The organism is Geomonas diazotrophica, from assembly GCF_018919385.1.
In the GTDB taxonomy this organism is placed as follows: domain Bacteria; phylum Desulfobacterota; class Desulfuromonadia; order Geobacterales; family Geobacteraceae; genus Geomonas; species Geomonas diazotrophica.
On record NZ_JAHLMF010000017.1, the window covers coordinates 1 to 55,932 of the forward strand.

The following is a 55,932-nucleotide window of genomic DNA, read 5'->3' on the forward strand; positions in this document are numbered from 1 at the left end:
TTACAATCGCAAGAGGCTTCACTCTGCCATCGGCTACTGCTCCCCCGAAGAGTTCGAGCACCAGGAGTTGAAGATGGCAGCATAAGGGTTTCTAACGTGTCCTCTATTGCGAAGATAGGCCAAAGCGGTTGCTGAGCGGCCTCCCGCCCCCTTGACGGGCCTGCGCGCCGTAGCGATTCGTTTCGCGAAGGGGGGAGGGGGGACCAAGCCAATCCGGGCCTTTCCGAAAAAAAACCCTCTCCCTCGGTGAGAGGGGAGGGTGAGGGCGGTGCATGAAGCGTGTTTAGCTAGCCGGGAAAGAGGTGGCCGATAGCCTGCGGGCAAAACGTGAAACGTGGAACCTAGAACCTAGAACCTAGAACCTAGAACGTAGAACGTAGAACGGTTTCTATTTCTTGTGGCACTCGAAGCAGATCTCTTCGGTCTCGCGACGCTTGATCTGGGCGGCCTTGTCCTTGGGGATCCCCTTGCCCATCAGCTTCTCGCCCATCTTGTGGCAGTCGAAACAGTTCCTCCCCTTCAGCTCCTTGTGCATCTTTACCATCGCGGGGTTCTTGCTGTGACAGACGTTGCACTCAAAGCCGTAGGCGGCGGGGGCGACAAGCAGCAACAGGACCAAAAGCGTTTTCTTCATGTGGGCACTCCTTCCACGATATCGGGTTATCTACCAAGTCCAACGCGGCCAACATAAACCGCCACCGGTCAAGGCGCCTTGACCTAAGTCAAGGAACGCGTTGCGCCCTTATCTGAGAAAACACTTTTCATAGCCCCGGCAGTATGGTAATTTTCCGTGCTTTGCATTTATCGGTAACACTCGGATCATTTACAAATCGAGAAAAGACTATGGCTAAGATCATCTGTGTGGCGAATCAAAAGGGTGGTGTGGGCAAGACCACGACGGCGGTGAACCTTTCGGCCTCGCTGGCCGTTGCCGAACGCCGCGTGCTCCTCGTGGACATGGATCCCCAGGGGAACGCCGGGAGCGGCGTGGGTGCCGACAAGGACCTCCTCGAGGAGAGCATCTACGACGCCCTCATCGACGACGCTCCCGCGGCGCGCATCGTGCTGAAGACCGAACTCCCCTATCTGCACCTGCTGCCGGCCACCTCCGATCTCGCCGGCGCCGAACTGGAACTGGTGAGCGTGACCGACCGCGAGAGGAAGCTCAAGAAGATCCTCGCCTCGCTGGCCGACTCCTACGACTACATCTTCATCGACTGCCCTCCCTCGCTGAACCTCCTCACCATCAACGCGATGACCGCGGCGCACTCGGTGCTGATCCCGCTGCAGTGCGAGTTCTACGCCATGGAAGGGCTTTCGCAGATACTGAAGACCATCAACCTGATCCAGCAGGGGCTGAACAAGTCGCTCTCCATCGAGGGGATCCTGCTCACCATGTTCGACGCCAGGAACAACCTTTCGCGCCAGGTCGGCGAGGAGATGCGCGCCCACTTCCCCAAGGAGACCCTGCAGACGGTGATCCCGAGGAACGTCAGGCTCTCCGAGGCACCGTCGCACGGCAAGCCGATCTGCCTGTACGACATCACCTCCAGGGGGGCGACAAGCTACATGGATCTGGCCAAGGAAATCATCGCGCGCGAGGTGTCGCATGGTTAAGAAAATGGGACTGGGCAAAGGGATGGGGGCGCTGCTTCCGGTCGTGGAGGATCACGGCAAGAAATACTTCTCCTGCCCCATCGAAGACATAAAGCCCAACAAGGAACAGCCCAGAAAGACCTTCGTCAACGAGAAGCTCGAGGAGCTGGCGGCGTCAATCCGCGAAAAGGGGATCATCCAGCCCCTGGTTGTGGTCAAGAAGGCCGGGCACTACGAGCTGATCGCCGGCGAGCGGCGCTGGCGCGCCGCCCAGAAGGCGGGCCTCAGGGAAGTCCCGGTGGTGATCCAGGACGTCTCCGAGGAGACCGCCCTGGAGATGGCGCTCATCGAGAACATCCAACGCGAGGACCTGAACGCGGTCGAGGAGGCCGAGGCCTACCACGCCCTCTTGGAGCGCTTCTCCCTCTCGCAGGAGGAGCTGGCCAAGAGGGTGGGCAAGGAGCGCTCCACCATCGCCAACGCGCTGCGCCTTTTGCGTCTTCCCGCCGAGATCAAGCGCGACGTGGCCGAGGACCGCATCACCATGGGGCACGCCCGTGCGCTTCTGACCCTCGAGGACGTCGAGGAACAGAAGGCGGTGCGCGACGAGATCGTCAAGGGGCACCTCTCGGTGCGCGAGACCGAGGCGCTGGTGAAGCGCAGGAAGGCGGGGCCGCCGAAAAAGGCCGCCAAGCCGTCCCTCGACCCGGACCAGAAGGACCTCGTGGAGCGCATGCAGCGCCACTTCGCCGCCAAGGTCGCCCTGAAGCGCGCCGGGCGCGGCGGCAAGTTGGAGATCAGCTTCGCAGACATGAAGGAGCTGACCCGCATCGTGGAGCTTTTGAACCTGTAAGAAGCGGCACATTTGCCGCAACGGAGGGCGGAGCGCCCTCTTTTCCAGACGCACTGTAGGGGCAAATAATTATTTGCCCGGCCGCAGGTGCCCCGGCCCCATCACTGGCAAAAGCAGCACCGGCGCGATTGGGGGGGGCGAATGATTATTCGCCCCTACAGAAACCCTCCCTTTTCCTCAACGCCTGAAACGTCGTTCCAAATGTCATACACGATCCTGTCTACAAAACCCGCGCTAACTCTCGGTTCGCGCCCTTGAGACAGTCCCGCGGCACCCCGACTGGCACAGCTTCGGGGCCGCAAAATAGCGATGTTGCGCACGGTCCAAGTGTATACAATTCTTCGCACAAACGGATAAATCGCTTGACACAAAAAGCATTTATGTGATAGCAATCACCTGTTTTGCGCGGAGCCATGCACAGTCTGAAGGCGTATACGCCTTTAAAAATGTTCGAATAGAGGTGGTTTGGTGATCAATTTAGACATCGCATTTGTATTCCAGCTGGTGAACTTCCTGGTGCTGGTACTGCTCCTGAACGTCTTCCTCTACAAGCCGATCAGGAAACAGCTCGCCGACCGCGCCGCCCAGATCAACGGGGCGAAGCAGAAGAGCGCCGAAGTCGACAGGGAAGTGCAGGAGAAGCTGGCCAGCTACGAGGCACGCATGCGCGAGATTCGCGCCGGTGCTGCCGACGAGCGTGGTGCCCTGAAGAAGGAGGCCCAGCAGCAGGAGGCCGCCATCCTCGACAAGGCGCGTGCCGAAGCTACCGAGTCCCTTTCCGCCATCAAGGCAAAGGTGGCCCAGGAGGCCGAGGAAGCACGCCGTCTGCTCACCTCCAGCGCCGAGACCCTGTCCGCCGAAATCTGTGAAAAAGTTCTGGGGAGGAGTCTCTAGCATGCATAAGAACAAGAAGCTGATAGTTTCCCTGCTTACGGTCGGCGCGATCATCGCCCTGGCTTCCCTCGGTTTTGCCGAGGAGGCCGCCGAGCACGCGGGCGCCGCTCACGAAGGCGGGCACCAGGCTGCACAGATGAAGGACTTCATGTGGCGTTGCATCGACTTCGCCGCCCTGGTCGCCATCGCCGTCTGGGCCCTCAAGAAGGCCGACGTGAAGGGGACCCTGGCCGCACGCCGCGACGGGATCGAGAAGACCCTGAAGGAAGCGGTCGCCGCCAAGGAAGCCGCCGAGAAGAAGTTCGCCGAGTACTCCCAGCGCCTGGACCAGGCCAACCAGGAGATCGAGGTGATTTCCGCCAACATGAAGCGCGAGGGTGAGCTCGAGAAGGAGCGCATCATCGCCGAGGCCAAAGAGGCTGCTGCCCGCATCAAGGTTCAGGCCGAGGCCGCAGCGGCCCAGGAAGTCCTCAAGGCTAAAGACGAGCTCCGCGCCGAGGCTGCACGCCTCGCGGTCGAGCTGGCCGAGCAGAAGATCAAGCAGAACATTGCAAAAGGCGACCAGGACAAGCTGGTGGGCGACTATATCTCCAAGGTGGTGACTCTACATTGAGTACTAACGCTATTGCCAAACGTTACGCCAAGGCACTCGTGCAGATTGGCTCGGAAGCCGGGAGCGTGGAAGGGTTCAACGGCGAACTGTCCCGCTTCAGCACTGTCCTGACCGACAGCCGCGAGCTTTCGGCGGTCTTCGCCAACCCTGCCTATGGCATCGAAGAGAAGAAAGAGATCCTGAAGGACCTGGTGGCGAAGCTCTCCATCTCCCCGATGATCTCCAACCTGATGATGCTCCTCCTCGAGCGCGGCCGCCTTTCGGTGCTGCCGCAGATCGCGGAGAACTACGGCATCTTCGCCGACGAGCTCTCCGGCGTGATCAGGCCGACGCTCTCCTCCGGGCTGCCGCTGGACGCGGCCCAGGTCGAGGAGATCAAGGCGGCCCTGGCCAAGTCGACCGGCAAAAAGGTTGAACTCAAGGTTGTGGTTGATCCGTCGCTCATCGGCGGTGTGGTAACGCAGATCGGCGACAAGGTATTCGACGGCTCGGTAAGGACTCAGTTAGCTAACATTCAGGATATATTACAGAAGGGGTGAGACGGTTCTATGGAAATCAAAGCGGAAGAAATCAGCGAGATTATCAGGAAGCAGATCAAGGAGTACGGCAAGGAAGTGGCGGTAGCCGAAACCGGCACCATCATCTCCATCGGTGACGGTATTGCCCGTATCCACGGTCTTGACAAGGCGATGGCAGGCGAGCTCCTCGAGTTCCCGCACGGCATCACCGGCATGGTTCTCAACCTTGAGGAAGACAACGTCGGTGCCGCGATCCTCGGCGAGTTCTCCGAGATCAAGGAAGGCGACGCCGTCAAGCGTACCGGCAGGATCGTCGAGGTCCCGGTAGGCCAGGCTCTGGTCGGCCGCGTGGTCGACGCGATCGGTAACCCGATCGACGGCCTCGGCCCGATCAACACCTCCACCTTCGGCAAGGTTGAAGTGAAGGCCCCCGGTATCGTCAAGCGTAAGTCGGTGCATCAGCCGATGCAGACCGGCCTCAAGGCGATCGACTCCATGGTTCCGATCGGGCGCGGCCAGCGCGAGCTGATCATCGGCGACCGCCAGACCGGCAAGACCGCCGTCGCGATCGACACCATCATCAACCAGAAGGGCGGCGACGTCGTCTGCATCTACGTCGCGATCGGCCAGAAGCGTTCCACGGTCGCCCAGGTTGTTGCGAAGCTGAAAGAGCACGGCGCCATGGATTACACCATCGTCGTCGCCGCTACCGCTTCCGAGCCGGCACCGCTGCAGTTCATCGCACCGTACACCGGCGTCACCATGGGCGAGTTCTTCCGCGACGCGGGCAAGCACGCGCTGATCATCTACGATGACCTCTCCAAGCAGGCCGTCGCATACCGTCAGCTTTCCCTGCTGCTTCGCCGTCCGCCGGGGCGTGAAGCTTACCCGGGCGACGTCTTCTACCTCCACAGCCGTCTGCTCGAGCGTGCCTGCAAGGTGTCCGACGAGTGCGGCGCCGGCTCCCTGACCGCTCTGCCGGTCATCGAGACCCAGGCAGGTGACGTTTCCGCCTACATCCCGACCAACGTCATCTCCATCACCGACGGCCAGATCTACCTGGAGAGCGACCTGTTCTACTCCGGCGTACGCCCGGCCATCAACGTCGGCCTCTCCGTTTCCCGCGTCGGCGGCTCGGCTCAGGTTAAGGCGATGAAGCAGGTTGCCGGTACCCTCCGTCTGGCTCTCGCTCAGTACCGCGAGATGGCAGCGTTCGCCCAGTTCGGTTCCGACCTGGACAAGGCTACCCAGATGCAGCTCGCCCGCGGCGCACGCCTGGTCGAGATCCTGAAGCAGCCGCAGTACCGTCCGATCCCGAACGAGAAGCAGGTCCTGATCATCTTCGCCGCCAACAACGGCTTCGTCGATGACTACCCGATCGGCTCCCTGGGCCGTTACGAGCAGGAACTCTACGCTTTCTTCGACTCCAGGAAGGCCACCCTCCTTGGTGAACTCCGCGACAAGAAGGCGATCGACGACACCATGAAGGGCGAGATCATCGCCGGTCTGGAAGAGTTCAAGAAGGAATTTACTGCCTAAACCAAGGACGGACTTAGCGAATGGCAAACCTTAAGAGCATCAAGAAACGGATCGTATCCGTAAAAAATACCCGGCAGATCACCAAGGCCATGAAGATGGTCTCTGCCGCCAAGCTGCGTCGCGCCCAGGAGAACGTGGTCGCTGCGCGCCCCTACGCGGGGAAGCTCGCGGAGGTGCTTGAGCGGCTTGCCAAGACCCAGGAGTCGGATGCCAATCCGCTCATGGTGAAGCGCGACGGCGGTCGCGCCCTCCTGGTGGTGGTGACCTCGGACCGTGGCCTGTGCGGCGGTTTCAACGCCAACCTCTCCAAGGCAGCCGACCGCTTCCTCAAGGAGCGCAAGGGCGACTTCTCGGAAATGACCCTGATGACCATCGGCCGCAAGGGTTACGAGTTCCTGAGGAACCGTCACACGGTGCGCAAACATCACGGCAACATCTTCTCCACCCTCTCCTACCAGACCGCGGCCCTGGTCGCCGCCGAACTGATCGAGGGATACCTGGCGGAAGAGTACGACGAAGTCTTCATCATCTACAACGCCTTCAAGAGCGTCATGACCCAGGACATCACCCTGGAGCAGCTCCTGCCCATCGCACCGAAGGCCGGTGACGAGGACGAAGTCGGGACCGAGTACATCTACGAGCCGTCCAAGGGCGCGCTGTTGGACGAGCTCCTTCCCAAGCACATCGAGGTCCAGGTCTTCAAGGCCCTCCTCGAGTCGGTCGCCTCCGAGCACGGCGCCAGGATGACGGCGATGGATGCGGCTTCCAAGAACGCCACAGAGATGATCGCCAAGCTGACCCTGATCTACAACAGGGCACGCCAGGCTGCCATCACGACGGAGCTGATGGAAATCATCTCCGGCGCTGAATCGATCAAGGGTTAACACTTATAAAAATATGTGGCCCTCTCGGCCGCAAAAGGAAGAGGTTTAAACATGAGTCAGAACTTCGGAAAAATATCGCAGGTTATCGGCGCAGTTATCGACGTCGAATTCGAGCCGGGCAAGCTCCCCCCGATCTACCAGGCTCTCAGGGTAACCAACCCCGCGATCGACGACCAGGAGTTCAACCTGGTTCTGGAAGTCGCACAGCACCTGGGCGAGAACGCCGTCAGGACCATCGCAATGGACGGTACCGACGGTCTGGTTCGTGGCCAGCAGGTCATGGACACCGGCAAGCAGATCTCCGTGCCGGTCGGCCGCAAGACCCTGGGCCGCATCCTCAACGTCATCGGCGAGCCGGTTGACGAGATGGGTCCGGTAGGCAACGAGAAAGAGTACGGCATCCACCGTGAGGCTCCGCTCTTCGTGAACCAGTCGACCAAGGTCGAGGCGTTCACCACCGGCATCAAGGTCGTTGACCTCCTCGCTCCTTACGCAAGGGGCGGCAAGATCGGCCTCTTCGGCGGCGCAGGCGTCGGCAAGACCGTTCTCATCATGGAGCTCATCAACAACATCGCCAAGCAGCACGGCGGCTTCTCGGTATTCGCCGGCGTCGGCGAGCGTACCCGTGAAGGGAACGACCTCTGGATGGAAATGAAAGAGTCCGGCGTTCTCGACAAGGCCGCTCTCGTGTACGGCCAGATGAACGAGCCTCCGGGGGCGCGTGCCCGCGTTGCTCTCTCCGCGCTCTCCATCGCAGAGTACTTCCGTGACGAGGAAGGCCAGGACGTGCTCCTCTTCGTTGACAACATCTTCCGCTTCACCCAGGCGGGTTCCGAGGTTTCGGCGCTTCTCGGCCGTATCCCTTCCGCCGTTGGTTACCAGCCGACCCTGGCAACCGAGATGGGCGAGCTGCAGGAGCGCATCACCTCGACCAACAAGGGTTCCATCACCTCGGTCCAGGCGATCTACGTACCGGCCGACGACTTGACCGACCCGGCTCCGGCAACCGCCTTCGCCCACCTGGACGCGACCACCGTTCTTTCCCGTCAGATCGCCGAGCTCGGCATCTACCCGGCAGTGGACCCGCTCGACTCCACCTCCAGGATCCTCGATCCGCAGGTAATCGGTGACGAGCACTACGCCATCGCGCGCCAGGTTCAGTACGTGCTCCAGAAATACAAGGATCTCCAGGACATCATCGCGATCCTCGGTATGGACGAGCTTTCCGAAGAGGACAAGCTGGTCGTTGCCCGCGCCCGTAAGATCCAGAAGTTCCTCTCCCAGCCGTTCCACGTGGCAGAGGCCTTCACCGGCTCCCCGGGCAAGTACGTCGAACTGAAGGACACCATCAAGGGCTTCAGCGAGATCATCGCCGGCAAGCACGACGACCTCCCGGAGCAGGCCTTCTACATGGTCGGCACCATCGAGGAAGCTATCGAGAAAGCCCAGAAGCTCGCGGTGTAATTAATCTGGTAACGGCAAACGGTTGAGGGCCGCGGGTTTTCCCGCGGTCCGCGCCCTTGCCCCAAGAGGTTTATATGGCTGAAAAACTGAAGGTTGAACTGGTAACCCCGTACAAGAAGGTCCTCTCCGAAGAGGTCGACGAGATCACCGCGACCGGTGCCCTCGGCGAGTTCGGCGTCCTTCCGGGCCACGCCCCCTTCCTCACGTCGCTGAAGATCGGCGAGCTGGCCTACAAGAAGGACGGCGTGCTGCATCACATGGCGCTGAACTGGGGCTACTTCGAAGTGGAGAACGACCAGGTCACCGTGCTGGTCGAGACCGCGGAGAGGGCCGACGAGATCGACCTCGAGCGCGCCAAGGCCGCCCTCGGGCGTGCCGAGACCGAGCTCAAGTCGCTCACCCCGGAAGACAAGAACTTCCGCATCTACCAGGCCGCGCTGGAGCGCGCCCTGATCAGGGTGCAGGTGGCGGGCAAGGCCGGCGGGCGCTAAGCGTCGGACACACAACACAAATGAGAAGAGCGGCTAGTCCGCTCTTTTTTTTTGCCCGGAGTGCGTGTAAGCTTGGTGCCTTGAGGCAGGCCGAACCCGCCCCTCCCAGCCTCCCCCCAGCGTCTCCACCCCCTGAGCTGGAGGGACAGGAAAGGGATTGTCACAGCCAAGGACGCGAACCGAGGGACCATGCACCAAAGAGACTACGATCTGTTGCACCAACCGATCCCCGGGCTGATCCGCAAGATCGCCCTCCCCACCAGCGTAGGGTACTTCTTCAACACCATGTTCAACGTGGTGGACACCTTCTACGGCGGCAGGATCTCCACCGACGCACTGGCGGCGCTCTCCCTCTCCTTTCCGGTCTTCTTCCTGATCATAGCCATCGGCGCGGGGATATCGACGGGCGCCACCGCCCTCATCGGCCACGCCCTCGGCTCGGGAGACCGTGACGGCGCGCGGCACCTCGCCGGCCAGACCCTCTCCTTCGGGCTCGCGCACGGGGTGCTTTTGACCCTGCTGGGGCTTGCCTGTGCTCCGTTCCTGTTCGGCCTCCTCGGCGCCACGGGTGCCGTGCTCGAACTCGCCCTGCAGTACATGGTGTGCATCTTCGCCGGGAGTGTCTTCTTCCTGGTCAACTACGTGCTGAACGCCATCCTGAACGCGACCGGCGACAGCCGCAGTTTTCGCAACTACCTGGTGCTCGGCTTCTTCCTGAACCTGGCCTTCGACCCCTGGTTCATGTACGGGGGGATGGGGCTGCCCGCCATGGGACTGCCGGGGATCGCCTGGGCCACCGTGCTGGTGCAGGCTATCGGCAACTGCTACATGCTTTTGCGGGTGAAGCAGTCGGGGATGCTCAGGCATTTCCGCTTCGCCGAACTGCTCCCGGACCGCCACGCCTACTTCCAACTCGCCAAGCAGGGGTTTCCCTCGAGCCTCAACATGATGACGGTCGCCATCGGCATCTTCGTCATAACCAGGTTCGTGGCCCGCTTCGGGAGCGACGCGGTCGCCGCCTATGGTATCGGCACCAGGATCGAGCAGATCGCCCTGCTGCCGGTCATGGGAATGAACGTGGCCACCCTCGCGCTGGTGGCGCAGAACAGCGGGGCGCGGCAGCTGGAGCGGGTGGTCCAGACCATCCGCTGCGCGTTGAGAGCCGGCATCATCCTGATGAGCTTCGGGACCGCGGCCGTCTTCCTCGCCGCGCGGCCGCTCATGTCCCTCTTCACCAAGGACCCCAGGGTCGTCGGGATCGGCGTGCAGTACCTGCGTATCGAGGCCTTCGTCTTCATCGCCTACGTCATCCTCTACACCAGCGTGTCGGTGCTGCAGGGGCTGAAACGTCCGGCAATCCCGCTGGTGGTCGGCCTGGTCCGGCAGATCGTGTTGCCGATCCCCGTCTTCTACCTCCTGGCGGACCTCCTGGGGTGGGGGCTCACCGGCATCTGGTGCGGCATTCTGCTGGTCACCTGGGGCGCCGCCTGCGTCATACTCCTCTACGTCTTGCGCCTTGCTGCCACGCTGGATGGCCCCGTACGGTTGGCGCCAGAGACCGGGGAGGAAGGTGGGTGAGCGCGGGGACGGGGGCTCGGGCTATTTCCCCTTCGGGTGGGGGTACGCTGACGAGCTCGCCATAGTGCGCTAGAATTTCCTGTCGATTCTAAACTTGCGGTGCGTCGCAGACGCGCCCTGCAATGGGTGATCGCCATGGATCTCGAGCATCTGTGCAGTGGGATAAAGGAAAGGGTCGCTCTGGAGCTCAGGGAGAGCACGGATGCCGCGACCAGGCAGGAACTGCTGATCGCTGCCCTCAGCGACGTGGAGCGCGTGGTCTTCCCGGCCTTGGGGCAGGCCCGGGGGACCAAGGGATACCGCCGTCTCCAGGATGCCGTCCTCGACCTCGTGAGTTCCGTCGCCATCCCCCTCATAAAGGAAGGGGATCGGCGCGGAGGCACAGCGCTGGTCGACCTCGCCGACGCCTGTCCCGACCCGCTGATCGGGAGGAAACTCTCCGGATACGCCCTGGAGCTTTCCGTGCGGCAAACGAACGGGCAACGGGGGGGAGCTTCGCCCGCGAGAACAGCCGCGGGGCTCGCCGGGCTGCTGGCGGTAGCGGGTCTGATGTTTTACCTGCTGTGCCCCTATGCCGCGCAGCAACAGACCCAACTGGCGCCGGCGCAGCAGCTGGTGGAAGAGGGGGAGGGGAGGGGAGAGGCGCAGGCCCGGGAAGCGGGGCCCGCGACGGCAGAAAAGGCGTGGGATGGGGACGCCGGGGGGGAGGAGCAGCTTCCCCAGCGCCAGGAACGAGTCCCCGCGAACGTCACGGCTACTGCAAACGGCGATAACGTGACCAAGGTGCGCGTGGTCGACAACCAGGTGCTGGTGCCGGTTACGGTAAGGCACGGTGGCCAGGCGGTGCGGCTGGAGCTGGTTCTCGACACCGGCGCCACCAGGACCGCGCTGCACGAAAGTGTTGCCGGCAGGCTGCCGATCGATTTACGCTCTGCGGGAAACGCGCAGGCCGAGCTGGCCGACGGCCGGGTGATCCGCTCCAAGATCGTGCGGATCGACTCGCTGGTGGTCGGTCCCCACGCCCATCCTTCCATGGAGGTCGAGCTGATCTCCTACGGTGGCGGCGCCGGGATTCACGATGGGCTGCTCGGGATGGATTTCCTGCGCCGGCACCGCTACCAGCTCGATATGGAACATGAATTGATCCGCTGGTTCTGACGGACCGCGGTTGGAGGGGAAGTGAGCAGTAAGAGAAGTTTCGGTAGAGGCGCAGCGCTTCGCCGCGTAGGCCTCGGGGCGGGGTGCTGACGGCATGACGGGCAATCTCAAATCGGTGTATCTGAAGCTGGTGCTGACCACGTTTTTCTGGGGCGGCACCTTCGTCGCAGCGCGTCTTGCGGTTAAAGAGGCGCCTCCTTTCTTCGCGGCCACCTGCCGCTTCGCGGTAGCCGCATCCTGCCTGATCGCACTCACCGCCTGGTATGCCGGCAAGGAGGGGAAACCGTTCCCAGTACCGAAACGGCTGCGGGATTTCGGACTTCTGTTCAGCCTGGGGGTCACCGGCATCTTCTGCTACAACGCGGTCTTTTTCACCGGCCTCAAGCTGACCACGGCTACCAGCGGTGCGCTCATCGTCGCCATCAACCCCCTCATCACCGCGGTACTCTCGGCGCTCTGGCTCAGGGAGCGGGTCACCCCGACGCAAGTTGCGGGGCTCTTGGTCTCGCTCCTTGGCGTTTCCGTGGTCATCTCGAAAGGATCGTGGGCCGTCCTCGCCGGTTTCGCCTTCAACAGGGGAGACCTCATCATGCTGGGCGCACCGCTTTGCTGGGCGCTCTATTCCATCCTGGGCAAGAAGGCCCTGGCGACCTTCACGCCGCTGACCGCCACCGCTTACGCCGCGCTCTTCGGCGCGATGCTCCTCTTCCCGGCCGCGCTTTTGGAGCATGCGGCATCGGGCGCCCCCTGGCCCTCGTTCAGCTGGGTAGGGTGGCTCGCCATCCTGCAACTGGCCCTCTTGGGGACCGTGGTGGGGTTCGTCTGGTGGTACCAGGGGGTGGGGAGGATCGGCGCCGCGCGGGCGGCGGTGTTCGTGAACCTGGTCCCCTTCTTCGGGGCGCTGCAGGCGGCGCTTCTCTTGGGGGAGCGGGTGGTGCTGCCGCAGCTTAGCGGAGGGTTGCTGGTGGTAGCCGGGGTCTACTGGGGGAGCCGTGGCAACGCCAAGGCGCGGGGGGGACAGGCGGTTTCTGAACCGGTAGGCGGCGCGCCGGGCGCCGTGCATCCGGAGCGGGGCGAGGCGGGCATATGAAAAGGGCGCTGCGCACCGTGAAACTGATCTGGTACGCGCTCCTGCCATCGGGTGGGGGTGTCCCCCGCCCGCTGGAGCCGGGTGGGGTGCGCCGTTGCGATCCGGCGGACATCAGGGGGGGGATGGGGCTTTACCTGGACGCCTCGGGGGAGTTGCGGCTCTTCGTCCCGTCGTGCCGGGGGCTCGCGGCCCCCTTCGTGCTGTTCCGGCTCAAGAGGGAGGGGTTCTCGCGCTGCAGCGTCAGGATCACGGAGGGGGGACTCCTGATCCAGGCGCGGCGCTGAGGCTCAGCCGATCTTCCCGATCTCGAAACCAATCTGGTCCAGCGGGAGCACCACGTCGGCCACCTTGCCGTCGATGCAGGCCCGCGGCATGCCGTAGATGGTGGAGGTCGCTTCGTTTTGCACCAGAGTCAGCCCCCCCTTTTCCTTCAGATGCTTCATCCCCTTGAACCCGTCGTTCCCCATACCGGTCAGGATCACGCCGAGCATGGCGCCGTTGCTGGCGTCGGCCAGCGAGGTGATCATCTGGTCCACGGAAGGGATGTAGATGTACTGGGGGAATTCGCTGGTGGGCGAGGTCTTCACCACGATGTTGCTCCCCTGCTTGACCAGGCTGGTGTGCATCCCCCCCGGGGCGATCAGCACCTGCCCCCCCTTGACGATGTCGCCGTCGACCGCCTCCCTGATGGAGAGCGAGCACTTGGCGTTGAGCCGCTCCGCGTAGGGGCCGGTGAAGGCCTTGGGCATGTGAATGGCGACCACGATGCCGTGCGGGAAGTTGACCGGGATGCGCGAGATGACCTCCTGGAGCGCGACGGGGCCGCCGGTGGAGGCGCCGATGCCGACGTAGCCGATCCGGCGGTGGGCGAACTGGGAGGGACGCACCTGGACCGGCGGCGCGACGCGCGGCACGATCCCGATGCCGGCGCGCCTGGGGATGGCCGAAACGGCGGCCTCTTGGACCTTCTCGAGGAGCGCCTTCTGGAACATGGCCTGGGCGTCCTTGCAGTCGCTGACGTTCTTGGGGACGTAGTCGATGGCCCCCGCGTCGAGCGCCTCGAAGGTGGCCCGCGCCCCCTCGCAGGTGAGGGTCGAGACCATCAGCACCCGCGTGGGCTGCTTGGCCATGATCTGCTTCAGCGCGGCGATGCCGTCCATGCGCGGCATCTCCACGTCCATGGTGATCAGGTCCGGCTTGAGGGCCAGGGCCTTTTCCACCCCCTCCATGCCGTCGGCCGCGATACCGACGATCTCCACGCCGGGTGCCTTGGAGAGGATGCCGCGGATCGCCATCCTCATGAAGGAGGAATCGTCGACGATCAGTACCTTCAGCTTGCTCGACGTTGCGGGGATCATGGCGTTTCTTTGGCTCCTATGCCTTGGAAGATCGATTTGACCATGTCCTGGATCTCGGGGACGCGGTCGTCCAGTTCGTAGCAGAAGCGCTCCACGTCAAGGTCGGCGAGGTTGGGCGCATAGGACCTCAGGATGGCCCAGGCCTTCTCCTCGGCGAGGTTGAAGGTGACCCAGGAGCTCCCGCCGTAGTCGAGCTGACGCACGGAGCAGAACAGGTCGGCCAGGTTGACGATGGCGCAGAGCGTCGGGTCGAGTACCGCCTGCTCGGGGTCGTGGTGCAGCCCGATCACCTCGCAGTAGTCGGCCGGGAAGTTCCACTTGCGGGCGATGCAGAGGCCGATCTCGCTGTGCGAGGTGCCGAGGTACTCGGCCTCCTTTTCCACCAGCCGGAAGGGCTGCCCCTTCACCGAGTCGAGCAGGGCGCGGAAGGTCTCCTGGCGGTAGTAGGAGAGGAAAACCTCGCCGATGTCGTGCACGATCCCCACCAGGTAGGCCTTTTCCGTGTCCGGGTAGCGCACCCGCTGCGCGATGATCTTGGAGACCACGCCGACGCCGAAGGAGTGCTCCCAGAACGTCCTGACGTCGAAGATGCCGTCCCGCCCCTCGAAGACGTCGACGAAGGAGCAGGTGAAGGCGAGCTCGCGGATATGACGGAAGCCCAGGTAGATCAAGGCCCTTTTCACGGACTTTATTTCGTTGGCCGGCTTGTACAGCGGCGAGTTGACCATCTTGATGACCCGGGCCGCCAGGACCTGGTCTGCCAGGATCATGTCGGCGACCTCGTCGAGCTCGACACCGGGACGGTCCAGGAGCTCTATCACCCGGGTGGCCACGTGCGGGATGGTGGGGAGGTCAACGAAGCTCTCGACCATCTCCTGGGCAGTCTGCATCATGGCTGCTTTATCCATTGCTTCATCCTCACTTGTTGTAGGTGAACCCGCCGGGGAAGTGTACGGTCTTGAATTTGTCGTTCACCCCGTGCAGCGACTCGGACTGCCCCACGAAGAAGTAGCCATACGGCTGCAGGTTGTTGTAGAAGTGCTGCACCACCTTGCTCTTCGAGGAGGTGTCGAAGTAGATGAGCACGTTGGCACAGAAGATGAGATCGAAGCTCTTCATGAAGAGCATCTTGTTGTCGTCGTAGAGGTTGAGCTGGCTGAAGGTGGCCAGTTTCTTCACATCGGGGGAGAGCACGAACCGGCCCGGCGCTTCCTCCTTGAAGTACTTCTTCAGGTAGTAATCGGGGGTGTTGCGCACCGAGTAGCTGTTGTAGACCCCTTCCCGGGCCTGGGCCAGCACCGTCTCGTTGATGTCCGTCCCGACGATCTCGATGATCCAGTCCTTGAGCAGGGTGGCGCGCTTCTCGAGGAGGATCATGGCCATGGTGTAGGCCTCCTCTCCCGAGGAGGAACCGGCGCTCCAGATGCGCAGCTTCTTGAAGCCGATCTTCCCCTTGGTCCCGATGATCTCCGGCAGGAACTTGTTTTCCAGCGCGTTCAGCTGGGGCATGTTCCTGAAGAAGCAGGTCTCGTTGGTGGTGATCTCGTCCAGGAGCTTGGTCAGTTCCGTCCTGCCGGTGGCCGGGCTGCGCACGAACTGGTAGTAGTCCGCGTGGGTCTTGCAGCCGGTTCCCTCCATCCTGCGCGCCAGTCTGCTTTCCAGGAAGTACTTCTTGCTGCTGTGGAAGTAGATGCCGCAGACGTTGTATATGTAGTCCCGAAGCTGTTCGAAATCCTTGTCGGAAATCTTCGGGGCGTTTTTAGCGTCAAATGGTTTCATGTCAAATGCCATTATCGTCCCCTCAGGCTGCTCCGCCGACCAGTCCGATCGGATCCACGATTAATGCCACCCTGCCGTCTCCCATGATGGTCGAACCGCCGATCCCCGGGAGGTTGGACAGGAACTTGCCCAGCGACTTGATGGCAACCTCCTGTTGCCCCAACAGCCTGGTCACGATCAGGCCGATCCTCTTTTCCGCGACCCCGACGATGACGACGTAGCAGGTGTCCCGGTCGGTGTAGACCTCGTGGCAGCCGAAGGTCCGCTGCAGCCTCAAGAGAGGGAGCACCGAGTCCCTCAGCTTCAGCACCTCCTGCCCCCCGATCATGTGGAACTCCTTCTTGCTGACGCGCATGGTCTCGATGACCGAGGCGAGCGGGATCGAGTAGACCTCCTTCTCGACCTCGACCAGCAGGGACTGGATGATGGCCAGGGTGAGCGGGAGTTTCAGGATGAACTCGCTGCCGTGCCCCAACTCGTTCTTGATCTCGATGATGCCGTTGAGTTTCCTGATGTTGGTGCGTACCACGTCCATGCCGACGCCGCGCCCGGAGAGGTCGGTGGTCTGCTCCTTGGTGGAGAAGCCGGGGAGGAAGATCAGGTCGAGGATCTCGCGGGTCCCCATGGCGGCGACCTGGTCGTCGGTGACCAGCCCCTTGTCCAGCGCCTTCCTGGCGATCCTGTCCGGGTCGATGCCACGGCCGTCGTCCTTGATGCTGATCACGATCTGGTTCCCCTCGTGGGCCGCGGAAAGGACCACGGTGCCGGTGCGGTCCTTGCCGGCGGCAAGGCGCTGCTCCGGGGTCTCCAGGCCGTGGTCCAGGGCGTTCCTGATCAGGTGGATCAAGGGATCCCCGATCTCGTCAACCACCGAGCGGTCCAGTTCGGTCTCCTCGCCGTAGATGACCAGGTCGACTTCCTTGCCCAGGTCGCGCGCCAGGTTCCTGACGATGCGCGGGAACTTCTTGAACACCTTCTCCACGGGGAGCATGCGCATCTTGAGGACCTGCATCTGCAGTTCCGAGGTGACGAAGTTGAGCCGCTTGGAGAGCTTGCCGAAGTCGTCGCCGAACTCGGCGGGGTTCAGGCCGGTCTGGTAGTCGCTGTGCAGCTGGATCATGCGGTTTCGCTCCAGCACCAGCTCCCCCACCTGGTTCATCAGGTCGTCCAGGCGCTTAACGTCCACCCTGACCGTCGAGTTGTCCGCGAGGTCCTCGCCCCCTTTGGCAGGGGCCTTCTGCGGCTCCTTGACCGGCTGGGGCTTGGGCTGCGGCGACGGTGCCACCTGCTTGGGGGCGGATTCGGCCTTGGGCTCCGCCTTCGCGGGCTGCGGCTCGGCCGGTGCAGCCTCGCCGGCCTGCTGGGACGCAGCGGGCTCGGTCGGCGCGGCCGGGGGTGCCGCCTCCTTCTCCTCCTTGGGGGCGAAGACGGGGGCGAGCACGGTCGCTTCCACGGCGTTCTCGGAGAGGTAGGGGATCAGTTTGGCTATGGTCCCCTCCAGGTCCCTCTCGATGATGTCGCCCCCCTTGATATCGGCCACCAGGGTCTTCACGAGGTCGACCGCCTCAAGGATCACGTCCATGATCTCCGGGGTGAGCGTCAGTTCCACCTTCCTCAGGCGGTTCAGGACGTCCTCGGTCTTGTGCGTGACCTTGACGAGCATGTCGAAGCCCAGGAAGCTCGAGGCCCCCTTAACCGTGTGGATGGACCGGAAGATCCGGTTCATGAGGTCGGCGTCTTCCGGGCTCTTTTCCAGGGAGATCAGGTCGTCGTCAAGTTTTTCCAGGAGCTCGGTGGTCTCGGCTAGAAAGCCGTCCAGTAGTTCCTGATCTTCGCAGTCTATGGCCATTTTGTGCTCCGGAAAGGGGGACCGTTTCCCCCTGTTGGTGCCTTACGCTACGTTGCTGAACAGCCTTCTTTCGTCGGCGGAGAACATCTTCTCCAGGTCGAGCAGGACCAGGAGCCGCTCGGCCTGGTTGATGACGCCGGCCATGCATTCCTGCTCGATGCCGCTGGAGACCACCGGGGGAGGAGGCTGGATCTCCTTCTCGGAGATGCGGATCACCTCGGAAACCTCGTCGACGATGAACCCCATCAGTTCGCCCACCACCTCCATCACCATGATGCGGGTGCGCTTGTCGTACTCGGTGTCCATCAGGTCGAACTTCTTGCGCAGGTTGATGATGGGGATGACCTTGCCGCGCAGGTTGATCACCCCCTCCACGTAATGGGGGGTGTTGGGGACCCGGGTGATGTTGAGCATCCGAATGATCTCGCGCACCATCAGGACGTTGATGCCGTACTCTTCCTTCTCCAGGTTGAAGCTCACCAGCTGGATCAGCTCCCCCCCGTACTCTTCGCTCTTTACCTTGGTGAGTGCGGTCTCCATGGACCCTCCCTCTGCGGTGAAATCAGGCGGGGCGCGGGGCGCCCGCCCTATTGTCCCCTAATCGGCGGGGCGGGACAAAGGTTGAATATTTTTTTCCTCTAAGGCAATTTGGGGGCCAACTCCGTGAAGCTACGGCCAGGGCGGCTTGAGGGGGTTCATCCCGCTCCGGGCAAAAAATTGACATGGTTGATATTCAACCGAAGTCATTTAATTGACATTGCCGAAATAACTCGCTATAGTTTCGAACGTTGACCGTTTTTGTATCGGCTTGATTCGCAGCAACTTTAACCGAAATCGGGGAAACGATGGAAACGCCGAAAATACTGATAGCAGACGACGACAAGAAAACTCGGGACTTCGTGGCTGCCTTCCTGAGCTACAAGGGGTACCAGGTCTACCAAGCCTTCGACGGGCAGGACGCCCTTCAGAAGATCGAGATGCACGACGTGCAGATGGTCATCACCGATATCATGATGCCACGGGTGAACGGTCTGGAGTTCATCCGGCAGCTTAAATCGCTCCGCCCGGAAATAGTCACCATAGCCTACAGCGCCTTCGCCAACAACGAGATGACGGCAAATCTCCTCAAGGCGGGGGCGTTCTTTTATCTGGAAAAGCCTTTCAACCTCGAGGAGTTGGAAACCCACGTCAAGCGCGGTCTCGAGCACCAGGCGCTGCAGAGCAAGAGCTTCCGGTCCAAGCCTTGCATAAAGAACAGGGCGCTTTTGAACAACATCATCGGAGAAAGCGAGAAGATGCTCTCGCTTTTCGAGATGATCGAGAAGGTGGCCACCTCCGACTCCACCGTGCTGATCCAGGGGGAGTCGGGGACCGGCAAGGAACTGGTGGCGCGTGCCATCCACGACCTCTCCAACCGCTCCGACAAGAACTTCGTGGCGCTCAACTGTGCGGCGATCCCTGACGAGCTCCTGGAGAGCGAGCTGTTCGGCCACGTCAAAGGCTCCTTCACCGGCGCCGTCGCCTCCCGCGTCGGCCGCTTCGAGCTGGCGGACAAGGGGACCCTGTTCCTGGACGAGATCGGGGACATGAAGGCGAACCTGCAGGTGAAACTGCTGCGCGTGCTGCAGAGCAGGGAGCTGGAGCCGGTCGGCTCGACCCGTTCCAAGAAGGTCGACGTCAGGATCATCGCGGCCACCAACCAGAACCTGGACCAGATGGTGGCTTCCAAGGAGTTCCGCGAGGACCTGTACTACCGGCTCTCCGTGATCCCGATCATGCTCCCCCCCCTGCGCGAGCGCGGCGCGGACATCCCGCTGCTTTTGAACAGCTTCCTGGAGAAGTTCAACCGGAGCAAGCAGCGCAAGGTTCAGGGTTTTGACAAGCAGGTGATGGAGATCCTCGGGAGCTACGACTGGCCCGGCAACGTGCGCGAGCTGGAGAACCTGGTGGAGCGCCTGGTGATCATCAAAGGGAACGGCGTGATCAACATTCACGACCTTCCCGAAAAGTACCGCGGCGGCCGCAGCACCCCGGTGGTGCACGGCGAGCACCTGATCAACCTTCCCGATGACGGCTTCTGCCTGAACAGCGCCGTCGAGGAGTTCGAGAACCGGCTGATCATGCAGGCCCTGGAGAAGAGCGGCGGCAACAAGAAAGAGGCCGCCGAGCTCTTGAACCTGAAGCGGACCACGCTCATCGAGAAGTTGAAGAAGAAGAAACTGGTTTACGGGGAGACTACGCTTTCCCCGTGAGAGGGGAGTTTATGTCGATCAATCCGATAACCACGGCGCCGGCGGGCGTCGAAGGGGGCAAGAAGGCGGCCCCCGCCGCCGGTCCACCGGCAGTACCCTTCCAGGAAATGCTGGACAAAAGTGGCACCTCCGCAGTGACGCCGCAGGCCGCGGCCGAGGCGCTGCGGCTCAAGATGCTCAGTTCCGCCCTCGCCATAGGCGGGGACGCTGCCGCGTCGCCCCCCTCCGCCGGTAACGCCAACGTCCAGGGGCTTTTGAACCGGTTCCTGGAGCAGCTCCCCTCCGGAGGCAGCGCCGTTGCCGGGAGCCGCGAGGCTGCGGCCGACCAGGGGCCCGAAGGGGCCTTCCAGGCACAGCAGGCGCATTTTCAGGCCGGCGAGCTCCCCTCCGTCGCGGGACTTTCCGCCGACGGTGGCACCGATGCCATCATCCAGCGGGCCAGCCAGCGCTACGGCGTTGACAGCGGCCTGATCCGGGCCGTGATCAAGGCCGAGAGCAATTTCGACCCCCGTGCGGTGAGTTCCGCGGGGGCCCAGGGGCTGATGCAGCTGATGCCGGCCACCGCGCGCGGGCTCGGTGTCACCGACTCCTTCGACCCCGAGCAGAACATCATGGCCGGCACCAGGTTTTTGAAGGACATGCTGCGGCGCTACAACGGCAACGTCGACGAGGCCCTGGCCGCCTACAACTGGGGTCCCGGCAACGTCGACCGTCACGGGACCGAGACCTTGCCCCGCGAAACCAGGAGCTACCTGGCCAAGGTCAAAGGGTACTACGCCCAGTACCTGGCGTAGAGGCAGGTTGAGGTCGAGGTTAAGGTTGAGCAACAACCAAAGCAAAAGCCTCCGCACCAAAAGGTGCGGAGGCTTTTTATATTGTGGTTCTGCCCGGGTGCCCGTCCACTGCGCCCACCAGGTCCGCTTCTTTCCACCGGGCCCACCAGGAGGGCCCTCCCTCGGCCGTTGCACTTGCCGAGCGCTCCCTCGGCCGCCCAATGGACTGCGCCCTTCCGGCGCCTTACCCTGCTACTCCCTCACGTAGATGTTCTGGTCCGAGCTGTGCACCATGGTCATGACCCGCATGTACTCGTCCTCGATCATGTCGTAGTGCCCCTGGGTCTCCCTGATTACCGTCTCGAACACGCGGCGCACCATCGGGTCCACCACGTCCTTCACCAGTATGGTGTAGAAGTCGATACAGGCCTTCTCCTCCTTCAGCGCGATCTCCAGCGCCTTCTGCTCGTGGCTCTCGGCCGCGATCGCCTGCTCCAGCGCGAGATGGGTGGCCGACTGCCTGTCCGGCGGAGAGGCGATGTAGCTGTCGATGTCCCCGAGGTCGCCGCCGCGGTAGTGGTCGAAGAAGGCGCGCAGGTGCCCGGCCTCCTCGTTGGCCAGCAGGTCGAACACCTTCTTCGATCTCTCATCCTTGCTCACGGACCCCGCCCGATGGTAGAAGTCCATGCTCTCCTTCTCGGTCTTGATGGCCAGCTTCAACGCTTCCTGCAGTGTGTATTCCTTGAACATGGCTGCACCTCCGTAACGGTTCAATGGGAATTGCCTGGCAAGAGTATATCGAAGCCGACGAGGAGGTCAAATGACTGAAATCGCAATGAAAACAGTCTAATGCGCTTGGCGGGGTCCCGGGAGGGGGTCGAGTTTGAAGAGCCGGATGGCGTTCTCGGAGGTGCGGCGGGCGAGCTCGTCGAAGGGGATGCCCCTGATGTCGGCGACGCGTCGCGCCGTCGTGACGAGCCGTGCCGGAACGTTGACGGTCCCCCGGTGCGGCTCCGGCGCCAGGTCGGGCGCGTCGGTCTCCAGCAGCAGCCGCTCCAGCGGCACCGCCGCGGCGACCTCGACCGGGCGGCGGGCGTTGGCGTAGGTGACCGTCCCGGAGAGGGATATGTGCAGTCCGAGCTTCAGGCAGCCCCGGGCCGTCTCGACACTGCCTGAAAAGGAGTGCATCACGCCGCCGATGCAACTGCCGACTCCCAGCTCGCGGAGGATGGCGGTCAGGTCCTCGAACGCCCTGCGGCAATGGAGCAGTACCGGCAGTTCCGCCTCGATCGCGACTTGCAGCTGCGCTACCAGAGCCTGCCGCTGCAGCTGCCGGGAAGGGGAGGGGAGCAGGTAGTCGAGCCCGATCTCGCCAATGGCGCGAGCCGAATCGGCGTATCGTCTCAGCGTCGTCAGGATGGCGGGGGTGACGAGGTCGGCGTGCATGGGGTGGATGCCGTAGGCGGGGAGGATGCGGGGGTGGTTTGCCGAGAGGGTCCGGATTCCCGGCCACCCTGAGGGGTGCACGCCGGGTACCAGGAAGGAGGCGACGCCGGCCGCCTCGGCCTCCGGGATGAGCGTGCCCAGGCGGGGCAAGAGCTGCGGGTCATCCAGGTGACAGTGGCTGTCAAAAAGCATGGGCTAGTTGTTTACGCCCGGGTGGTCCTTGAGTTCCTTGATGATCTCCACCTGGCGCTGGAAGATGTACTGGGAAATGCTCAGTTCCGCCGCGCGCGACGGCTCGATCTCGAAGACCAGCCGGAAGGAGTCTCCGAGGCCGATTACTTTCAATAGTGACGCCGCGACCGTGATGGATCCGGAGGGGAGGGCTATGCAGAGCTCACCCTTCTGGCTGATCGGCAGGTCCGGGTTGCGCGCCACGTTGATGGACATCCCGGTGAGCGACATGTCGTGCAGGCGGCCGTGCACCGCGTCCAGTTCCGGGGCGGCGAAGGAGGCATCGATGGCGGACCCGAGCTGGACCCGCACGGACATGCGACGATCGGCACGCACCAGGGCGTAGCCGAGGTTCGACAGCACCACCCGCGATTTCTCGACGTTTACGTAGGTCACCGCCGCCGCGACGTCCCTGCGAAAGTGGCTGCTCTTCAAGACCGTCAGCTTTTCGTGGGCGATGACAACGGCCTGTATCTGGTTCACCTGCAGTTCAGCGTCGTGGTCCTCAACGGTGAGCACCTCGGCGCCGTAGCTGACCGGAACCTCGCGGTAGAAATTGAGCAGCCTCAGGTCGTTTTTCAGCCGCCCGTCTTGTATCGCAGTCAGCGTCGCGATGATCTCGGTCTGGTCCTGTGCTTCGCCGGCCACTTGAAGCCGCTGATAGATGTCGTTCATGGACGGTCCACCGGAAAAAAATTATTGCCCTTTAGGGGGTTGCTGTGCAATTATGACACGTTATCGTGGTCCGGCGAAGATACCCTCTTCGCCTTTCTTTTGTCCAGAGAATTTTAACGGGAGTTCCAGTTGATGCGGTACAACGAGCTAGAAATAGGGAAGCGGCGCACCTTCGCCATCATCAGCCACCCGGACGCCGGTAAGACGACCATAACCGAGAAGCTGCTGCTCTTTGGCGGTGCCATCCAGCAGGCGGGCGAGGTCAGGGCCAGGAAGTCGGCACGCCATGCCACCAGCGACTGGATGGAGATGGAGAAACAGCGCGGCATCTCCGTCACCTCCTCCGTCATGAAGTTCACCTACCGTGACTTCGAGATCAACCTGCTGGATACCCCCGGTCATAATGACTTTTCGGAAGATACCTACAGAACCTTAACTGCAGTTGACTCGGTCCTGATGGTCATCGATTCGGTGAAGGGTGTCGAGAGCCAGACCAAGAAGCTCCTGGAGGTCTGCCGGCTGCGCCACACGCCGATCATGACCTTCATCAACAAGCTGGACCGCGAGGGACGCGAGCCGCTGGACCTCTTGGACGACATCGAGAGCACCCTCAATATCCAGTGCGCCCCCATGACCTGGCCGATCGGGATGGGGAAACGCTTCCGCGGCACCTACCATCTCTACACCAAGGAAATCACCTTCTACGATCCCGAGGCGGATCGCGGCGTGGGAGAGGTGATCACCGTCAAAGGTCTGGACGATCCCCTGCTGGACGAGCTCCTGGGGAGCCAGGTGGAGGAGCTGCGCAACGACGTGGAACTGCTGGAAGGGGCTGCCCACCCGTTCGACGCCGAGGCCTACCTCGCCGGGAAGCAGACGCCGGTCTTCTTCGGTTCCGCCATCAACACCTTCGGCGTGCAGCAGCTGCTGGACTCCTTCGTGGAGAACGCGCCCGCGCCGCTGCCGCGCGACACCACCAGCCGTACCGTGTCCCCCTACGAGGAGTCCTTCACCGGCTTCACCTTCAAGATCCAGGCGAACATGGACCCGGCGCACCGCGACCGCATCGCCTTTTTCCGGATCTGCTCGGGCAAGTTCGTGCGCGGCATGAAGGTGAAGCACCTGAGGCTTGGGCGCGAGGTGCAGATCGCCAACGCCACCATCTTCATGGCCCAGGACCGCACCAACGTGGACGAGGCCTATGCCGGGGACATCATCGGCATCCATAACCACGGCACCATCAAGATCGGCGACACCTTCACCCAGGGCGAGGACCTGAAGTATACCGGCATCCCCAACTTCGCGCCGGAACATTTCCGGAAGGTGCGCATCCTCAACCCGCTCAAGTCGAAATCGCTGGAGAAGGGTCTGGTGCAACTCGCCGAGGAGGGGACCACCCAGGTGTTTCGCCCGCTGATGGGGGCGGACTGGATCGTCGGGGCGGTCGGCATGCTGCAGTTCGACGTGGTCATGCACCGCCTGGAGCACGAGTACGGCGTCAAGGCCGTCTACGAGCCCGTTTCCTACGTCACGGCCCGCTGGGTCACCGGCGACCGGAAGAGGCTGGACGAGTTCCAGAAGAAGGAGGCGATGAGCCTCTACCTGGACGGCGAAGGGAACCTGGCCTACCTTGCCGGGAGCCAGTGGCGCCTGGAAAACACCATGGAGAACTGGAAGGACCTCTCCTTCCACGCCACCCGCGAGCACAGCTAAGGCAGGCCGTCGAGTCGCGCCCACCGGTCTCACCGGTCCGGTCAGCGTAACGAGTCCGATCAGCCCGATTTGAGAGAAAACCCCGCCATGAACAGTGCACCCGAATCGACCGTAGCCGTCCCGGCAAACAAGAGCACCGCGGGCGCCCTGCTGGTCCTCGCCGCCGCCACCCTTTGGGGCTCCTCCGGCACAGCCCAGGCCCTTGCTCCCGGCGGTGTCAGCCCCTGGAGCGTCGGTGCCTTTCGACTCCTGGTGGGTGGGGCGGCCCTCATGGTGCTTGCCTTACTGAAAGGCGGCCTTGGCAAAGGACGCTGGCCCTTCTGGGGCACCCTGGCGGCCGGCGGTTTCGTAGCCATCTATCAGTTGACCTTCTTCACCGCGGTGCACAGGACCGGCGTTGCCGTCGGCACCCTGGTCGCCATCGGCAGCTCTCCCGTCATCGCCGGGATTCTTGGATTCATAGTCCGCGGTGAGCGCCCGGGACGTGCCTGGGGGCTCGCCACCGTGCTCGCCCTCGCCGGCTGCAGCCTGTTGGTGACCGGTGGCGGTGACATCGCCATCGACGTCTTGGGCATACTGTTGGCCCTTGGCGCAGGCACCTCCTATGCCTGTTACACCATGGCTATCAAGGTGCTCCTGCCGGGACGGAGCTCCGAAGCGGTCATGGCGGTCGTCTTTTGTCTGGGTGCTTTCCTGCTCCTGCCGGTGCTTTTCGTGACCGATGTCACCTGGGTGGCCACGGTGCGGGGAGGCATGGTGGTCCTGTACCTCGGCGTCGTGATTACCGCGCTGTCGTACTGGCTCTTCGCCATGGGGCTGCGCAGCGTTCCGGTCGCCTCGGCGGTCACCCTTTCGCTCGCCGAGCCGCTGGTCGCCGCCCTGTTGGGGATCCTGTTCCTGGGCGAGCGCCTGACCCCGACCGCTCTCGCCGGCATCCCCCTCCTCTTCGCCGGTCTCGCAGTCCTCGCCTACTCCATGTCCGGAAAACGGGCAGTATAAATAAGTAAAGGGGCGCCGTCACCGGCGCCCCTTCGTTTGTTGATCCCGTCTCTGGCGATGTCATGATCCAGCAGGGCCTGTAGGGGCGAATAATCATTCGCCCGTCCTTTCCCCGTTTCGTCCGTCCGGCTCCCTTACTATTCGCTGAACCCCAGGAAATCCAGAAGCCTCTCCCACGAAGCGTTCACCACCTGCCCCTCGGCGATCCCCGCCTCGGCGGCAAGCTGCAGCGCCTGGTCGAACACCCCCACCCCCTGGCAGATGTGCGCGTCGCTCCCGATCATGACCCGTGCCCCGATCCTGGCGCACAGTCGAGCGATCTCGGCGCAGTTCTCGCCGCTCCCCTTGCGGCTCACCGCGGCCAGCGAGGAGTTGTTCAACTCAAGCGCGGTATCGGTCGCCAAGGCCCCCATGACCACCTCCTCGTAGTGGAGCGGGAAGATGGGGTTTCCGGGATGCGAGATGCATTTGACCAGCGGGTTTTCCATTACGGCGAGCAGCGTCTTCGTGTTGCGGTCGCGGTCCTGGCCGCAGATGCCGCAGTCCTCGTGGAAGCCCGCCATGACGTAATCGAGGCTTTCCAGGACGTCCTGCTCCAGGTCGAGCCTTCCCGTGTGGTCGAGGATGTTGGCCTCGACGCCGCGGAAGATCCTGACCCCGGCGATGGTGGGGGGGACGAAGCGCATGGCGCAGAAGTGGTAGCGGTGGGGGCCGCCCGGGAGTCCGGGTCCGTGGTCGGTGATCCCGAGCCCACGCAGTCCGGCTTGGGCGGCGGCGTTGGCCAGTTCGTTGATGGTGGAGTAGGCGTGTCCCGAAGCGAGGGTATGAGTGTGCATGTCGGCAATGATTTTCATGGCTGGACTATTTCATAGCGGAAAGTAAATGTCAAGGCGCGCCCCGTCGACCCCTCCCTCTCGCCCTTGCCCTCCGGCGCGGCTCTTATCCCATCCCTCTCTCCCTCACCCCTGCCCCACTCCGGAGCGGTTTCCCATCCCCTCTCCCTCCGGGAGGGGGGGCTCAGGCCGGGTGAGGGATTTAGGCAGCCTCGCCCCATCCCGGAGTGGAGAGGGGCTGGACGGGATGTCGACGGGGGCGCATCGACGTCTTTTACGTGCCCTCTGTGGGTTGTCGCGAACCCTGTGGTCGTGCTTTCCCGTTTCGGCGAGACGGAACAAAAAAAAGGGCGCACCTTGCGGAGCGCCCTTTTCGCGTTTCTTGAAGAAACTGATTACTTCGCGACAGCCTTGATAGCGCTCATCGCAACTTCTTTGTACGGGTTAGCGAAGAGGATGATGAGGCAGACGACGAGGGCGTAGATAGCCAGGGACTCGATCATGGCCAGACCGATCATCATGGTGGTCAGGATCTTGCCGGAAGCGCCCGGGTTACGGGAAACGCCTTCAACTGCGCTTTTGACTGCGAGACCCTGGCCGATGCCGGTGCCGAGGGTGCCGAGAGCCATGCCGATGCCTGCTGCGAGTACACACATAGTAAAGAATTCCATTTGTTTCTCCTTTGCTGCGTATTTTTCCTAAATAATATAGGAATTAAAGCGAGGTTAAGGTTGAGGTTAAGGTTGAGCAGAGGCCGTTTCTTGACCTCGACCTCAACCTTGACCTGATTTTTTAGTGCGCGTGCTCCAGCGAGCCCTGGATGTAGATCATGGCCAGGAGCATGAACACGAAGGCCTGGATGAAGGAAACCAGCACGCCCATCAGCATCATCGGCAGCGGCACCATGAAGGGGGCCAGGCCGAAGAAGATGATCAGGACCAGTTCGTGGCCGTTCATGTTGCCGAAGAGACGCAGGGTCAGCGAGATCACGCGGCTCAGGTGGCCGATGACCTCGATGAAGAACATCATCGGGGCCAGCCAGGCGATGGGACCCAGGAAGTGCTTGATGTAGCCGGCGCCATGCTCCTTCACGCCCACGATGTGGGTGGTGATGAAGACGACGACCGCGCAGGCCGCGGTGGTGTTGATGTTCGCGGTCGGCGGGAAGAAGCCGGGGACCAGGCCGATCAGGTTGGACACCAGGATGAACAGCGCCAGGGTGGCTACCAGCGGGAAGAACGGACGGCCGTGCTCGCCCATGGTCTCCACCAGCATGTTCTCGATGCCGCCCACGATGACTTCCATGAAGTTCTGCGCGCCGGACGGTACGGCCTGCAGCCTCTTGGTGGCCACGATGGAAAACAGCACCAGGCCGATCATGATCAGCCAGGTATAGACGACGGCGTCAGCGCTGGCCTCGGAAAAGCCGAGGGGGTGCAGCAACTCACGGAAAAACTGAAGAAACAAAAAGGGATGAACCATTGCAGCTAGCCTCCTTTACGGGTGGACAGATATATCGAAAAAGCGATTATGTTGAGAACGAGGACCGAAAGCCCGATCACCAGGCCGAAGATGTCGGCCTTGAAGACTACGATCAACAGGTACAAAAACGCAGCCATGATGGCCAGCCGCAGGACGTAGCGCACGATGGCATAGCGCGAAGCGTTGCGCGGCTGCAGCCGAAGCGCCGCCTCCAGCCCGCTGCGGATCCAGAAGAAGTTGGCCAGCGCCAGCATCCCTCCGACGAAAAGCGACCCTCCGAACCTTGGGGAAACCAGCAAGGCCCCTGCGGCGCCCAGGATCCCGCTCAAAAGCAGGCTGCCGCGCACCAGCCAGGAGAAGATGTTACTCTCGTTGATCCTTGTCTCCGCCATCGCGCAGTTCTTTTCCCGCTAGTATGAAGATGTTGCGGAAACCTGCCGCAATGCCGAAGAAGAGAAAGATGAAGAAAAACCAGGGGTCGGTCCCCAACCACTGGTCCAGTTTCAACCCCACGAACACGCCGATGGCGATGGCCACTGCGAACGAGATCCCCATGGTGGAGATCATGCCCAGGGTCCTGAGCAGGTTCTTCTTTTCCTCATCCATAACTGTCTGTCCTCTTTCCCGTATACAAATCACGGGTAGAAAACCAAGGCTAAATAGCACGTACCCGGTACTAATGTCAATTAATTTCCAAGACACGCTTCAACTAAAATAACGATTTATCACGGCATCCCGTCCGGCCTGCGCGCTCTGCCATGGCCACTTCTGACATTGTAACAGTACGCCGGTGCCGCTGCCAACTCTCCACGACAGCGGTTTGGCAGGATGCCGCCGACACACTTTTCTGCCCGGCACTGCAGAAGTTCGTTGCGTCATCAGTCTGCGTTAAGTAGAATGTGCCAATTTTATTGATCCAGCTGGAAGACGTTCCTAACCGCGAATTGCAAAAGAGCTCAAGGAGGTAACCGATGTCGGCAAAGCTTGGCGAGATGTTGCTCAAGGTGGGGGCGCTTTCCAAGACTCAACTGGACCAGGTGCTGCAGGCCCAGGTGATCTACGGCGGAAGGCTCGGCACGAACCTGGTGGAAATGGGACTGGTCTCGGAGGATGAGCTGGCCCACGTGCTGAGCGAGCAGATGGGCGCACCCTGCGTGGAACCGGCCGAGCTGAGCTCCGTTCCGGACCAGGTGCTGCGTCTCGTTCCGATTGAGCTGATACGGCGCTACCGGGTAATCCCGATCGCCGTCGAGGGGAAGCGGCTCTCCCTCGCCATGGCGAATCCCCACGACTTCAAGGCACTGGAGGAGATCGGGTTCGTCACCGGAATGGTGATCAAGCCAAGGATCTGTCCGGAGCTCAGGCTGAACGTCGCCCTCGAGAGGTTCTACCGCATCACCCGCCCGACGCGTTTCATCAAGGTCGAGGGGGGGCTTAGGACCAGTTTCGAAGCCGGCTCGCGCCCACCCGCCCCGACGATGGCCCCCCTTGACAACCGCTGGGACACCGCGCCGGTCGGCGAGCCTGTCTTCTCCGACCAGTTGAGCGTCAGGGAGCTGGCCGAAATGATGGCCGCCGCTGCCAGCGAGAAGGAGGTGGTCCAGGCCCTGGTCTCCTACATCTCCGGCGAATTCGACCGCGGCGGTTTCCTGCGTCTGAAGTCCGGAAAGGCGACCGGCGTACAGGCCGTAGCCGACGGTCTCCCGGTGGAGAGCTTCGCCGGGTTCGAGGTGGAGGTCGGCAACATGGCCCACCTGCAGCGCATGACGGAAGAAAAGGGGGTGGTGCTGTGCGAGTTCGCCGTAGGTGACGCGGAGGGGGCCCTGGTGCGCGCCATGGGAGGCAAGCTCCCCGCTTCGGCACTGCTGCTCCCCGTGTCGCTCGGCGGTCACGTGGTCGGCGTCATCTGCGCCAGCGACGGCAAGGGACGGCTTGGCGGCGGCGCCTTCGAGTTGCAGCGGGTGGGCGTCATGGCGGAACTGAGCCTGGAAATGCTTTCCCTGCGCCGGAAGATAAAGAGCGCGTAGCCCCACCGTTCCCCCTGCAGGCACCCCTGCAACCCGTGCGGCCCTTCGTCGGGCGGGCCGGATACGCAACCGGATAAGGCGTCACCCCGCAGGGTGGCGCCTTTTTTTTGCGGCCGGCCGCGGGGCTCCCGGCTGTGGCCGGCGCCGTTGCCGCTCTCTTAGTGTCCCGTTTCTCCTTTTCCATCCCCCTCCGGAAGAATGCCCTCCCCGTTGCGACGCCGGCGCGACCCGATAAACTCTGAGAGTTTCCTAATTTTCATCCCGCAACGTCCGGATGCTGATCCTGGCTCCCCCGGCAGGAGCCGACGGACGAGGAGGTGTCACATGGCGGCACGACTCGGCGAGATGTTGTTGAAGCTAGGCGCGTTGAACGCGTCCCAGTTGGAACAGGTCCTGCGCGCCCAGGCGATCTACGGCGGCAGGCTCGGGACCAACCTGGTGGAGATGGGGCTGGTGGAAGAGGATCAGCTGGCGCGGGTCTTGAGCGAGCAGCTCGGCGTTCCGTGCGTGGACCACGACCTGCTCCGGGAGATCCCTCAAAGCCTGCTGGGGCTGCTGCCGCTGGAGTTGGTGACGCGCTACCGGGTGCTGCCGGTCTCGCTGGACGGCAAACGGCTGGTCATCGCCATGGCCGACCCCTCCGATTTCAAGGCGATCGACGAGATCGGGTTCATCACGGGGCTGGTGATCATCCCGCGTGTCTGCTCCGAGCTGCGCCTGAGCATCGCCCTGGAGCGCTGGTACGGCGTCAAGCGCCCGATGCGCTACATTCCCGTACTCGGAGGGGTTCGCTCCAGGTTTGCCCCCCCGGATCAGCAGCCTGCGGTGCTGGAAACCCCGTGGGGAGGCGGGGGGGAGGAGCCTTGTCCCCCGGAGCGGGTCTCCCTTCCCGAGTTGGCCGACCGGCTGGCGGCAGCACCGTATGAGCCGGAAGCGGTCCAGGCGCTGCTCGCCTATGTCGCCGGAGAGTTCGACCGGGGCGCCCTGGTCAGGCTGAAGCACGGGAAGCTGGTCGGCGTCCGTGCGGTGGCAGCGGGAGAGGAGGTGGCGGGGTTCAGCGGCCTCGCGTTCCCCATGGAGGAGGGGTCCCGATTGTCGCGGGTGGTCGAGGAGCGGCGCCTGTACCTGGGGGAAGTCGCCTCCGAAGCGGAGGGGAGGCTGCTGCGGGCCATGGGAGGGGAGCTCCCGGCGCCTGCGCTCCTGGTGCCGTTGACGCTCGGGGGGGAGGTCGCGGCTGTCGTCTGCGCGCAGGACAGGCATGGACGCCTGGGGGGAGGGGTATTCGAACTGCAGCGCGCCGCCGTGATGGCGGAACTGAGCCTGGAGATGATCGCCCTGCGCAAGAGGCTCATCTCCGGTTAAAGTGGAAGCCCCCTGAGCCGGATTTCCACGAACCATGAAAAAAGGCGCCCGCGATTGCCGCGGGCGCCTTTTTTTTTGTCTGCGCGAAGCTGTGTTCGGTCAGGCTACAGGGCCTTGAAGCACTTGGCCGCGGCGGCGATGGTCTTCTCCAGGTCCTTCTCGGTGTGGGCCGCCCCGACGAAGGCGGTCTCGAACTGCGAGCAGGCGAGGTAGACCCCCTCCTCGAGCATGCCGCGGAAGTAGGTGGCGAAAGCCTTGGTGTCGCACTTGGCGGCGCTGTCCCAGTTGTACACCGGCTCCTTGGAGAAGAAGCCGCAGAACATGGAGCCGACGCGGGTGGAGTAGAGGGGGAAGCCGGCGTCCTTGGCGGCCTTGGCGATCCCGTCGGCCACGAACTTGCTCTTCTCCTCCAGCTTCTCGTAGAAACCGGGCTCCTGCAGAAGCTTCAGGGTCTCGATCCCGGCGGTCATGGCCAGCGGGTTGCCGGAGAGGGTCCCCGCCTGGTAGACGCCGCCTGCCGGGGAGAGCTGCGACATGATTTCCTTCTTGCCGCCGAAGGCGCCCACCGGCAGGCCGCCGCCGATGATCTTGCCCAGGGTGGTGAGGTCCGGGGTGATCCCGAAGCGCTCCTGCGCCCCGCCGTAGGCGACCCTGAAGCCGGACATGACCTCGTCGAAGATCAGCACGATCCCTTCCTCGGTGCAGATTTCCCTCAGCCCCTCGAGGAAACCTTCCTGCGGCGGAACGGTGCCCATGTTGCCGGCCACCGGCTCGACGATGACGCAGGCGATGGTCCCCTTGTTGGCGGCCACGAGCGCGCGCACCGAGTCGAGGTCGTTGTAGGTGGCGGTCAGGGTGTGCTTGGCGACGTCAGCCGGGACCCCCGGGGAGTCGGGCACGCCGAAGGTGGCCAGGCCCGAGCCCGCCTTCACCAGCAGGGAATCGGAGTGGCCGTGGTAGCAGCCGGAGAACTTGAGGATGTTGTCGCGGCCGGTGTAGCCGCGGGAGAGCCTGATGGCGCTCATGGTCGCCTCGGTCCCGGAGCTCACCATGCGCACCATCTCGATGGAGGGAACCGCCTTGATCACCATCTCGGCGAGGGTGATCTCGAGCTCGGTCGGGGCGCCGAAGGAGGCGCCGCTCTCGACGGCCTTCTTGATCGCCTCGACCACCTTCGGGTGGCAGTGCCCAACGATCATCGGCCCCCAGGAACCCACGTAGTCGATGTAACCGTTGCCGTCCTCGTCGAAGATCATGGGGCCGGCAGCGCTCTTTATGAACAGCGGATCGGAGCCGACCGAGCGGAAGGCACGCACGGGGGAGTTGACCCCGCCGGGGATGGATTTGAGCGCCTGCTGAAAGAGTTGCGAGGAACGGCTGTTTTGCATGACTGGGTTCTCCTAACTGGCTGGAAATTATTAACTATCGGGGTCTCTGGTAGCATAGCCGCGGATAATCTGTCAAGGATTAAAAGATTTTCTCGTATACGGCCGGAGGGGGTGGAAGAGGCGCCGGCGGGGGAGAGGCCTAAGGGTGTAATACAATTTGAGAAAAAGTATACGTGGTTCTGTAAACGGTTGGGAGATAATTGGATAATTTCTGCTTGACAAAGATGGTGAAATGAAATAATTTTCGGTCGCAATGTTGTATACAGTATACTTTTTCGAAGGCGCAGCGCTTGCTAACGTCGGAAGCAGCGGGGCTTGATGGTCGAGAAGCGTGCAGTATACGGCATTTCCGCGTGCTTGAAAACAATTTTAACAACAACCTGGTAGTACGGGAGGATAAGGGATGCTTGGTGCATATCTGCCAATCTTGGTGCTGGTCGTCATAGCGTGCTTGTTCGGTCTGGGCTCGGTGGTCTTCTCATCGCTCATCGGCCAGAAGAAGCCGTCTCAGGTAAAGCTTGCACCGTACGAGTGCGGTTGCGAGCCGGTGGGTAGCGCACGCGAGCGCTTCTCGATCAAGTTCTACCTGATCGCGATGCTCTTCATCCTGTTCGATATCGAAGCCGTCTTCATGTACCCCTGGGCGGTTCTCTTCAAGCGTCTGGGCATGTTCGGCCTGGTCGAGATGGGTCTCTTCATCGTCATACTCTTCGTAGGTTACGTCTACGTTTGGAAAAAAGGAGCACTGGAATGGGAGTAAATCAGCCGCTGGGCGACAACATCATCACGACTTCCCTGGACAGCCTGGTTAACTGGGCTCGGAAGTCCTCCATCTGGCCGATGACCTTTGGTCTTGCCTGCTGCGCGATCGAGATGATGGCGACCGGTGCGGCCAAGCACGACCTGGACCGTTTCGGTATCATCTTCCGCGCCTCCCCGCGCCAGTCCGACTGCATCATCATCGCCGGCACGGTGACCAAGAAGATGCTTCCGGTCATCAAGACCGTGTACGAGCAGATGCCTGAACCGAAGTGGGTGGTCGCCATGGGCGCCTGCGCCTGCTCGGGCGGGATCTTCGACACCTACTCCGTCGTGCAGGGCATCGACGAGGCTCTCCCGGTCGACGTCTACATCCCGGGGTGCCCGCCGCGTCCTGAGGCCCTTCTCTACGGCCTCATGAAGCTCCAGGACAAGATCGCCAACGAGAAGAACTCCTTCGGTTCTTCCATAGGCTTGGGCGAAAGACTCGAACCCGCCGCTTAATCTACAACGACCAAAGGGAAAGGTAAGGCTGACATGGCAGAAAATAATCGCGCTGTAGTGAAGCTGAAGGAGCGTTTCGCGGATGCCCTGCTCGAATACAAGGAGCATCGCGGCGAGGTGACGGTGACCGTGAAGAAGGAGAGCATCCTCGAGGTGTTGAAGTGCCTCAGGGACGACCTGCGCTACAACTTCTTGTCCGACGTCACCGCCGTCGACTATCTGGGTCAGGAGCCGCGTTTCATGGTGGTCTACCACCTCCTCTCCATCCCCAACAAGGACCGGGTCAGGGTGAAGGCGCCGGTGACCGAGGCGGACTGCTCCATCGACTCCGCCACCGCCCTCTGGAACTCCGCCAACTGGCTGGAGCGCGAGGCGTACGACCTGTTCGGCATCGACTTCAAGAACCACCCGAACCTGGTGCGCATCTTGATGACCGACGACTGGGTCGGGCACCCGCTCCGGAAGGACTACCCGCTCCAGGGACCCGACCGCGAGCCGTACAAGGGGCGTCTGTCGTAAGACGGAACCAGTTCGAAACCAGGGACGATTTCCATTTCCAAAAAATAGAGGCGATCAATGGCTAGTGAAATAATGACTTTGAACATGGGGCCCCAGCACCCCAGTACCCACGGCGTTCTCAGGCTCGTAGTAGAGCTGGACGGCGAGGTGATTCAGAAGATCACCCCTCACATCGGTTACCTGCACCGGGGCATCGAGAAGCTCTCCGAGCACCGCACCTACCACCAGACCCTGCCCCTCACGGACCGCATGGACTACCTGGCCCCGATGCACAACAACCTGGGCTACGTGCTGGCCGTCGAGAAGCTCCTGGGACTCGACGTCCCCGAGCGCGCCAAGCTGGTGCGCGTGATCATGGCCGAGCTCACCCGTCTTAAGAGCCACCTGGTCTGGATCGCCTGCCACGCCCTCGACATCGGCGCCATGACCGTGTTCCTCTACGCCTTCCGCGAGCGCGAGCTGGTGATGGACCTCTACGAGATGGTCTCCGGCGCCAGGATGACCTCCAACTACTTCCGCGTGGGCGGCCTCTCCCGTGACCTCCCGGCCGGCTTCGAGCAGAAGGTCCAGGAGATCGTGGACACCTTCCCGGATCACTTCGACACCTACGAGGGTCTCCTCACGAAGAACACCATCTGGCTGCAGAGGACCATCGGCAACGGCGTCATCTCCGCCGAGGACGCCATCGACTTCGGCATCTCCGGCCCGGCCCTCAGGGGCTCCGGCGTCGACTTCGACCTCAGACGCGACCTCCCTTACTCCGGCTACGAGGACTTCGAGTTCAAGGTACCGGTCGGCGAGAACTGCGACACCTTCGACCGCTACAAGGTCCGTCTGGTCGAGATGCGCGAGTCGGTGAAGATCATTGACCAGGCCCTGAAGCGGCTCAAGCCCGGACCGATCCTGGCCGACGCGCCGCAGGTCTGCTACCCGCCGAAGGATAGCGTGTACAACTCCATCGAGGGTCTCATCCATCACTTCAAGATCGCTTCCGAGGGCTTCCCCGTCCCCGAGGGCGAGGTTTACATGGCAGTCGAGAACCCGAAAGGGGAGCTCGGCTACTACATCGTGTCGGACGGCGGCAACATGCCGTACCGCATGAGGGTCCGCCCGCCGTCATTCGTGAACCTGGGTGCCATCGAGAAGATGGCCAAGGGCTCCATGCTGGCCGACCTGGTTGCCGTCATCGGAACGCTAGACATCGTACTTGGCGAAATTGACCGTTAGTTTTAATCAACAAGTAAAGGAGATGGGGTAAATGTCTAACGCTCCAGCCGAAGAAATTCCGGCCGAAGAAATCGATCTGACCGAGGCCAACGAAGTCATCGACAAGTACCTGACACTGCCGGGCAACCTTATGCCGGTCCTGCAGGGTATCCAGGAAGCCTACGGGTACGTACCGAAACCGACCATCGATCTGGTGGCCGAGAGGCTGAACGTCTACCCGAGCCAGATTTACGGCGTCCTCACCTTCTACGCCCAGTTCCACCTGAAGCCGCGCGGCCGCTACATCATCAGGGTCTGCGTCGGTACCGCCTGCCACGTGCAGGGGGCGGAGCGCATCACCGAGACCTTCTTCGGGCGTCTCGGCATCGGGCACGCGGAGACCACGGAGGACCTGCGCTACACCTTCGAGAAGGTGGCCTGCCTGGGTGCCTGCGGCATGGCGCCGCTGGCCATGGTGAACGACGATACCTTCGGCAAGATGACCGTCCAGAAGGTGGACGAGATCATTGAAACCTACAACGCACGGCCGATGAAGTAGCCGGGAACAACGTCAATTTCTCTGCAGGGGACCTTTTGTCATGAGCGATAACGCAGGAATCAAAATACTTATCTGTCAGGGTACCGGCGGCATCTCTGCCGGCGCCAAGCAGGTCGAGGCCGAGTTCACCAGGCTGATAGCGGAGAAGGGGATCGTGGCCCAGGTCGGCAAGCGCTGCGACGTGGTCAAGACCGGCTGCCGCGGCCTGTGCGCGAACGACGTTCTCGTCGACGTCATCACCCCCGAACTGGGCAGGGTCACCTACGACTTCGTCGTGCCCGAGGACGTCGCTGCCATCCTCGACCAGCACATCGTTGCCAATGAAGTCATCGAGAAGAAGAAGGCGAAAGCCTACTACAACACCTTCGTTGACCAGCAGATGCGCGTGGTCATGACCGGCTGCGGCCAGATCGACCCCGAGCGCATCGACGCCTTCCTCGAAGAGGACGGCTTCAAGGCGATCGAGAAGTGCGTCAAGACCATGAAGCCGGCCGAAGTCATCGACGAGGTGAAGAAATCCGGTCTCCGTGGCCGTGGGGGCGGCGGCTTCCCGACCGGCATGAAGTGGAGCTTCTGCGCCGCTTCCCCGGGGAACCACAAGTACCTCATCTGCAACGCCGACGAGGGCGACCCGGGCGCGTTCATGGACCGCTCCATTCTCGAAGGCGACCCGTACTGCGTCATCGAGGGTATGATGATCGCGGCCTACGCCATCGGCTGCGACGCCGGCTACGTCTACGTCCGCGCCGAGTACCCGCTCGCCATCGACCGTCTCCAGAAGGCGCTCGACACCTGCTACGAGAAGGGGTACCTGGGCAAGAACATCCAGGGTTGGGGCTTCGACTTCGACATGAGGATCAAGAAGGGCGCCGGCGCGTTCGTCTGCGGCGAGGAAACCGCCCTCATGGCCTCCATCGAGGGCGAGCGCGGCATGCCGCGTCCCCGTCCGCCGTTCCCGGCGGTCAAGGGCCTCTGGGGCTTCCCGACCAACATCAACAACGTCGAGACCTTCGCCAACGTACGCCACATCATCAACAAGGGCTCCGAGTGGTACGCAAGCCTCGGTACCGACACCACCAAGGGGACCAAGATCTTCGCGGTCACCGGCAAGGTGAAGCACACCGGCCTCGTCGAGGTTCCGGCCGGTATGTCCGTGCGCGACGTTATCTACTCGGTCTGCGGCGGCATCGCCAACAACCGCAAGTTCAAGGCGGTTCAGGCAGGCGGCCCCTCCGGCGGCTGCATCCCGGCCGAGGTGCTCGACACCCCGGTCGACTACGACTCGCTGATCAAGGCGGGCGCCATGATGGGTTCCGGCGGTCTGGTCGTCATGGACGAGACCACCTGCATGGTCGACGTGGCCCGCTTCTTCCTGACCTTCACCAAGATGGAGTCCTGCGGCAAGTGCGTTCCCTGCCGTATCGGCCTGAAGGCGATGCTCGACATCCTCGAGCGCATCACCGAGGGTCGCGGCGAGATGGCCGACATCGACACCCTCCTCGAGATGGGCGCCACCATCAAGAAGGCGTCCCTGTGCGGTCTGGGGCAGACGGCTCCGAACCCGATCCTCTCCACCGTGAAGTACTTCCGTCACGAGTACGAGGCGCACATCCAGGACAAGCGCTGCCCCTCCAACTCCTGCAAGGAACTGCTCCTGTGGCAGGTGGTCCCCGAGAAGTGCGTCAAGTGCGGCGCATGCCTGAGGGCCTGCCCGTCCAACGCGATCAAGTGGGAGAAGGGCGAGGTGGCCGAGCTGATCAAGGAAAACTGCACCAAGTGCAAGTCCTGCTACGACGCCTGCCGCTTCATGGCCATTGAGTAACAGAGACCGTTCTAAGTTCTACGTTCTATGTTCTAGGTTAAAACCTTAGGCCGTGAACGTAGAACGTAGAACATAGAACGTAGAACTAGTTTTATGACTCCGGGGAGACAGAGGTCGAGATGGTAAATCTTACGATAGACGGAAAACAGGTTGCGGTAGAAAAGGACGCCACCATTTACGACGCCGCCAAGGCTTGTGGCATCAAGATACCGATCCTTTGCCATGACAAGAAACTGCACCCGTTCGGCGGCTGCCGCATGTGCCTGGTCGAGGTCGAGCAGATGAAGGGCCGCCTCATCCCGGCCTGCACCACCCCGGTAACCGAGGGGATGATCGTGCAGACCACCACCGACGAGATCGTCAAGGCCAGGAAACTGGTGCTGGAGCTCTTGCTCCTCAAGCACCCGATCGACTGCCCGGTCTGCGATGCCGCCGGCGACTGCGACCTGCAGAACCTCACCTACGAGTACAAGGTGAACATGAACCGTTTCGTGGACGAGAAGTTCAACCACGAGATCGACTACGAGAACCCGCTCATCGAGCGCGACATGAACCGCTGCATCCACTGCGGCAAGTGCGCGAGGATCTGCGACGAGATCGTTTCCTACGGTGCCTACACCTTCATCAACCGCGGTATCGAGGCGAAGATGGGTACCGAGTTCGACGGCCCCTTGAACTGCGAGTTCTGCGGCTCCTGCGTCTCGGTCTGCCCGGTCGGCGCGCTGAACTCCCGCCCGTTCAAATTCAAGGCCCGCTGGTGGGCGCTGCAGAAGACCAAGAGCGTATGCTCCTACTGCGGCACCGGCTGCCAGCTGACCCTGGGGTCCAAGGACGGCAAGGTCCTCACCACCATCTACGACGAGAACCAGGGCTTCCACAACGGCCAGCTCTGCACCCGCGGCCGCTTCGGCTACCAGTTCGTCAACTCCGAGAAGCGCCTGACCGCACCGCTTGTTCGCAAGAACGGCAAGCTCCAGGAAGCTACCTGGGAAGAGGCGCTCGCCGAGGTGACCTCCAGGCTCTCCGCCGGCAAGAGCGACCCCGCTTCCGTCGCCGCACTCGCCACCGCGCGCCTGACCAACGAAGAGCTCTTCCTGTTCGAGAAACTCTTCCGCGGCACCGTCGGCACCGACAACATCGACCACTCGGCGGGCTACGCCCACGAGGCGCTCACCAAGGGGGCCCTTGCTTCCTTCGGCGTGGCAGCCTCCCCGGCCGAGATCGCCGACATCCAGAAGTCCAGTCAGCTCCTCGTCGTGAAGAGCGACGCCTACGAGACCCACCCGGTCATCGGCTTCGAGATCAACCTCGGGGTGAAGAGAAAGGGCGTCGCCCTCCGGATCGTCTCCGACAAGAAAGGTAAACTGACCCGCCTGCCGGGCGCGAAGACCACCGTCCACGCGCCGGGGAGCGAAGTCGCCCTCTTCAACGCCCTCTGCAAGTCGGTCATCGACCAGGGTCTCGCCGCAGAAGGCGTCGCAGGGCTCGACGCCCTGAAGGCGGCCGTCGCCGACGCTTCCGCCGAGAAGGCAGGGGTCACCGCAGAGGAGATCGCCGCCATCGCCAAGGAGTTCGCCTCCGCAGAGAAGGGGCTCATCATCCTCCCCATCGGCCTGGGCTACCCCGGCCACAACGCGGCGCTTGCCAACGCGGCAGCGAACCTCGCCATCCTCACCGGCCAGGTCGGCAAGGAAGGCGCGGGGCTCCTCATCATGGGCGAGAAGAACAACAGCCAGGGCGCCGTCGACATGGGGATCTACCCGAAAGCGACCGGCCTCAATGCCCAGGGGATCATCGACGGCTGCACGAGCGGCAACATCAAGACCCTGTTCGTCGCCGGCGAGAACCCGGTTGTTTCCTACCCGAACCGCAAGAAGGTGGAGAAGGCCCTGGAGAACGTCGAGTTCATGGTGGTCTCCGACCTCTTCCTCACCGAGACCGCGGCACTTGCCGACGTGGTGCTCCCGGCCTGCTCCTTCGCCGAGAAGAGCGGCACCTTCACGAGCCTTGGCCGCAGGGTCCAGAACGTGAGGAAGGCGATTCCGGCCATCGGCCTCGCCAAGAGCGACTTCGAGATCCTGAATGCACTCTCCCAGTCCCTGGGCGGCGCACGCTACAACAACCAGGGCGAGGTCTTCACCGAGATCGCCGCCACCGTCCCGGCCTACAAGGGTCTCACCCAGGCGGGGCTCAAGGACGAGGGTGCGGTCTACCCGGTCGCGGTTGCCGCCAAGCTGGTCCCGGCCGCAGCCAAGTCCGCAGCACCGGCCGCCGGCAAGCTGGCCCTGGTTACCGGCAGCGCGCTTTACCACTGCGGCACCATGAGCCGCTTCGGTGAAGGCCCCATGTACGTCTGCCCGGATGCCTACGCCGAACTGAACGTAGCCGACGCGGCTGCCCTGAAGATCGTCGAAGGGGACCAGGTGACCGTCACCTCCGGAACCGGCGCGGTGCTGGTTGCCGCCAAGGTCGGCAAGAGGGTGCCCCAGGGCGTGGTCTTCTCCCCGTACCACTTCGGTGAGGGGAGCGTCAACACCATCACCGACGGTTCGGAAGTCACCTACGTCACCGTCGCGAAGAAATAATTGATCGCTAGAAAATCTATACAAGAGGGGAAGACTATCAGATGGATACGCTAATCTTAGGACTGCCGGTCGCGTACTACATAGCCATGGTTGCCAAAGTGCTCGTAGCTTTTGTCTTCGTGCTCCTTACCGTGGCCTACGCCACCTACGCGGAGCGCAAGATCATCGGGCACATGCAGGTGCGTCTGGGTCCCATGAGGACCGGCTGGCACGGCCTGCTGCAGCCGATCGCGGACGGCGTCAAGCTGTTCTTCAAAGAGGAGATCATTCCATCGCAGGCGAGCAAGTTCGCCTTCCTGATCGCTCCCCTCGTCGCCCTGATCCCGGCGTTCATCTCCTTCGCGGTCATCCCCTTCGGTGACAGCGTGACCATCGGGGGGTACACGGTACCGCTGCAGATCGCGGCGTATTACGACCAGGCCGGCAAGCAGGTCTTCGACGTCAACGTCGGCGTCCTCTACATCCTGGCCATGGCTTCCCTGGGCGTCTACGGCATCGTGCTCGCCGGCTGGGCCTCCAACTCCAAGTACTCGCTCCTTGGGGGGCTTCGCTCCGCGGCACAGATGATCTCCTACGAGCTCGCCGCCGGCCTCGCCATCATCTCGGTGTTCATGCTCTCCGAGAGCCTCTCCCTGCACAAGATCGTCGCCGATCAGGCAGGTGGCGCATGGTACGCCTTCAAGCAGCCGCTGGCCTTCGTGATCTTCTTCATCTGCTCCCTGGCCGAGATCAACAGGACCCCGTTCGACCTTCCCGAGGCCGAGACGGAGCTGGTCTCCGGCTTCTGCACCGAATACTCCTCCATGAAGTACGCGATGTTCTTCATGGCAGAATACGCCAACATGATCACCGTCTGCGCCGTCACCACCACCCTGTTCCTGGGCGGCTGGCACGGCCCGGCCTTCCTCCCCGGCTGGTTCTGGTTCATCGCCAAGGTGTACTTCCTGATCTTCCTCTGCATGTGGATCAGGGCCACCTACCCGCGTTACCGCTACGACCAGCTCATGCGTCTGGGCTGGAAGGTGTTCCTGCCGCTCACCCTGGTCAACGTGGTTGCGACCGGCCTCTGGGTCATGTTCATCAGCAAGTAGAGAAAGAGTCAAGCTACACAACTTCTAGGCGAGGTGCCGCAAATGATAATGCCGCTCATCAAAGGTCTTCAGATCACCATTTCACATATGTTCAAGAAGCCGGTCACGCTGCAGTACCCGACCGAGCGTCCTGACGTCAAGCCTGGCTTCCGTGGACTGCACGCGCTCAACGTGTCCCACGACAAGGCCAAGTGCGTTGCGTGCTACCTTTGCCCCACCGTCTGCCCGGCCAAGTGCATCACGGTCGAGGCGGGCGAGGACCAGAACCACGACAAGTACGCTGCCAAGTACGAGATCGACATGCTGCGCTGCATCTTCTGCGGCTACTGTGTGGAAGCGTGCCCGGTTGACGCGATCCGGATGACGGAACAGTTCGAACTCGCCAACTATTCGCGCGCAGACTTCACCTACACCAAAGACAGACTCTTAGAAAAGAAATAAAGGAGCAGCAATGGAATCGATCTTCTTTCTCGTCGTGGCTGCGGTGGCCGTTATTTCCAGCATACTCGTGGTCACCTGCAAAAACCCGATCAACAGCGCGCTGTCGCTGGTGATGACCTTCTTCTGCCTGGCGACCTTCTACGTCATGCTGGACGCCCCCTTTATGGCGGCCACCCAGGTGATCGTGTACGCCGGCGCCATCATGGTCCTGATCATCTTCGTGATCATGCTCCTGAACGTGAGGGTTGAGACCGTCAAGCGCGGCACCCACGCGGTGATCGCGGGAAGCGCCATCGGCCTGTTCATACTCTTCCAGACCGTCTGGTTCCTGATGAAGGGATCCATGACCGGCAAGGTGGGGGATATGACCAAGGAGCAGATCGTGAGCGTGGGCCACGTCGAGCTGATCGGCAAGGCGCTCTTCACCGACTTCCTGCTTCCGTTCGAGGTCACCTCGGTGCTGCTTCTGGCCGCGATCGTCGGCGCAGTCATCCTGGCCAAAAAGAAAATCTAACGCTACGAGGGGAACAGACATGCTAGCGATCGAAAATTACCTGATAGTTTCGGCCATACTCTTCGCCATCGGGACCATAGGGGTCCTGACCAAGAGAAACGCCATCGTCATCTTCATGTGCATCGAGATGATGCTGAACGCGGTGAACCTTACCTTCATCGCCTTCTCCAGGCACCTGGGCAACATCGACGGACAGGTCTTCGTCTTCTTCGTCATGACCGTGGCCGCCGCCGAGGCAGCCGTCGGTCTCGCGCTGATGATCGCCTTCTTCAAGAACCGCGAATCCATCGACGTTGAGGACGTCAACCTGCTGAAGCTCTAGAGCGGGGCTTCAGGCCGCCGCCACTGGATGCGCTCAGCTGAGGGCGGAGAGATCCGCAACAGTACAAAGCGAATGGGCGGCGACGTGCCGCTTGCCAAGATACGACTTATAAGAATACAGAACAAAGGAGTCAGGGATGTTTGATTTAGTATGGTTGATCCCACTGTGCCCTCTCATCGGCTCGGTCATCAACGGCCTACTCGGCAAGAAGATAAAGAACGAGACGGTCATCGGCGGTATCGCCGCCGGTAGCGTGTTCGCCTCCTTCATGGTCGCCTGCGGGATCCTGTTCCAGCTCCTGAGTCTGCCGGGCGAGGAGCGGGTGATCCAGAAGACCATCTTCACCTGGATCCAGTCGGGTACCTTCAAGGCCGATATCGGCTTCCTGATCGACCCGCTGTCCGCAACCATGCTGATGATCGTGACGGGGATCGGTTTCCTGATCCACCTCTACTCCATCGGCTACATGCACGGTGAGGAAGGGTTCTACCGCTACTTCTGCTACCTGAACCTGTTCACCTTCTCCATGCTCTGCCTGGTGTCGGGCAACAACCTGCTCCTCATGTTCATCGGTTGGGAAGGCGTGGGTCTCTGCTCCTACCTGTTGATCGGCTACTACTTCCACAAGAAGAGCGCCGGCGACGCGGGCAAGAAGGCATTCGTGATGAACAGGGTCGGCGACTTCGGTTTCCTCCTTGGTCTCTTCACCCTCTTCTACTACCTGGGCACCAACCACAACGTCTGGACCATCAACTTCGTGGAGCTCGCGAAGAACGCCGACCTCCTGGTCCCGGGCGCCGTGGTCACCACCGTCTGTCTCTGCTTCTTCCTGGGTGCCACCGGTAAGTCCGCCCAGATCCCGCTCTACACCTGGCTGCCGGACGCGATGGAAGGCCCGACCCCTGTCTCCGCGCTCATCCATGCCGCCACCATGGTCACCGCCGGCGTCTACATGATCGCCCGCATGAACTTCATCTTCATCAAGAGCCCGACCGCGCTCCTCGTGATCGCCTGCGTCGGCGCCGCCACCGCGCTCTTCGCGGCGACCATCGGCACCGCGCAGAACGACATCAAGCGCGTGCTCGCGTACTCCACCGTTTCCCAGCTCGGCTACATGTTCCTGGCCATGGGGGTCGGCGCCTTCACCGCCGGCGTGTTCCACCTGATGACCCACGCCTTCTTCAAGGCCTGCCTGTTCCTTGGTTCCGGCTCCGTCATCCACGGCATGCACCACGCGCTGCACCATGAGCACTCCGAAGCGGACCCGCAGGACATGAGGAACATGGGTGGATTGAGGAAGAAGATGCCGGTCACTTTCTGGACCTTCCTCTTCGCGACCATCGCCATCGCTGGTATCCCGGGCCTCGCCGGCTTCTTCTCCAAGGACGAGATCCTCTGGCAGGCGTTCGCTAACCCGCATCACCATGCAGTCAACTACGTTCTCTGGGGCGCGGGCGCCATCGCAGCAGGCCTGACCGCTTTCTACATGTTCCGCCTGGTCTTCATGACCTTCTTCGGCCAGACCCGTCTTTCCGAGAAAGCCTTCCACCACCTGCACGAGTCCCCCTGGGTCATCACCGTGCCGCTTGTCTGCCTCGCCTTCCTCTCCATCTTCGGCGGCTACGTCGGCGTTCCGAAGGTCCTGAGCGAGTTCTTCACTGGCGGTGCATTCCCCAACTACTTCGAGCACTGGCTCGAGCCGGTCTTCGCTTACTCCACCCATTACACCGAGGCGCACGGCGCGCACGGTCTGCACTCCGTCGCCATGGAGTGGGGCCTCATGGGTGTCTCTGTCCTGATCGCCTGCGGCGGCATCGCCCTCGCCTTCGCGCTGTACATCGTGGCACCGGGCTTCCCGGAGAAGTTCACCTCCACCTTCCCGGCGCTGCACCGCGCGGTCTACAACAAGTGGTACGTCGACGAGATCTACGACTTCGCCTTCGTCAACCCCTGCAAGGCCCTGGGCAACTTCCTCTGGAAAGGGTTCGACGTGCTGGTTGTCGACGGCATCGTGAACGGCGTTGCCGCCGTGGTTCGCGGCTTCTCCGGTATCCTGCGCTACGTGCAGACCGGCTTCGTTCACAACTACGCCTTCACCATGGTGTTCGGCGTGGCCCTGATCGTCGCGGTGTACATCTTCCGCTAAGACACGAGACTTGAGATAATTTTGACCTGTAAGTAAAAGGAGCAGAGTAAATGAACCAGCTACCGTTACTGAGCATATTAACCTTCACACCGCTGATCGGGGCGATACTGCTCCTCTTTGTGAACAAGAACAGCCACGGCGTGCTCCGTACCATCGCCATGGCGGTTACGGTGGTGACGTTCGTCCTCTCGTTGCCCCTGATCACCGGGTACAACGCGCCGGGGAGCGACATCGGCGGTTTCCAGTACCTCGAGAACATCCCCTGGATCGCTGCCGGTCCCTTCCAGATGAGCTACCATCTGGGCATCGACGGCATCAGCCTCTGGCTGGTCATCCTGACCACCTTCATCATGCCGATCGCCGTCCTCTCCACCTACACGGCGGTTGAGGAGAAGGTGAAGGAATACATGATCTGCCTCTTGCTCCTCGAAGTCGGCATGATCGGCACCTTTATCTCGCTCGACCTGTTCCTCTTCTACATCTTCTGGGAGATCATGCTGATCCCGATGTACTTCATGATCGGTATCTGGGGCGGCAAGAACAGGATCTACGCGGCAGTCAAGTTCTTCATCTACACCGCGGTCGGTTCGCTCCTCATGCTGGTCGCATTGATCGTCCTCTACTTCAAGGCGGGCGGCGGCGACTTCAGCATCCTGCGCTTCTACCAGCTGCACCTCGACCCGACCACCCAGATGTGGATGTTCCTGGCCTTCGCCCTGGCCTTCGCCATCAAGGTCCCGATGTTCCCGCTGCACACCTGGTTGCCGGATGCCCATACCGAGGCACCGACCGCCGGCTCCGTGATCCTGGCCGCCGTCATGCTGAAGTGCGGTACCTACGGTTACGTACGTTTCGCCATGCCGCTGTTCCCGGAGGCGAACGCTCAGTTCACCCCGCTCATCGCCACCCTTTCCGTGATCGGCATCATCTACGCCTCGCTGGTCGCCATGGTGCAGCAGGACGTCAAGAAACTGGTCGCTTACTCCTCGGTAGCGCACCTTGGCTTCGTAATGCTGGGCGTCTACGCCCTCAACCAGCAGGGCGTCACCGGCGGCATGCTGCAGATGCTCAACCACGGTGTTTCCACCGGCGCATTGTTCCTTATCGTCGGCTTCATCTACGAGCGTCGTCACACCCGTCTCATCACCGACTTCGGCGGCCTGGCCAAGCAGATGCCGGTCTTCGCCACCATGTTCATGATCGTTACCTTCTCCTCCATCGGCCTGCCGGGCACCAACGGCTTCGTCGGTGAGTTCCTGGTGCTCCTCGGTTCCTTCGAGAGCAACCTGCGCTGGTACGCCATCATCGCCACCTCCGGCGTCATCCTCTCCGCCGTCTACATGCTCTGGATGTTCCAGCGCGTGATGTTCGGCGAGCTGAAGAACCCGAAGAACCAGACCCTGAAGGACCTGAACGCGCGCGAAGTGGCCATCATGCTTCCGCTCATCTTCCTGATCTTCTTCCTGGGCATCTACCCGCGTCCGATCATCGACAGCATGGCGCCGTCCATTGACAAGATGATCGCGCAGACCAAGGTGCAGAAGCAGGTGGCAGAGGCGGCAGTTCCGGCAGTTCCGGCGCTTCCCCCGGGCCACATGGCAGTACCCGAAGCAGGTGCGGCACCCGCCGGTATGCCCGCAGGTCATCCGGCCATGCCGGAGGCAGGCGCAGCACCCGCCGGCATGCCCGCAGGACACCCGGCCATCCCCGCAAACAACGAAGCAAAATAGACCGCTTAGAACTACTGACGGAGGATTATAGATGGAAACAATTGCTATGCCGGCCATAAACCTGGCAGTGATCATGCCTGAGATCCTACTCTCATGCATCGCCATGGTGCTGCTGCTCGTCAACGTCTTCGTGCCGGGCAATAACAAGGCCTACCTCGGTTACCTGAGCATCATCGGCCTTGCAGTGACCGCGGCGAGCGCCGTGGGCGGCTGGGGGCCGTCGGTATCAGCGTTCAACGGATCGGTAGTGCAGGACAACTTCGCGATCTTCTTCAAGGTCATCTTCCTGATCTCCGCGGGCCTTGCGATCCTCATATCCGACCGCTACATGGTCCAGGAGGATTGCAACCAGGGCGAGCTCTACCCGATGATCCTGTTCGCCACCGTCGGCATGATGCTGATGGCGAGCGGGACCGACCTGATGGTCATCTTCCTCGGCCTCGAGCTTCTCTCCATCTGCCTGTACGTGCTGGCAGGGTGGAACCGTGACAACCTGAAGTCCAACGAAGCGGGTCTCAAGTACTTCCTGCTCGGTGCCTTCTCCACCGGTTTCCTGCTTTACGGCATGGCGCTCACCTACGGCGCGACCGGCAGCACCAAGATCCAGGCCATCTCCTCCTACGTGATGGGCAACCCCGGCGTAGCCAGCAACCCGCTCTTCGTGGTGGGCATGCTGCTGATCGCCGTCGGCTTCAGCTTCAAGATTGCCGCCGCTCCGTTCCACATGTGGACCCCGGACGTTTACCAGGGCGCACCGACCCCGATGACCGCCTTCATGTCCGCAGGTCCCAAGGCGGCAGGTTTCGCAGCCTTCATCCGCGTCATGATCTTCGCCTTCCCGATGCTGAGGGCCGAGTGGAGCGATCTTCTCTGGATCCTGGCCGTCCTGACCATGACCGTCGGTAACATCATCGCCCTCTCCCAGGACAACGTGAAGAGGATGCTGGCCTACTCCTCCATCGCCCACGCAGGTTACGCGCTGGTAGGTTTTGCAGCAGTCAACGCCGAGGGCGCCGCAGGCATTCTGTTCTACATGCTCTCCTACGCCTTCATGAACATCGGCGCCTTTGCCGTGATCATCCTGATCACCAAGAAGGGCGAGGTTAACGGCAACGTGCAGGACCTGGCAGGTTTCGGCCACAAGAAGCCGCTTCTGGCCATGGTGCTGAGCATCTTCCTCTTCTCCCTGGCAGGCATGCCGCCGACCGCGGGCTTCATCGGGAAGTTCTATCTCTTCTCCGCAGCCATCAAGGCCGGTTACGTCTGGCTCGCCATCATCGGCGTACTGAACTCCGCAGCGTCGCTTTACTACTACCTGCGCGTCATGGTCTTCATGTACATGAAAGACCCGGAAGAAGACTTCGAGTGGGCAGGTGCCACCCCGGCCATCGCAGTATGTCTGCTGGTAGCCGTAGGCGCCACCCTGGTTCTCGGCGTAGTCCCGGGCACCGTCCTCGAGCTGGCGCAGAAGGCAGTTCAGTTCTAAGGCAAGATTGATAGCAGAATCAAAGAGGGCACCCGTCACCGGGTGCCCTCTTTGCGTTTGTATGTCCCTTGTCGCAGCCTGAACCTCTCATGTCGGTTGCGGAATAAGGACCGGTTGTGGCCTCCTGTAGGGGCGAATAATCATTCGCCCAGCCAAGGTTGCCCAAGGCACGCCCTTGGTCAGGCTACAGGCGACGGCAGCCCAAAGCGGTGACGTTCACCCCGATGGAACCACCATCCCCCCCATCGAAGATTGACACCTGTCCCCCCCTTGGTACATTTCCATCTTCACGAGCTCTCCATTAGGAGGTTCCAAGATGGCCGGTTCCCGCCAATTCCACTCACGTCGTGACCCTTTCCAGCGCCCCTCCCTGACCCCTGGCCCTCTCGGCCACAATGACGCGGCATCACCAGACACGCCAAGATCATTTGTAGGAGACACACCAGGACCTCTGGGGCATAAAGATTTTGCCTCCCCGACGTGTGTTGTAGTCGCAGATCCTGGGAACTCGAACCAGATCGCGAAGATCATGGAACGGATTCCCGGTGCTACGAAGCGCCTGGATGAGACTGATTTTATTGATGCAGCAAATTCGCTCAATTTGAAGGATTCTGTGGCAATCATAAAGGCGTTTGCCGAGGTCGAATGTGGGGGGCACAAAGGTTTCGGGCCAGATGGACGGCCCATTCTTGCTTTTGAAGGCCATGTGTTTAGACGTCTCACCAAAAGAAAACATGACTTAAGCCATCCTCTTCTCTCTTACCAATACAGGGTTAAGGCAGGCCCCCAGTGGAAGAAAAACAACCGGGATCATGCAACTGCCTGGTTCACCCTGCGACAAGCTTTAGCCTTAGACTTTGATGCGGCACTTCACTCATGCTCTTGGGGAATGTTTCAGATTATGGGTTTCAACTACAGGAGCTGCGGTTTTAGTAGGGTAGTCGATTTCGTAAAGGCGATGAAGTCAGGGGAGCGGCAACAATTGTTGGCCTTTATAGAATTTTGCAAGGCTAGAGGTGAATTGATCGCTGCAATAGCGGCAAAAAACTTCAAGAAGATGGCACTTATATACAATGGGGAGGACTATGGCAACTACGATACGCTCATACAAAACGCGTACAGACAGTATGCTGCCAAATAAGCGGTTTTTCAGCCTTGTCGGTGGGGCATTGGTTCTCTTCCACGCCTATGTGTTCGAATGCAAAGCGGGAGAGTTCCGATCGGGGATTTATGAAAACGTAATTATAGCTATGGACAAGAGTGGCAGTATCACTGGCCGGTATCAAGAAAGCCAAGGCGAAGGCGTGCGTAAGACCTGTTCATTTTATTTCAAAGGCAAGGCACAGGGAGGTGTCGCTGAAATAACCACGTGGAGCGATCGTCAGTTGCCAGGACTTATCAAGGCCGTAAATGAAGGCGTAGAGCTGAAAGTTCCTGGGGGGCGAGAACATGCTGGATGCGGACTTGTATTGTTGCCTGACATCGCAGAAGGGCTTTCATTTGATTTACTGTATCCGACGGATTGGCAGAACCTAAAGAAGATTGTGGCGTCCGTGAGGTTACGTAAAAGCATAACAGATTCTGAGGAACGGGGACAACGTCTTACCGTGGGTACAACTGTTGGAGTGATTGATGAAAGCGGAGACTGGCTTCTAGTGGAAACGACAGGCGGCGAGAAGCGAGCACGCGGGTGGATCCGTGCCGATAAAACTGCAGAACAACGATTGCCGTGAAAACGTCCCGTACTGCCCCCTTACTGAAAATGGCTTCTGGCAATCATCCTTAGATGGAACTCTTTATGAGTGTCACCATCATCATAACGGACTGACTGCACGGAGAAGGAGGGAGACCAATCTTTACCTTTATGGGAGGTATGAGCTATGACAACCTCACTTGCGTTCCGGAGCGCTTTCATAGCACTTATACTCACAGTTGTTGTTCCCCCTCTGGCGTGGGCTGGCACTGGTGATCTTCAATGGTTTCTGGGGACCTGGAAAGTCACCGGAGTCCGAATCGATGAAACACTGCCGCGTACACCTGCATACGAGATAAACGATCCAGAGTTGCTAGGGCGTACAGTGGTGGTGAGCCGCGAGAGGATCAGTACGACCATGCCGGGAGGCACCTGACGACACCCTCATGCAACCCGAGAGACTATGACAATTCAGCAGTTGATTGATAAAACCATGGGAAAAGGAAAGTATGGGGGGAATGAGAGCAACAAGTTTTCTCTGCCAGTGGAAGCCCAAAACGCAGTCGACGTACTTTGGGTAAAATGCGGGGAAGGCCATATGGGGCCTGACTACCCTTTCGGCCCCAAGGGTTCCAACTGGATCGCAAAGCTTTCAAGGAATGAAATGGCCATGCGCTGGTACGACAACACCATTCTCCTTTTGAAGCGAAAGGCGCAATGACCCCACGTGCCCACGAATATGAGGGAGCTGCTTCAGGTCTATTGGACAGGCCTTCTAAAATGGAGCAAAAGATGAGTTTCCTACCTACACTTTTGGTCTTCATCCTACTGCTCTGTTGGTTTGATTCGGTGAATGCGGGCCTTGATTATCACAAGGAAATCACGGGAAGGTGGGTCAAGAAAGGAGCAGACCCTTCAGACTGTGGTTGCGGCGATTGCATAGACATTCAGTTTGGAGACAAGGCCCAGCCATTTTGCGTAGAATCCAACCAAATATACCTGAAGGTCCGCTACAAGCTCGATTACAAGCTAAGAAAGGTGTACCTACTGTTCGATGACGTGCTGGAGGTCGGAAAGGGGGGGGGAGCCTTGCCTTGGGAGAGGTTCGACAAGAAGAAGCCTTTGGCTGAGCTGGATGTGTCTGACGTACAGAAGGGAAGGATCAGCATGAAATGGTTTGGGTTTAGGGGGCAAGACTACTATAGTCAGCACTATAGATTCGGAAGCGACTACGCAGGAATTTATGAAAGACCGAGCACCGAGTGATTGGCGGATGACCAGGACATAGCACCAGAAACCCTCCTCTCCGAAATGCGTCCCGTCCTACCCCCTTCCTCAAAATAGCTCCCAGCAACATTACTCACCGTAGTTGTGCCTTGTTTCTCTGTGCCCCTCCGTGGATCTCTGCAACCTCTGCATCCCTTCGCCCTCTGGGGGGCGGTCTAAGCGATTTCCGCCAAGGAAAAATCTTAGGGGCCGGCTTGACAAATCTTAATAGCGTTTAATAATCTCTTCCATTACTTCAACCCTAGCACGGGAGGCAACGATGAGCGAACCTTTCGATATTCCGGGGCTAAGAGACCTCAGCGACGGAGACTTGGCGCTTCAGGGAGAAGCGGTGGCCGATCTCCTCGACGAACATGCAGCCTTTAAGGATCAAACCCTTCCCGCCTGCATTCCTGGCCCGACCCAGATCAGGCAGGATGCGCACCAGGTCAAGCAGACATCGACCGCGGCTAGACTTGATCCGTCTAAAGAGCCCGCAAGGCAGGCGGCGCGGGAAAAGATGATCCAGTCGATTAAGTTCTCCTGCCAGTACGTGGTGATGTACTCGACCCACACCAACAATCCATACCTGCTGGATACCGTCGGTGTGAACAGAGTCCACAAAGCCCCCCGGAGCACAGTCATCAAACTGCCCGAGAAGTTCAACAAGGTTAAGATCAGCCATGGCGACAAATCGGGGGCAGTAAAGATCTACGTCAACAGTTGGGAAGGGAAGGGGAGCGTCGTCGTACAAGTCTGCTACGGTGATCCGTCATTGGAAGAGTCGTGGCAGCAACTGAAGATGTCCCATTACTGTCACTTCACCGTCGAAGGACTGGAGCCGGCGCGAAGGGCATACTTCAGGGTCAGGTTGATGAACGATGCCGGAGTCGGCCCCTGGTCGGAGGTAATGGAATTGATCATCATCTAAAACAAAGAGACGTTCCCCCTTTGCCCGTTACCACCAGGCGACTGCACCGACGTGCAGTCGCCTTTAGTTTACTCATTCCCCAGTAGATCTCGCCTTTCAGCCCCCGACCTGGATACCCACCACAAGATCCCAATCATCACGGGCCGAGTGAGCACGCAGCCGACCCATCCGCTATCTGAACCCGCCGTCCGCAGTCCAACGCGCTACCGTTGAAGCCTCCCTCCCCCCGAAAATGGCCATTTACACAAAGGATTTTACAGGCCCACAGAATAGTGCGTTTTCCCGGGAAATAGTGTTATTTCAACTGAAATCTGCTTATTTCATTTGAAATAGTGCAATTCCGAGTCGAAATCTCACTATTCCCGCCGAAATAGTGCAATCCTGAGGAAAATAGTGCAATCTTGTCCGAAATAGTGAGATTTTTAAAAAAATAGTGAGATTTCGAACGGAATAATGCAATTCCGATCCAAGATTGCACTATTCCATTTGAAATAGTGAGATTTTGGCCGACGATTGCACAATCCCGTTGGAAATAGTGCAAAACCAAACTCAAATTTCACTATTCCGTTGGAAATAGTGCAAACCTGTTCCGGTTTTGGCAAATTCCATCGGGAATAGTGAAATTGCCCCTCGGAACCTCCCAATCCTTTGGGACGCATCCCCTTTATCCGCCCGTCGCTCACCGTGCCGTTGCGTAGTAACCTGAAAGGGACGGCATTTCCCGCATTCACTTTTAATTTTCGGGAAAGGCGTTAATCTTGATGCAGCTAGTGTCTATCCGGAGCGCGCATGCTTACAGGGCAACATCCCAGACTGAGAAAACTCACGCTGTTCCTGCTTATCCTCGTCTCACTGAGTCTCGTCCCCACGTTTATGTCGTCCGCCGCCGAACCGACGATCAGAATCGGCGTCCTGGCACACAGGCCGAAGCCTGAGACCGCGGCCCGCTTCCTGCCCCTCGCGCGGTATCTGCAAGAAGCGTTGCCCAACCACGAGGTGCGCCTCGACGTCTATACCTACACCGAACTGGAAGCGGAGTTGGCCGCTCACAGGCTCGATTTCGTCCTCACCAACCCGGGACATTACGTGCAGCTCAGGCATGCGAACGGGATGTCCGGGGTCCTGGCGACGATGATCGAGGATGAGGGGGGGACGGAGATCCACTCGTTCGGCGGGGTCATCTTCGCCAGGGCCGACAGGACCGACATCAGGAGCCTGGACGACGTGAAGGGAAAGCGGATCGCCGTCGTCGGGACCGGCTCCCTCGGGGGGTACCAGGCGCAGGCGTACGAGCTCGCCAAGACGGGGGTCCGCCTTCCCGCGGATGCGATGCTCCTGATTACCGGGATGCCGCACGATTCTGCGGTGTCGGCGGTCATCGACGGACGTGCCGACGTGGGCATGGTCAGAACCGGGGTTCTGGAGCAAATGGCGGCGGAGAAGAAAGTCGACCTCTCCCGGCTCAAAATACTGAACCGGAAAAACATCCCGGGCTACCCGGCCATCACCTCCACGCAGCTCTACCCCCAGTGGCCTTTCGTGGCCCTCCCCCACGCGGACCAGGATGCGGCGCGCCAGGTAGCCGCGGCGCTTCTGGCCATGAGGCACGTGGTTCGGCCAAACGGCCTGCACGGTTTCGCGGTGCCGGCGGACTACGCTCCGGTGGAGGAGCTCTTGAGGGAGCTGCGCATGCCGCCGTTCGAGCAGTCTCCCTACTTCACCGTCCGGGATATCTGGGCCCGTTACGGCAAGGAGATGGCGGCCCTTGCCGTCGGTGGGCTCATCATAGCCTTTCTCGGGGTGCGGCTCATCGTCACGAACAGGAAGCTGCATGAAAGCGAGCTTCGCTACCGGACCGTGGCCGATTTCACCTCGCATTGGGAATTCTGGCAGGCGCCGGACGGGACGCTCGAGTACATCTCCCCCGCGTGCGTGAATGTCAGCGGCTATACGGCTGAAGAATTCTACCGGGACCCGCAACTGCTGACGAAAATCCTGCACCCGGGCGACGTCGCCGCTTACGAGGACCACGTCAACCATATCTACGAGGACGGCAGTCCCAAACCGATCGACCTGCGCATCGTGCGCAAAGACGGCGCCGAGCGCTGGATTTCGCACAGCTGCCGGAGGGTGCAGTCAGGCGATGGGAAAAGTCTCGGGCTGCGCGCCTGCAACCACGACGTAAGCGACAGGCAACTCGCGCAAACGAGGCTGTCCGACAAGGTGGCGGAGCTGGAAGCGAGCATGGCGAAGGTCAAACAACTGGAGGGGATCATCCCCATCTGCATGCACTGCAAAAACATCCGCAACGACAAGGAAAGCTGGCAACAGCTCGAAACCTACATAAGCGCGCATACGGACGCCATGTTCAGTCACGGCATCTGTCCCTCCTGCAGGGACAAGTACTACGCGACCTGAACGGACACTGATCGGGAACCGGTTTCCGTTGCGCCTGGGGTAAGTCCTGAAGAAATGGGTGGGACATGCGGGCGATGCAAAGGTGGGTGCTGGTGAATTACGTGGAAAACTTGGAGGGACGTAGGTAGGTTGAAACTTGGAGGACATAGCTAAGTTGTGTAGCTTTTTAATACCGTCCAGGTAAAAGAGTGAGCGCCCACTGGTGTAAAACCCGTCGGATGGAGACAGAGGGGGCTGTTGTCGATTGTTGGCTTTTAGACGGTGGTGCGGGCGCCCCTCTGGTTTTCCTTGCGCTTATTTCCCCTCACAAGCGTGAGCTACGCCTGCTTCAGCACATCGGCTTCGTTATTCAGCTCCTTCAGGTGAAGCTCGACGAGGTCCCCAGCGCTTAGCTTTTGAAGGCACGCAAGTACCAGTTGTTTCCCCAGGTCGTTGTACTCCCCACCCCCCACGACGTTGATTTCCGTGTCAGTAGAGAGACCGGTCACCTTCAGGTGGACGTCGTCCCCCAGGCACAACACTCCGAAATCCTTGTCACCGAAATCGCGCATGCAGAGCTGCAAAAGGTTCAAGGCAACACTTTCCCACAGCTTTGTAATCTCGAACGCTCCGTTTTCCATACCCCCCCTATCCTTTGGCAAGTGTAAGCGGCGCAGCCTTCTTCAACGGCGCCTTGTGCAGTTCGCCCAGGCGCTGCACGCTGATCCTTTTCAGACAGGAAAGCACAAGCTGCTCACCAACCTCAGAGGACCCCGTCCCATACACAGTCATCATTACCTCGCCTGTCGATTCCAACACCCTGATCCGCGCAGCGTCGCCGCGAGTGCCCACATCGACACAACGCTCCTGTTCATTCCCAGCCACCAGATCGATGAGCGCGAACGTCATTGCCTGGTACAACGACTCCAGTTCGAATCCCATGACTCCCTCCTGTCGCCAACATTAGTAATTGTTAAAAAATGACAGCAATGTTGATTGCTGTCAACCGGAGCGCTAAGAAAAAATCTGAACCCGTTGCGAGCCGGTCTTATCCGTTGGTAGAGTTGGGCGCTATCGGTTACCGGTCCCAGATGTAAAAAGGCCACCCGCGGCGAT

56 protein-coding genes are annotated in these 55,932 nt (G+C 61.1%); 39 read left to right on the forward strand and 17 right to left on the reverse strand.

Features of this window, described 5'->3' with window-relative positions; all coding sequences use genetic code 11:
- Positions 1-388 precede the first annotated feature (388 nt).
- Positions 389-634, reverse strand: coding sequence for a cytochrome c3 family protein (locus tag KOM00_RS17235; protein WP_216500159.1), 246 nt, complete (start codon positions 632-634; stop codon positions 389-391).
- 209 nt (positions 635-843) lie between these two features.
- On the opposite strand from KOM00_RS17235, the gene KOM00_RS17240 reads away from it, so the two are divergent.
- The 13 genes from KOM00_RS17240 (at position 844) to KOM00_RS17300 (ending at position 12,962) form a co-directional block, all read left to right on the forward strand.
- Positions 844-1,617: a ParA family protein gene (locus tag KOM00_RS17240; protein WP_216500160.1), complete on the forward strand. Its 774-nt coding sequence runs from the start codon at positions 844-846 to the stop codon at positions 1,615-1,617.
- Positions 1,610-2,449 carry a ParB/RepB/Spo0J family partition protein gene (locus KOM00_RS17245; RefSeq protein WP_216500161.1) on the forward strand — a complete coding sequence of 280 codons (840 nt, stop codon included), beginning with the start codon at positions 1,610-1,612 and terminating at the stop codon, positions 2,447-2,449. The genes KOM00_RS17240 and KOM00_RS17245 overlap by 8 nt, the downstream gene beginning before the upstream one ends.
- Before the next feature lie 468 nt (positions 2,450-2,917).
- Positions 2,918-3,343, forward strand: coding sequence for a F0F1 ATP synthase subunit B family protein (locus KOM00_RS17250; protein ID WP_216500162.1), 426 nt, complete (start codon positions 2,918-2,920; stop codon positions 3,341-3,343).
- 1 nt (position 3,344) lies between these two features.
- Positions 3,345-3,956, forward strand: a complete 612-nt coding sequence (locus KOM00_RS17255; protein ID WP_216500163.1) for a F0F1 ATP synthase subunit B family protein — start codon at positions 3,345-3,347, stop codon at positions 3,954-3,956.
- Positions 3,953-4,495 (forward strand): ATP synthase F1 subunit delta, encoded by a 543-nt coding sequence (gene atpH / locus KOM00_RS17260; RefSeq protein ID WP_216500164.1) that lies wholly within the window; start codon positions 3,953-3,955, stop codon positions 4,493-4,495. The genes KOM00_RS17255 and atpH overlap by 4 nt, the downstream gene beginning before the upstream one ends.
- Positions 4,496-4,504: 9 nt before the next feature.
- Positions 4,505-6,013 (forward strand): F0F1 ATP synthase subunit alpha, encoded by a 1,509-nt coding sequence (gene atpA, locus KOM00_RS17265; protein WP_216500165.1) that lies wholly within the window; start codon positions 4,505-4,507, stop codon positions 6,011-6,013.
- Positions 6,014-6,033: 20 nt separating this feature from the next.
- Complete coding sequence (gene atpG, locus KOM00_RS17270; RefSeq protein ID WP_216500166.1) at positions 6,034-6,897, forward strand: ATP synthase F1 subunit gamma; 864 nt, start codon at positions 6,034-6,036, stop codon at positions 6,895-6,897.
- Positions 6,898-6,948: 51 nt separating this feature from the next.
- Positions 6,949-8,361: a F0F1 ATP synthase subunit beta gene (gene atpD / locus KOM00_RS17275; protein WP_216500167.1), complete on the forward strand. Its 1,413-nt coding sequence runs from the start codon at positions 6,949-6,951 to the stop codon at positions 8,359-8,361.
- Positions 8,362-8,435: 74 nt separating this feature from the next.
- The gene (locus tag KOM00_RS17280; protein WP_216500168.1) at positions 8,436-8,852 is read left to right on the forward strand and encodes a F0F1 ATP synthase subunit epsilon; all 417 of its coding nucleotides are present in this window, start codon (positions 8,436-8,438) and stop codon (positions 8,850-8,852) included.
- A gap of 189 nt (positions 8,853-9,041) precedes the next feature.
- Entirely contained in the window at positions 9,042-10,430 is a 1,389-nt protein-coding gene (locus KOM00_RS17285) for an MATE family efflux transporter (RefSeq protein WP_216500169.1), read from the forward strand.
- A gap of 135 nt (positions 10,431-10,565) precedes the next feature.
- A complete protein-coding gene (locus tag KOM00_RS17290) occupies positions 10,566-11,588 on the forward strand; it encodes a retropepsin-like aspartic protease family protein (RefSeq protein ID WP_216500170.1) in 1,023 nt (340 codons plus the stop codon).
- Positions 11,589-11,682: 94 nt separating this feature from the next.
- Positions 11,683-12,678 carry a DMT family transporter gene (locus tag KOM00_RS17295; protein WP_216500171.1) on the forward strand — a complete coding sequence of 332 codons (996 nt, stop codon included), beginning with the start codon at positions 11,683-11,685 and terminating at the stop codon, positions 12,676-12,678.
- A complete protein-coding gene (locus KOM00_RS17300; RefSeq protein WP_216500172.1) occupies positions 12,675-12,962 on the forward strand; it encodes a hypothetical protein in 288 nt (95 codons plus the stop codon). The genes KOM00_RS17295 and KOM00_RS17300 overlap by 4 nt, the downstream gene beginning before the upstream one ends.
- Before the next feature lie 3 nt (positions 12,963-12,965).
- Here the strand turns inward: KOM00_RS17300 and KOM00_RS17305 are convergent, their stop codons facing one another.
- Genes KOM00_RS17305 through KOM00_RS17325 form a run of 5 tightly spaced genes read right to left on the reverse strand, consistent with a single transcriptional unit; the run spans position 12,966 to position 18,204 of the window.
- A complete protein-coding gene (locus KOM00_RS17305) occupies positions 12,966-14,036 on the reverse strand; it encodes a protein-glutamate methylesterase/protein-glutamine glutaminase (RefSeq protein WP_216500173.1) in 1,071 nt (356 codons plus the stop codon).
- Positions 14,033-14,944 (reverse strand): HDOD domain-containing protein, encoded by a 912-nt coding sequence (locus tag KOM00_RS17310; RefSeq protein ID WP_216500174.1) that lies wholly within the window; start codon positions 14,942-14,944, stop codon positions 14,033-14,035. Before KOM00_RS17310 ends, KOM00_RS17305 begins: the two co-directional genes overlap by 4 nt.
- A 10-nt stretch (positions 14,945-14,954) precedes the next feature.
- Positions 14,955-15,827: a CheR family methyltransferase gene (locus KOM00_RS17315; RefSeq protein WP_216500175.1), complete on the reverse strand. Its 873-nt coding sequence runs from the start codon at positions 15,825-15,827 to the stop codon at positions 14,955-14,957.
- 10 nt (positions 15,828-15,837) lie between these two features.
- A complete protein-coding gene (locus KOM00_RS17320; protein WP_216500176.1) occupies positions 15,838-17,664 on the reverse strand; it encodes a chemotaxis protein CheA in 1,827 nt (608 codons plus the stop codon).
- A gap of 42 nt (positions 17,665-17,706) precedes the next feature.
- A complete protein-coding gene (locus tag KOM00_RS17325; RefSeq protein ID WP_216500177.1) occupies positions 17,707-18,204 on the reverse strand; it encodes a chemotaxis protein CheW in 498 nt (165 codons plus the stop codon).
- A 305-nt stretch (positions 18,205-18,509) separates the two neighbouring features.
- On the opposite strand from KOM00_RS17325, the gene KOM00_RS17330 reads away from it, so the two are divergent.
- A complete protein-coding gene (locus KOM00_RS17330) occupies positions 18,510-19,916 on the forward strand; it encodes a sigma-54-dependent transcriptional regulator (RefSeq protein WP_216500178.1) in 1,407 nt (468 codons plus the stop codon).
- An 11-nt stretch (positions 19,917-19,927) separates the two neighbouring features.
- Entirely contained in the window at positions 19,928-20,710 is a 783-nt protein-coding gene (locus KOM00_RS17335; protein ID WP_216500179.1) for a lytic transglycosylase domain-containing protein, read from the forward strand.
- Between the two features lie 231 nt (positions 20,711-20,941).
- On the opposite strand, the gene KOM00_RS17340 is transcribed toward KOM00_RS17335, so the two are convergent.
- The 3 genes from KOM00_RS17340 to KOM00_RS17350 all read right to left on the reverse strand — a co-directional run bounded on the left by KOM00_RS17340 (position 20,942) and on the right by KOM00_RS17350 (position 23,041).
- Positions 20,942-21,439, reverse strand: a complete 498-nt coding sequence (locus tag KOM00_RS17340; protein ID WP_216500180.1) for a ferritin-like domain-containing protein — start codon at positions 21,437-21,439, stop codon at positions 20,942-20,944.
- 96 nt (positions 21,440-21,535) lie between these two features.
- Complete coding sequence (locus KOM00_RS17345; RefSeq protein ID WP_216500181.1) at positions 21,536-22,327, reverse strand: TatD family hydrolase; 792 nt, start codon at positions 22,325-22,327, stop codon at positions 21,536-21,538.
- A 3-nt stretch (positions 22,328-22,330) separates the two neighbouring features.
- A complete protein-coding gene (locus tag KOM00_RS17350) occupies positions 22,331-23,041 on the reverse strand; it encodes a PilZ domain-containing protein (protein ID WP_216500182.1) in 711 nt (236 codons plus the stop codon).
- Between the two features lie 132 nt (positions 23,042-23,173).
- Between KOM00_RS17350 and KOM00_RS17355 the strand changes: the two genes are divergently transcribed.
- Positions 23,174-24,754, forward strand: coding sequence for a peptide chain release factor 3 (locus KOM00_RS17355; protein ID WP_407931695.1), 1,581 nt, complete (start codon positions 23,174-23,176; stop codon positions 24,752-24,754).
- A gap of 87 nt (positions 24,755-24,841) precedes the next feature.
- The gene (locus tag KOM00_RS17360; RefSeq protein WP_216500184.1) at positions 24,842-25,753 is read left to right on the forward strand and encodes an EamA family transporter; all 912 of its coding nucleotides are present in this window, start codon (positions 24,842-24,844) and stop codon (positions 25,751-25,753) included.
- 137 nt (positions 25,754-25,890) lie between these two features.
- Here the strand turns inward: KOM00_RS17360 and KOM00_RS17365 are convergent, their stop codons facing one another.
- The 5 genes from KOM00_RS17365 to KOM00_RS17385 form a co-directional block, all read right to left on the reverse strand.
- Positions 25,891-26,607, reverse strand: a complete 717-nt coding sequence (locus KOM00_RS17365) for a phosphatase (protein WP_216500185.1) — start codon at positions 26,605-26,607, stop codon at positions 25,891-25,893.
- 374 nt (positions 26,608-26,981) lie between these two features.
- Positions 26,982-27,257 (reverse strand): ATP synthase F0 subunit C, encoded by a 276-nt coding sequence (gene atpE / locus KOM00_RS17370; protein ID WP_199391134.1) that lies wholly within the window; start codon positions 27,255-27,257, stop codon positions 26,982-26,984.
- A gap of 121 nt (positions 27,258-27,378) precedes the next feature.
- Positions 27,379-28,068: a F0F1 ATP synthase subunit A gene (atpB, locus tag KOM00_RS17375; protein WP_216500186.1), complete on the reverse strand. Its 690-nt coding sequence runs from the start codon at positions 28,066-28,068 to the stop codon at positions 27,379-27,381.
- A 5-nt stretch (positions 28,069-28,073) separates the two neighbouring features.
- Positions 28,074-28,460 carry an ATP synthase subunit I gene (locus KOM00_RS17380; RefSeq protein ID WP_216500187.1) on the reverse strand — a complete coding sequence of 129 codons (387 nt, stop codon included), beginning with the start codon at positions 28,458-28,460 and terminating at the stop codon, positions 28,074-28,076.
- Positions 28,432-28,674 (reverse strand): AtpZ/AtpI family protein, encoded by a 243-nt coding sequence (locus tag KOM00_RS17385; RefSeq protein ID WP_216500188.1) that lies wholly within the window; start codon positions 28,672-28,674, stop codon positions 28,432-28,434. Before KOM00_RS17385 ends, KOM00_RS17380 begins: the two co-directional genes overlap by 29 nt.
- Positions 28,675-29,039: 365 nt before the next feature.
- Between KOM00_RS17385 and KOM00_RS17390 the strand changes: the two genes are divergently transcribed.
- Positions 29,040-30,095, forward strand: coding sequence for a GspE/PulE/PilB domain-containing protein (locus KOM00_RS17390; protein ID WP_216500189.1), 1,056 nt, complete (start codon positions 29,040-29,042; stop codon positions 30,093-30,095).
- A gap of 324 nt (positions 30,096-30,419) precedes the next feature.
- Positions 30,420-31,457, forward strand: a complete 1,038-nt coding sequence (locus KOM00_RS17395; protein ID WP_216500190.1) for a GspE/PulE/PilB domain-containing protein — start codon at positions 30,420-30,422, stop codon at positions 31,455-31,457.
- 104 nt (positions 31,458-31,561) lie between these two features.
- Here KOM00_RS17395 and hemL read toward each other — a convergent pair whose 3' ends face one another.
- Positions 31,562-32,845, reverse strand: coding sequence for a glutamate-1-semialdehyde 2,1-aminomutase (gene hemL, locus KOM00_RS17400; RefSeq protein ID WP_216500191.1), 1,284 nt, complete (start codon positions 32,843-32,845; stop codon positions 31,562-31,564).
- A gap of 403 nt (positions 32,846-33,248) precedes the next feature.
- On the opposite strand from hemL, the gene KOM00_RS17405 reads away from it, so the two are divergent.
- The 20 genes from KOM00_RS17405 (at position 33,249) to KOM00_RS17500 (ending at position 54,837) form a co-directional block, all read left to right on the forward strand.
- On the forward strand, positions 33,249-33,605 hold the full coding sequence (locus KOM00_RS17405; protein WP_216500192.1) for an NADH-quinone oxidoreductase subunit A: 357 nt from the start codon (positions 33,249-33,251) through the stop codon (positions 33,603-33,605).
- On the forward strand, positions 33,596-34,108 hold the full coding sequence (locus tag KOM00_RS17410; RefSeq protein WP_216500193.1) for an NADH-quinone oxidoreductase subunit B: 513 nt from the start codon (positions 33,596-33,598) through the stop codon (positions 34,106-34,108). The genes KOM00_RS17405 and KOM00_RS17410 overlap by 10 nt, the downstream gene beginning before the upstream one ends.
- Before the next feature lie 33 nt (positions 34,109-34,141).
- Complete coding sequence (locus tag KOM00_RS17415) at positions 34,142-34,627, forward strand: NADH-quinone oxidoreductase subunit C (RefSeq protein ID WP_216500194.1); 486 nt, start codon at positions 34,142-34,144, stop codon at positions 34,625-34,627.
- Positions 34,628-34,684: 57 nt separating this feature from the next.
- Positions 34,685-35,854: an NADH dehydrogenase (quinone) subunit D gene (gene nuoD / locus KOM00_RS17420; RefSeq protein ID WP_216500195.1), complete on the forward strand. Its 1,170-nt coding sequence runs from the start codon at positions 34,685-34,687 to the stop codon at positions 35,852-35,854.
- A 31-nt stretch (positions 35,855-35,885) separates the two neighbouring features.
- Positions 35,886-36,392 (forward strand): NADH-quinone oxidoreductase subunit NuoE, encoded by a 507-nt coding sequence (gene nuoE / locus KOM00_RS17425; RefSeq protein ID WP_216500196.1) that lies wholly within the window; start codon positions 35,886-35,888, stop codon positions 36,390-36,392.
- A gap of 40 nt (positions 36,393-36,432) precedes the next feature.
- A complete protein-coding gene (gene nuoF, locus KOM00_RS17430) occupies positions 36,433-38,214 on the forward strand; it encodes an NADH-quinone oxidoreductase subunit NuoF (protein WP_216500197.1) in 1,782 nt (593 codons plus the stop codon).
- A gap of 119 nt (positions 38,215-38,333) precedes the next feature.
- A complete protein-coding gene (locus KOM00_RS17435) occupies positions 38,334-40,799 on the forward strand; it encodes a molybdopterin-dependent oxidoreductase (RefSeq protein ID WP_216500198.1) in 2,466 nt (821 codons plus the stop codon).
- Between the two features lie 41 nt (positions 40,800-40,840).
- Positions 40,841-41,890, forward strand: coding sequence for an NADH-quinone oxidoreductase subunit NuoH (nuoH, locus tag KOM00_RS17440; RefSeq protein ID WP_216500199.1), 1,050 nt, complete (start codon positions 40,841-40,843; stop codon positions 41,888-41,890).
- A 42-nt stretch (positions 41,891-41,932) separates the two neighbouring features.
- On the forward strand, positions 41,933-42,331 hold the full coding sequence (gene nuoI, locus KOM00_RS17445) for an NADH-quinone oxidoreductase subunit NuoI (protein ID WP_216500200.1): 399 nt from the start codon (positions 41,933-41,935) through the stop codon (positions 42,329-42,331).
- A 10-nt stretch (positions 42,332-42,341) separates the two neighbouring features.
- Positions 42,342-42,845 carry an NADH-quinone oxidoreductase subunit J gene (locus tag KOM00_RS17450; RefSeq protein ID WP_216500201.1) on the forward strand — a complete coding sequence of 168 codons (504 nt, stop codon included), beginning with the start codon at positions 42,342-42,344 and terminating at the stop codon, positions 42,843-42,845.
- A gap of 19 nt (positions 42,846-42,864) precedes the next feature.
- A complete protein-coding gene (gene nuoK / locus KOM00_RS17455; RefSeq protein WP_183343823.1) occupies positions 42,865-43,167 on the forward strand; it encodes an NADH-quinone oxidoreductase subunit NuoK in 303 nt (100 codons plus the stop codon).
- A 136-nt stretch (positions 43,168-43,303) separates the two neighbouring features.
- Positions 43,304-45,313, forward strand: coding sequence for an NADH-quinone oxidoreductase subunit L (gene nuoL / locus KOM00_RS17460; protein WP_216500202.1), 2,010 nt, complete (start codon positions 43,304-43,306; stop codon positions 45,311-45,313).
- Between the two features lie 50 nt (positions 45,314-45,363).
- Positions 45,364-47,043, forward strand: a complete 1,680-nt coding sequence (locus tag KOM00_RS17465; protein ID WP_216500203.1) for an NADH-quinone oxidoreductase subunit M — start codon at positions 45,364-45,366, stop codon at positions 47,041-47,043.
- Positions 47,044-47,074: 31 nt separating this feature from the next.
- Positions 47,075-48,529 (forward strand): NADH-quinone oxidoreductase subunit N, encoded by a 1,455-nt coding sequence (locus KOM00_RS17470; RefSeq protein ID WP_216500204.1) that lies wholly within the window; start codon positions 47,075-47,077, stop codon positions 48,527-48,529.
- Positions 48,530-48,845: 316 nt separating this feature from the next.
- Positions 48,846-49,670, forward strand: a complete 825-nt coding sequence (locus KOM00_RS17475; RefSeq protein WP_216500205.1) for an N-acetylmuramidase family protein — start codon at positions 48,846-48,848, stop codon at positions 49,668-49,670.
- Positions 49,615-50,262: an SH3 domain-containing protein gene (locus KOM00_RS17480; protein ID WP_216500206.1), complete on the forward strand. Its 648-nt coding sequence runs from the start codon at positions 49,615-49,617 to the stop codon at positions 50,260-50,262. Before KOM00_RS17475 ends, KOM00_RS17480 begins: the two co-directional genes overlap by 56 nt.
- A gap of 423 nt (positions 50,263-50,685) precedes the next feature.
- Positions 50,686-50,943, forward strand: coding sequence for a hypothetical protein (locus KOM00_RS17485; RefSeq protein WP_216500207.1), 258 nt, complete (start codon positions 50,686-50,688; stop codon positions 50,941-50,943).
- 71 nt (positions 50,944-51,014) lie between these two features.
- Positions 51,015-51,488 carry a hypothetical protein gene (locus KOM00_RS17490; protein ID WP_216500208.1) on the forward strand — a complete coding sequence of 158 codons (474 nt, stop codon included), beginning with the start codon at positions 51,015-51,017 and terminating at the stop codon, positions 51,486-51,488.
- A gap of 280 nt (positions 51,489-51,768) precedes the next feature.
- Entirely contained in the window at positions 51,769-52,419 is a 651-nt protein-coding gene (locus KOM00_RS17495; protein WP_216500209.1) for a fibronectin type III domain-containing protein, read from the forward strand.
- A gap of 789 nt (positions 52,420-53,208) precedes the next feature.
- The gene (locus KOM00_RS17500) at positions 53,209-54,837 is read left to right on the forward strand and encodes a PhnD/SsuA/transferrin family substrate-binding protein (RefSeq protein ID WP_216500210.1); all 1,629 of its coding nucleotides are present in this window, start codon (positions 53,209-53,211) and stop codon (positions 54,835-54,837) included.
- Positions 54,838-55,154: 317 nt separating this feature from the next.
- On the opposite strand, the gene KOM00_RS17505 is transcribed toward KOM00_RS17500, so the two are convergent.
- Both KOM00_RS17505 and KOM00_RS17510 read right to left on the reverse strand, forming a co-directional pair.
- The gene (locus KOM00_RS17505) at positions 55,155-55,457 is read right to left on the reverse strand and encodes a hypothetical protein (RefSeq protein ID WP_216500211.1); all 303 of its coding nucleotides are present in this window, start codon (positions 55,455-55,457) and stop codon (positions 55,155-55,157) included.
- 7 nt (positions 55,458-55,464) lie between these two features.
- The gene (locus KOM00_RS17510) at positions 55,465-55,758 is read right to left on the reverse strand and encodes a hypothetical protein (protein WP_216500212.1); all 294 of its coding nucleotides are present in this window, start codon (positions 55,756-55,758) and stop codon (positions 55,465-55,467) included.
- Between the last annotated feature and the right edge of the window lie 174 nt (positions 55,759-55,932).

Coding starts and splice junctions, on each gene's coding strand:
- KOM00_RS17235 (WP_216500159.1), bottom strand. CDS start 634: ATGAAGAAAACGCTTTTGGTCCTGTTGCTGCTTGTCGCCCCCGCCGCC.
- KOM00_RS17240 (WP_216500160.1), top strand. CDS start 844: ATGGCTAAGATCATCTGTGTGGCGAATCAAAAGGGTGGTGTGGGCAAG.
- KOM00_RS17245 (WP_216500161.1), top strand. CDS start 1,610: ATGGTTAAGAAAATGGGACTGGGCAAAGGGATGGGGGCGCTGCTTCCG.
- KOM00_RS17255 (WP_216500163.1), top strand. CDS start 3,345: ATGCATAAGAACAAGAAGCTGATAGTTTCCCTGCTTACGGTCGGCGCG.
- atpA (WP_216500165.1), top strand. CDS start 4,505: ATGGAAATCAAAGCGGAAGAAATCAGCGAGATTATCAGGAAGCAGATC.
- atpG (WP_216500166.1), top strand. CDS start 6,034: ATGGCAAACCTTAAGAGCATCAAGAAACGGATCGTATCCGTAAAAAAT.
- atpD (WP_216500167.1), top strand. CDS start 6,949: ATGAGTCAGAACTTCGGAAAAATATCGCAGGTTATCGGCGCAGTTATC.
- KOM00_RS17280 (WP_216500168.1), top strand. CDS start 8,436: ATGGCTGAAAAACTGAAGGTTGAACTGGTAACCCCGTACAAGAAGGTC.
- KOM00_RS17285 (WP_216500169.1), top strand. CDS start 9,042: ATGCACCAAAGAGACTACGATCTGTTGCACCAACCGATCCCCGGGCTG.
- KOM00_RS17290 (WP_216500170.1), top strand. CDS start 10,566: ATGGATCTCGAGCATCTGTGCAGTGGGATAAAGGAAAGGGTCGCTCTG.
- KOM00_RS17295 (WP_216500171.1), top strand. CDS start 11,683: ATGACGGGCAATCTCAAATCGGTGTATCTGAAGCTGGTGCTGACCACG.
- KOM00_RS17300 (WP_216500172.1), top strand. CDS start 12,675: ATGAAAAGGGCGCTGCGCACCGTGAAACTGATCTGGTACGCGCTCCTG.
- KOM00_RS17305 (WP_216500173.1), bottom strand. CDS start 14,036: ATGATCCCCGCAACGTCGAGCAAGCTGAAGGTACTGATCGTCGACGAT.
- KOM00_RS17310 (WP_216500174.1), bottom strand. CDS start 14,944: ATGGATAAAGCAGCCATGATGCAGACTGCCCAGGAGATGGTCGAGAGC.
- KOM00_RS17315 (WP_216500175.1), bottom strand. CDS start 15,827: ATGGCATTTGACATGAAACCATTTGACGCTAAAAACGCCCCGAAGATT.
- KOM00_RS17320 (WP_216500176.1), bottom strand. CDS start 17,664: ATGGCCATAGACTGCGAAGATCAGGAACTACTGGACGGCTTTCTAGCC.
- KOM00_RS17325 (WP_216500177.1), bottom strand. CDS start 18,204: ATGGAGACCGCACTCACCAAGGTAAAGAGCGAAGAGTACGGGGGGGAG.
- KOM00_RS17330 (WP_216500178.1), top strand. CDS start 18,510: ATGGAAACGCCGAAAATACTGATAGCAGACGACGACAAGAAAACTCGG.
- KOM00_RS17335 (WP_216500179.1), top strand. CDS start 19,928: ATGTCGATCAATCCGATAACCACGGCGCCGGCGGGCGTCGAAGGGGGC.
- KOM00_RS17340 (WP_216500180.1), bottom strand. CDS start 21,439: ATGTTCAAGGAATACACACTGCAGGAAGCGTTGAAGCTGGCCATCAAG.
- KOM00_RS17345 (WP_216500181.1), bottom strand. CDS start 22,327: ATGCTTTTTGACAGCCACTGTCACCTGGATGACCCGCAGCTCTTGCCC.
- KOM00_RS17350 (WP_216500182.1), bottom strand. CDS start 23,041: ATGAACGACATCTATCAGCGGCTTCAAGTGGCCGGCGAAGCACAGGAC.
- KOM00_RS17355 (WP_407931695.1), top strand. CDS start 23,174: ATGCGGTACAACGAGCTAGAAATAGGGAAGCGGCGCACCTTCGCCATC.
- KOM00_RS17360 (WP_216500184.1), top strand. CDS start 24,842: ATGAACAGTGCACCCGAATCGACCGTAGCCGTCCCGGCAAACAAGAGC.
- KOM00_RS17365 (WP_216500185.1), bottom strand. CDS start 26,607: ATGAAAATCATTGCCGACATGCACACTCATACCCTCGCTTCGGGACAC.
- atpE (WP_199391134.1), bottom strand. CDS start 27,257: ATGGAATTCTTTACTATGTGTGTACTCGCAGCAGGCATCGGCATGGCT.
- atpB (WP_216500186.1), bottom strand. CDS start 28,068: ATGGTTCATCCCTTTTTGTTTCTTCAGTTTTTCCGTGAGTTGCTGCAC.
- KOM00_RS17380 (WP_216500187.1), bottom strand. CDS start 28,460: ATGGCGGAGACAAGGATCAACGAGAGTAACATCTTCTCCTGGCTGGTG.
- KOM00_RS17385 (WP_216500188.1), bottom strand. CDS start 28,674: ATGGATGAGGAAAAGAAGAACCTGCTCAGGACCCTGGGCATGATCTCC.
- KOM00_RS17390 (WP_216500189.1), top strand. CDS start 29,040: ATGTCGGCAAAGCTTGGCGAGATGTTGCTCAAGGTGGGGGCGCTTTCC.
- KOM00_RS17395 (WP_216500190.1), top strand. CDS start 30,420: ATGGCGGCACGACTCGGCGAGATGTTGTTGAAGCTAGGCGCGTTGAAC.
- hemL (WP_216500191.1), bottom strand. CDS start 32,845: ATGCAAAACAGCCGTTCCTCGCAACTCTTTCAGCAGGCGCTCAAATCC.
- KOM00_RS17405 (WP_216500192.1), top strand. CDS start 33,249: ATGCTTGGTGCATATCTGCCAATCTTGGTGCTGGTCGTCATAGCGTGC.
- KOM00_RS17410 (WP_216500193.1), top strand. CDS start 33,596: ATGGGAGTAAATCAGCCGCTGGGCGACAACATCATCACGACTTCCCTG.
- KOM00_RS17415 (WP_216500194.1), top strand. CDS start 34,142: ATGGCAGAAAATAATCGCGCTGTAGTGAAGCTGAAGGAGCGTTTCGCG.
- nuoD (WP_216500195.1), top strand. CDS start 34,685: ATGGCTAGTGAAATAATGACTTTGAACATGGGGCCCCAGCACCCCAGT.
- nuoE (WP_216500196.1), top strand. CDS start 35,886: ATGTCTAACGCTCCAGCCGAAGAAATTCCGGCCGAAGAAATCGATCTG.
- nuoF (WP_216500197.1), top strand. CDS start 36,433: ATGAGCGATAACGCAGGAATCAAAATACTTATCTGTCAGGGTACCGGC.
- KOM00_RS17435 (WP_216500198.1), top strand. CDS start 38,334: ATGGTAAATCTTACGATAGACGGAAAACAGGTTGCGGTAGAAAAGGAC.
- nuoH (WP_216500199.1), top strand. CDS start 40,841: ATGGATACGCTAATCTTAGGACTGCCGGTCGCGTACTACATAGCCATG.
- nuoI (WP_216500200.1), top strand. CDS start 41,933: ATGATAATGCCGCTCATCAAAGGTCTTCAGATCACCATTTCACATATG.
- KOM00_RS17450 (WP_216500201.1), top strand. CDS start 42,342: ATGGAATCGATCTTCTTTCTCGTCGTGGCTGCGGTGGCCGTTATTTCC.
- nuoK (WP_183343823.1), top strand. CDS start 42,865: ATGCTAGCGATCGAAAATTACCTGATAGTTTCGGCCATACTCTTCGCC.
- nuoL (WP_216500202.1), top strand. CDS start 43,304: ATGTTTGATTTAGTATGGTTGATCCCACTGTGCCCTCTCATCGGCTCG.
- KOM00_RS17465 (WP_216500203.1), top strand. CDS start 45,364: ATGAACCAGCTACCGTTACTGAGCATATTAACCTTCACACCGCTGATC.
- KOM00_RS17470 (WP_216500204.1), top strand. CDS start 47,075: ATGGAAACAATTGCTATGCCGGCCATAAACCTGGCAGTGATCATGCCT.
- KOM00_RS17475 (WP_216500205.1), top strand. CDS start 48,846: ATGGCCGGTTCCCGCCAATTCCACTCACGTCGTGACCCTTTCCAGCGC.
- KOM00_RS17480 (WP_216500206.1), top strand. CDS start 49,615: ATGGCAACTACGATACGCTCATACAAAACGCGTACAGACAGTATGCTG.
- KOM00_RS17485 (WP_216500207.1), top strand. CDS start 50,686: ATGACAATTCAGCAGTTGATTGATAAAACCATGGGAAAAGGAAAGTAT.
- KOM00_RS17490 (WP_216500208.1), top strand. CDS start 51,015: ATGAGTTTCCTACCTACACTTTTGGTCTTCATCCTACTGCTCTGTTGG.
- KOM00_RS17495 (WP_216500209.1), top strand. CDS start 51,769: ATGAGCGAACCTTTCGATATTCCGGGGCTAAGAGACCTCAGCGACGGA.
- KOM00_RS17500 (WP_216500210.1), top strand. CDS start 53,209: ATGCTTACAGGGCAACATCCCAGACTGAGAAAACTCACGCTGTTCCTG.
- KOM00_RS17505 (WP_216500211.1), bottom strand. CDS start 55,457: ATGGAAAACGGAGCGTTCGAGATTACAAAGCTGTGGGAAAGTGTTGCC.
- KOM00_RS17510 (WP_216500212.1), bottom strand. CDS start 55,758: ATGGGATTCGAACTGGAGTCGTTGTACCAGGCAATGACGTTCGCGCTC.